This is a genomic window from Burkholderia sp. ABCPW 14 (genome assembly GCF_001523835.1).
GTDB classification, from domain to species: Bacteria; Pseudomonadota; Gammaproteobacteria; order Burkholderiales; family Burkholderiaceae; genus Burkholderia; species Burkholderia mayonis.
The window spans coordinates 1-56,843 of record NZ_LOVS01000148.1; the positions used below are offsets into that span (position 1 = coordinate 1).

Genomic DNA, 56,843 nt, shown 5'->3' on the forward strand with positions numbered 1-56,843 from the left:
ATAGAGGATCGCGTTGAGCACTTGCAGGTTCGGCAGGCTCACATTGCCTCGCTGTCGCGGCAGGCAATGTTCGATCTGTTTGAATTGGGCTCCGGAGATTTCCATCCCCGAAGCATAACCTTAAATCGATTTAGTGTGAACACGCCCTAGTGCATTCGGACCAAGGCTGGCAATACCGCATGCCGGCGTTTCGCCGGCAACTGAAGCGGCGCAAGCTGACTCAAAGCATGTCTCGCAAGGGCAACTGCCTCGACAATGCTGCGATGGAAAGCTTCTTCGGCACGCTCAAGTCCGAGTGCTACAAGGGGCATCGCTTCACTTGCGTGGAGCATTTGCGCGACACGCTCGATCGCTACATCCGCTACTACAACCACGAACGCATCAAGCTCAAATTGAAAGGGCTGAGTCCCGTGCAATACCGAACTCAGCCCTTGGGCGCCTAGCCTTCAACCACCGTCCAACTTTGCGGGGTCAGTTCACTCGCGCGGCCCTTTCGCTTTTGCAGCGAATCCTTACTCTTCCTCGTCGTCCTTCAGCGCGAGCGCCCGCGCGTACAGCGCATTGCGCGACGCGCCCGTCAACGCCGCGGCGAGCTTCGCCGCGCTCTTCACCGGCACTTCGTCCAGCAGCAGCTTGAGCAGCGCATCGTGCGCGCTTTCGTCGGCGGCGTGATTGTCCTCAGGTGCGCGTTCGACGACGAGCACGAACTCGCCGCGCTGCCGGTTCGCGTCGGCGCGCAGCCACGTTGGCCCTTCGGCCAGCGTGCCCTCGAACAACTCCTCGTGTAGCTTGGTGAGTTCGCGCGCGATCAGCAGGCGGCGCGCGCCGCCGAGCACGGCCGCGAGCGCTTCGACCGTCTCGACGATCCGGTGCGGCGCCTCGTAGAACACAAGCGCGTACGGGTGCGCCTTCAGTTGTTGAAGCGCCGCGTCGCGCTGCTTCGGCTTCGGCGGCAGGAAGCCCGCGAACGTGAACGCGCCGGCCCAGTCGCCCGCGACGCTCACGGCCGCGCTCGCCGCGCTCGCGCCCGGCAGCGGGATTACGCCGTGGCCGGCGGCGCGCACCGCGTCGACGAGCTTCGCACCCGGATCGGAAATGCCCGGTGTGCCGGCGTCCGACACGTACGCGATCCGCTCGCCCGCGCGCAGGTGGTCGATCAGCTTCGCCGCGGCCGCACGCTCGTTGTGCTCGTGCACCGCGACGAGCGGCTTCGAGATTCCGTAGCGCGCGAGCAGTTGGCCCGTGTTGCGCGTGTCCTCGGCGGCGATGCGGTCGGCGAGCGCGAGCACGTGCAGCGCGCGCAGCGTGATGTCGGCGGTGTTGCCGATCGGCGTCGCGACGACGTAGAGGGCGCCCGTCGGATACTGCTGCGCCTGCGCAAGATCGAGGAGGGAAGTCATGACACGAAAGGCGCCCGTACACGGCGCAAACGGAAGAAGCACCGCATTGTGCCACGCGCGCGCGGCACGGCAGGAGGCGGACGGCGCCAAAGCCGCGCCGCGCGACAACTTTTCTGCGGCGGCCGGGTCCAAGCGCGTCGTCGGCGCTGCGTTCGAGACGCGCGCGCAGCGCTTCCTCGAGCGCGCGGGGCTCGCGCTCGTCGCGCGCAACGTGACCGTGCGCGGCGGCGAAATCGACCTCGTGATGCGCGAGCGCGACGGCACGCTCGTGTTCGTCGAAGTGCGCGCGCGCACGAGCGGCCGCTACGGCGGCGCGGCGGCGAGTGTCGGTGCGCGCAAGCGAAAGCGGCTCGTGCTCGCCGCGCACGCGTTCTGGGCGCGAACGGGCGGCGTCAGCCCGTGCCGCTTCGACGTCGTCGCGTTCGAAAGCGGCCGGCTCGAATGGCTGCGCGATGCATTTCGCATCGACGACGCCAGCTAGCTTGTGTCGAGATGTAAGGAGTTGCGGCGACGGTCGGGCGGCGAGGGCGGAGTGCGGTAAACTCGCCGCACTCACGATGCCGCGCGACATAGACCACGCGCGTAGTACCCGATTAGGAATCGATGTCAGTCGAACGTATTCAGCAACATATTCGCGACAGCGCCGCGCTCGTCCACGAAGCGCTCGATGCGCTGTCCCTGCCGATCGCCGCGGCCGTCGACGCGATGTTCATGGCGCTCGCGAACGGCAACAAGATCGTCGCGTGCGGCGACGGCCCGTCGGCCGCCGCAGCCGAGCGGCTCGCCGCCGCGCTGATCGGCGGGTTCGAGCGCGAGCGGCCCGGCCTGCCGGGGCTCGCGCTCCACGCCGACGCGAGCCGCGCGGGCGCCGCCGGCGATGCTGGCCAGATCTTTGCGCAACAAGTGCGCGCGCTCGGCCAGACGGGCGACGTGCTGCTCGTGCTCGATCCCCTCGGCGAATCGCCGCGCGTGCTGGCCGCGGTCGAAGAGGCGCGCGAGCGCGAGATGATTGTCGTCGCGCTGACGGGCAACGGGGGCGGGCACCTCGGCGCGTCGCTCGCCGACACCGATATTCAGATCTGCGTGCCGTCCGAACGGGCGGCGCGCATCCAGGAAGTCCATCTGCTGACCATCCACTGCCTGTGCGACGGCATCGACGCGATGCTGCTGGGCGAGGATTGATTCGAAGGAGAGCCGTCGATGAATAACAGCCGCGTCAGACAGACGCTAGTGAGAACCACGCTCGTGATCGGCCTGTCGGCCGGCCTTGCCGCAACGCTGCAGGGCTGCGTGCTCGCGGTCGCCGGCGCTGCTGCGGGCGGCGGCGCGCTCGTCGCGACCGATCGCCGCACGCTCGGCGCGCAGACCGAGGATCGCGAGATCCAGGTGAAGGCGCTGACGCAACTGAACAACGGGCTGCCGGACGGCTCGCATACGAACGTGACGGTGTTCAACCGCCGCGTGCTGCTGACGGGCGAAGTGCCGAACGACGCGTCCAAGCAGCGCGCCGAAGAGATCGTCCGCGGGATCAACAACGTGAACGCGATCGTCAACGAACTCGTGGTCGGGCCGGCGAGTTCGCTGTCCGACCGGGCGAACGATTCGTACCTCGAAGGCCGCGTGAAGACCGCGATGATCGCCGAGAAGGGCATCTCCGCGAACAACTACAAGGTAGTGTGCGAGCGCGGCAACGTTTACCTGCTGGGCCTCGTGACGGCCGACGAAGGCAATCGCGGCGCCGATGTCGCGAGCCGCGTGCCGGGCGTCGAGAAGGTCGTCAAGGTGTTCCAGTACATCAAGCCGCAGGAAGCAGACGCGCTGAAGGCTGCGACGCCCGCGAGCGGCGCGTCGGCGGTTGCCGCGCCCGCGTCAGAAGGTGCGACGGTGGGCGCGGTGCCGGATTCGAGCGTTACCGCGACGCCGCTGCAGGCGCCCGCGCCGATCTCCAATTCGACGAGCGTGCATCCTGGCAATCCGAAGGCGGGGACGCCATGAGGGTTGCGTTGTTCGTGAAACGGATGATGGGTGTGGTTGTCGCTGCGCTCGGCTGCGCGCTGGCGAGCGCGCCGGCGCGCGCGGACGTCGGCGACGGCTTGAAGGTTGCGCGCAGCAACGCGTGCATGGGCTGCCATGCGGTGGATCGCAAGCTCGTCGGGCCGTCGTTCCAGCAGATCGCCGAGCGCTACAAGAGCGATCAGCAGGCCGTGCCGAAGCTCGTGAAGAAGGTGAAGGACGGCGGCTCCGGCGTCTGGGGCGCGATTCCGATGCCCGCGCACCCACGGATGAGCGACACGGACGCTCGGTCGGTCGTCCAATGGGCGCTGGCCGGCGCGCCGTCGAAATAACCGGCGCAAATCGGTTGCCAACCGCCGATTGAGTGATGTATGATCCTCGGCTGTTGGTGAGGGGCGGTAGCTCAGCTGGGAGAGCGTCGCGTTCGCAATGCGAAGGTCGGGAGTTCGATCCTCCTCCGCTCCACCAATCGAATTCAAGGGCTTAGCCGGATGGCTAGGCCCTTTTCATTTGGCTCGGCGGTTCGCCCCCGATTCCCACCCGGCCGACCGACGCGCGCCACAGCCACACCGCGGCCGGCGCGCGCCGTTGATTCGTTAATCACCCCTGCCCATACCTCCGCGCCAACCTCGCCGACTTCCCGCCTTCCGGCTCGAGTTTCAGCACGTAATACAGCACAACGAGCAACACGAGCCAAGCCGGCCCGACATAAAGCGCGATCCGCGTATCCGGAAAATACGCCATCAACCCGATCACGAGCGCGAGAAACGCAAGCGCGATCCATGAGCCGTAAGGCCAGAACGGCATCCGAAACCGCAGCGCACGTTCCTCGGCCGGTGCAAGGCTCGCGCGAAACTTCATCTGCGTGACGAGAATGACGCCCCACGTCCAGATCGCGCCGAACGTCGAGATCGACGTTACCCAGACGAACACCTTTTCCGGCACGAGATAGTTGAGCAGCACGCCGACGAGCAGCGCCGCCATCGACACGACGATCGCCCGGCGCGGCACGCCGCCTGCCGTCGTCTCGCCGAACGCGCGCGGCGCGTGGCCCTGCTGCGCGAGGTTGTACAGCATGCGTCCGGTGCTGAAGATGCCTCCGTTGCAAGACGACAGCGCCGCCGTGAGCACCACGAAATTGATGATGCCCGCGGCCGTCTTGATGCCGAGCCGCTCGAACGTCATCACGAACGGGCTGCCTTGCGTGCCGATCTCGTTCCACGGATAGATCGACAGAATCACGAACAGCGCGCCGCCGTAAAAGAGCAGGATGCGCCAGAACACCGAGTTGATCGCGCCCGGAATCGACTTCTGCGGATTCTCCGCTTCACCCGCCGTCAGCCCGATCATCTCGACGCCGAGATACGCGAACATCACCATCTGCATCGACATCAGCACGCCCTGCGCGCCGTTCGGAAAGAAGCCGCCGTGCGCCCAGAGATTCGAGATGCCCATCGGCACGCCGTGATTGCCGATGCCGAACGCAATCATCGCGATGCCGACCGCGATCATCACGACGATCGTCACGACCTTGATCAGCGCGAACCAGAATTCGAATTCGCCGTACGCCTTCACGGTGAGCAGATTCACGGAGCCCATCGCGGCCAGCGCGGCGAGCGCCCAGATCCAGCGCGGCACGTCCGGGAACCAGATGCCCATGTAGATGCCGACCGCGGTGATTTCGGCGATGCAGGTGACGAGCCAGAGGAACCAGTAGTTCCAGCCCGTCAGATAGCCGGCGAGCGGCCCGAGATAGTTGCGCGCGTAGCGGCTGAACGAACCCGCGACCGGCTCGTGGACAGCCATCTCGCCGAGCGCGCGCATGATCACGAAGATCACGGCGCCGCCGATGATGTACGACAGGATGATGCCGGGCCCCGCCATCTTGATCGCGTTGGCCGAGCCGAGAAAGAGGCCGACGCCGATCGCCGCGCCGAGCGCGATCAAGCGCATCTGCCGTTGCCCGAGTCCTCGGTGCAGGTCGGTTTCGGTGCTTCTTTTCTCCATGGGGATGTCTCCTTCGGGTTTGGTGAAATTGGCGTGGCGCACGTCGGCATCGTGCGGCGTACGCGTGTCTCGCATCGTCGCAACGACGGCGAGTCGACCTGGATCGGCTGTGCGAAGGCGCGCGGGCGTAGCTTCAGGCGCGCGCGGTGCGGGCGGTTCGCTTGCGCGAGCCGGCGTGGCTTAAATGGAAGAGGGGGCGGACAAAGCGCAGCGAATCGGAACACGACGCCGTCTGGCGCAGCCGGCGCTCGGCGGCGATGGCTGGCGCGAAACGCGCGTATCGGTTCGCGCGGCGAATCGGTGGATGCATCGAGCAGTGTCTCCAGCATGCATGAACAGATGCCCCTCGGTCGGAGTCTGGTATTTGGCGCTATGCTAGTGGCTGTTCGCGAGTGGATGTTCCTGTATTTGTCTTAATTTTAGAAAAAGAAACTATGGCCGCGTGACGGCGCATCGTCGTGCACGATTCGTCCCGATTGCGTGCTCCATCCGAACGACGACATTCACGGAGTCCAATCATGCCGATCGAGAGCAGTTGGGTTGCGTCTACAGGGTTGCCGGTAGCCATCTACGTCTTCTGTTTCGGCTATGCGCTTTTTCGTGCCATCGGGCCGTCTCGCTCGCGCTATCCGAAACTGATGCGCGGTTATTCGGTGGCGTGTGCATGCGCGATGCTCTTCGGCATGCTTGTGGCGATCGGCGTCGCGATTCGCGCGCCCGATGCGTCAGCGCTCTCGTCGCTCGGGATCACGGTCACGTTCGTCGGGATAGTGGGCGTGTTGGTCGGCTGCATGTGCGAAGCGACGGTGTCGTTCGGCAAGCGCTGGGAGCGCTGACTCGGCTGCGCTTTTCGGGCTCGTTCGACTGAATGCCGGGTTCGTGCGCGTGGACTTGAAGCGGCCGCGAAAGCGAATGCAAAAACTACTTTGCAACTAACGAGAAAAGGTGCGCAGCGCGAGCATCGTTTCCCAATTCGCAGATCATCGCTGCATGCACGCACGGCGCTTCGCGGGGCCGTTCGGCTTGATCGGCAAAAGGCGATTCAATCACGCGAGCCCGCGCACAGGAAAACAATGGGTCTGCGTGCGAAGAGCAAGAGTTATCCACGATCAGCTTTGGAAATCCATGGGATAACTCGTCGCCCAGCCTGTGGACCAAATCTTGATAAAACCGGCCTCGCTTCCGGACGCGTCGAAGTTATCCTTCGCTCGCGGTGGATATTCATGCACAGCCGATACGGTTATGGAATCGATGTTGCTCTGATTCGTCAGGGAAAACCCGGGTTGTCCACAGGAAAGGGCCGCTTTTGTTAACTGTTACTACATATACATACATCAATTAAAAGAATTGAAGACAAAACGGCCGACGGTGCCTGTGTCGACGCCGAAAGCAGTCGACGAGTCGAATGGAACAAAGACGCACGGGCAGCGTTGAGGAGAACTGTGTTCGGTTCGAATCGATTGGATGGAAAAGGCGCGTCGTCGCATCGATTCGGATTCGAGCAAGCTCGCAGCCATCGAGTGTCCGCGTTCGCGTTCGCGTTCGCGGAGGCGCACAGAGACGGGCCGGCGGAAGGGCTGACGTTGCGCGGCTGAATGCGGATTGCTTTTTTTTGCCGAGCAGCGCGATCCGCAACGGAGATGCGGATCGACATGCACAAGGAAAAGGCTTCGAAGAGAGCGAAGCATGCATGCGCAAGCATCTCCGCCGCGCGCATGCCGATGAAAAGCCCGGGCCGCGCGGCCGCGCTTATCGGCCCGTCGTCTCGTAATCGACGCCAGGAACCGCCCGCTCGACGAGCACGAGGTGCTCCCCCTCCGAAGTGCGTTCGACCCGCGCATCGACCGCATACGCGCGCCGCAAGCGCGTCGGTTCGAGCACTTCCGACGGCAAGCCGTCCGCCAGCACGCCGTCCGTCCCGAGCAGCACCATCCGGTCGCAGAAGCGCGATGCGAGATTCAGGTCGTGCATCGCGACGACGACGATCGCCGACCGGCGGCTTGCCGCGTCGCGCATCGCTTCCAGCGCGAGCAATTGCCAGCGCAGGTCGAGCGCGCTCGTCGGCTCGTCGAGCAGCAGGAGCGGCGTGTGCCGCACCAGCACCTGCGCGAGGCCGACCATCTGGCGCTGGCCGCCCGACAGGTTGTCGAGCGGCTTCATCGCGAGCCGATGCAGGCGTAACTGCTCGAATACCGCCTGTAGCCGCACGTCGTGCTCGGCGCTTGACAGCCCGCCGCACGTCGCGCGCAGCGCGCCGCTCACCGCCTCGTAGACGAGGAGCGTCGACGCCTGAGGCAGCGTCTGCGGCAGATAGCCGACGCGCCGCATGTGCTCGCGCCGCGAGCCGCGCAGCAGGTCGACGCGATCGAGCGAGACCGAGCCGCGTGCGCGCACGCGCCGCGCGATTGCGCGCAGCAGCGTCGATTTGCCGACGCCGTTCGGCCCAAGCACCGCCACCATGCAGCCCGGCTCGATCGGGCGCAGCGTGAGCTCGTCGAGAATCGCGCGGCGGCCATACGCGACGCTCAGACGGTCGATCCGCAACTCAGCCATCGCGTCTGCGCCGACTGATCAGCGTCATGAAAAGCGGCACGCCGACGAGCGCGGTGATGATGCCGATCGGCAGCACGAGGCCGCTGATGAGCGTCTTGCTGAGGATGGACGCGCCCGACAGCATGATCGCGCCCGCGAGCATGCCGCCCGGCAGGTAGTAGCGGTGATCGTCGCCGACGAGAAGCCGCGCGATGTGCGGCCCGACAAGCCCGACGAAGCCGATCGTGCCGACGAACGATAGCGCGGTCGCGGACAGGAGGCTGATGCGCACGAGCGTGACGAGCCGCAACCGCTCGACGGCGATGCCCATGCTGCGCGCCTGCTCTTCGCCGGCGCGCAGCGCGGTCATCGACCACACATGCGCGCTCGCCCACAGCGCGCACGCGGCGAGCACGCACGCGAGGATCGCGATCTTGCTCCAGCTCGCGCGCGCGAGGCTGCCCATGCTCCAGAACACGATCTGCTCGAGCGCGTTGCTGTCGGCAATGAACTGCAGCAGCCACAGCAACGCTTCGAAGCTGAACATCAGGCCGATGCCGAACAGCACGACGGTCTCGGTCGTCGCGCCGTGCCGCCATGCGAGCCAGACGATGAGGAGCGTCGCGGCCGTCGCGCTCGCGAACGCGCCGAGCGACAGCGCGAGGTTCTCGTTCCATACGGCGAGCTGCCAGCCGGTGAGCACGACGATCGATGCGCCGACGCTCGCGGCGGCGGACAGGCCGAGCGTGAACGGGCTCGCGAGCGGGTTGTTGAGCACGGTCTGCATTTCGGCGCCGGCGAGACCGAGCGCCGCGCCGACGAGGATCGCCATCAGCGCGTAGGGCAGGCGCACGTTCCACAGGATCACGCGCTGCTCGAGCGGCAGGCTGTCGGGGGAGAAGAGCCCGGCGACGATGTCGGCGGGCGCGAACGTCGACGGCCCCGTGGCGACGTCGATCACGACGAGTGTCACGAGCAGGCCGGCGAGCAGCGCGAGCGCCGCGAGGCGGCGCGCGGCGATCGCACGGTAGCGCGTCCTGAGCGACGGCTGCGAAACGGGCAGCGTACTCATGCGCGCGAATCGGACGGGACAGCGGTGACTGCCGCGCCAGGCTCGGCGGCGATGCGCACGGCGAGCGCGGCGCTCGGCAGCACGAGGCTGCCGTGATCCTCTCCGGCGATCACGCGGCATTCGGCGTGCAGGCCGCGCACCGGCTGCACGCTTTGCACGAACTCGCGGGCGGAGCTGACCTGCTTGCGTGCCTGCTGACGTCGCGCACGCTCGGGATCGGGATTCGGCACGCCTTCTTCGAGGCTGCCTGCGGTGACGAGCAGGTCGACGGGCGTATCGAGCGGCGCGGCGCGTTCGACGAAGCGGTCGCGAAACGGCAGCAGCGCGCGGTCGCCCCACCAGATCGACGGGCTCGCCGCGACGTAGCGCCGGAACAGGTGCGTGCGCGTGAGCAGCGCGTACAGCGTGAGCAGCCCGCCGTACGAATGGCCGAACAGCGTCTGGCGGCGCGCGTCGACGGCGAATTGCCGCGCGAGCCACGGCTGGAGGCCGTGCTCGACGAAATCGAGGAAGCGGTCCGCGCCGGTGCGCAGCGTGCCGGCGGCATGGCGCGCATCGGCATCGGCATCGATCGCCTCGTCGACCGTGGCGGCCGCATCGACCGCTTGGTTCGGCGCGTCGCCCGCGAGCGGCGCGAGCGTGTAGTCGACGGCGCGCGCTTGCATGTCGTACGACGCGTCGGTCGCATAGCCGAGCGCGACGATCGCGGGTACGTTCGCCGGATCGGCGCCCGGCCGCGCCGCGTGATTGCGCGCGAGCTGCGCGAACAGATGGAACACCGCGTTGCCGTCGAGCGCGTACAGCACCGGATGGCCCGCGGGCGGCGCGGGCTGCGGCGGCAGCGCGACGAAGATGCGCCGTCGCTGGCCGGCGATCGACACGTCGATCTGACGGCTTCGCGGCGTCTGGACAGCGGGCGCGTCGGCGAGGCCAGGCAGCGTATCGATGCGCCGGATATCGTGAGCGACGCTTGCCGGGGCCGCTTGGCAAGGCAGTGAGGACAGTGCGCTGCCGATCCCGGCGAGCAGCAGCGAGCGTCGCGTCGCGGAAGGGAAGCCGGTCATGTCAGCGCGCCTCGCTGATCCAGTATTCGCCGTTCAGCGCGACCGGCTGAAAGCGCGCGTACATCTGCTCGAGCGTGCGTCGCGGATCGAGATCGGCGAACAGCTCGGGATGCAGCCATTTGGCCATCGCCTGCACGGCGACGACGTTGAACGGGGAGTTGTAGAAGTGATGCCAGATCGCATGCGCGCGGCCTTGCCGGATCGCCCGGAGCGGCGCGAGCTGGGGCCGCCGCAGTGATTGCTCGAGCGAGCGACGTGCGACGTCGGCGGGCACGCCCGCGCCGAGCGCGATGCGCTGCGGCGCGCTTTGCAGCGTCTGCGCGGAGCCGATCGCGGTACCGATGTAGACCGACGGCTGGCGGCTCAGCAGGTATTCGGGATTGAGTATTCCGTGCTCGCCGGGCACGATGCCCTTCGCGACGTTGGCGCCGCCTGCGGCATCGAGGAGGCGCCCCATCATGCCCGTCATCGTGTCGCAGCAGTCGGTCGCGAGACCGACGCGGCTTTCGAGAAACACGGTCGGCGCGGCGGGATGCGCGGTCTTCAGCCGCTGCCGGACGACGTCCAGCTGCCGCTGCCACTCGGCATTGAACGCGGCCGCGCGCTCGGGCGCGCCGAACACTTGGCCGAGCACCGCGACGCTGCGCGGCGTGTTGCCGAGCGGGTCGTGCCGGAAATCGACGAACACGATCGCGACGCCGGCCGCTTCGAGCCGCGCGAGCGTCTCGCGATCGCGCTCGCCGGGGCCGTGGCCGCCGCCCAGTCCGAAGATCGCGACTTGCGGTCGCAGCGCGAGCGCGCGCTCGTCGCTGAAGCTGCCCGCCTGCGAACGGCCGATCCGCGGCACGTCGTCCAGATGCGGAAACGTGCTGCGCCACTGCGCATAGCTTGCCGGATCGAGCTGCTCGAAGTCGCCCATCATGCCGACGAGCCGGCGGCTCGGGTCGCCGCGTTCGACGATCGCGAGCGCGGGCAGCAAACGCCCTTCGCCGAGCAGCACGCGCTCGACGTTCGACGGCAGGCGGACGGTGCGGCCCGCGAGATCGGTGACGGTCTGCTGCGCGTGTGCGGAATGGATCAACGCCGCGGTCAACCATGCGCAAAGCAGTGACCAAAATCTGCTTGTGTTTCTCACGCTATTCCCGATACGATATAAATGATAATTATTCTCATTTAATTCTAACCGAGATTACGCCCCTGTAGCCGCGCCTGATGTTTGGCCGAGCAACGGAATGGTTTGCGTGAGCGGCGACGTGCGTCGCCGGGCCGCGGCGTCGAGGGGCGAGCGAAGTGCGGGCGGGGTTGAAGAAATTGAATGCGCGCGTAGAAAACCTGTTTCCTTCCGGTCGCCGCGACCATGCGGCGCATGTCGCCAAGGTCCGCGAAGTACGGCCGGGCCTGCGTGTTCATGCGGACGACGCTATCGACGAATTCGACGCGGTCATGTCCGGTCAATGCACGGCGGGGCTGCATCTCGTGCTGTTGCTCGAAGGCGAGCTCGACGTGTCGTACGGCGATCGCCGCATCGTGCTGACGACCGCCTGCCGGCCGGGTGCACGACAGGCCCAGCCGCTCGGCCGCAAACCGCTGGGCGAGATGCAGGCGTTCCTCGTGAACGCGGTCGAGCCGGACACGTTCAGCCGGCGCATCAGCAAGGGCGGCTACGCGCGCCGCTTGAGTCTCGGCATCTCGGGCGAATGGCTGCAACACCTGCAGGCGGCGAGTCGCGCCGCGATGCCCGAGCGGCTCGATTCGCTGCTGTCCGCGCATCTGTCGGTGCGCTTCTGGCAGCCGACGCCGCGCGCGATTGCGCTTGCCGAGCAGATCGTGCGGCCACCCGCGTATCAGCCGATGCTCCAGGCGATCTACCTCGAAAGCCGCGTGCTCGATCTGCTCGCCGAAGCGCTCGCGCCGCTGCAAGCCGACCAGCATTTGCCCGCGGCGGGCGCGGCGTCGGACGCGGCGAGCCTCGGCTCGCGCGGCTATCGCCGGATGGCCGATTTGCGCGCGTTCCTCGGCAGCGAGGCCGCGCAACAATTGTCCCTCGACGACATCGCGCGCCAGGTGGGGATGAACGCGAACGCGATGCAGCGCCAGTTCCGCAGCGTCTACGGCACGACGATCTTCGACTTCCTGCGCGAAAGCAGCCTGCAGCGCGCGCGCCTCGCGCTCGAGCGCGACGCGATCAGCGTCAAGCAGGCGGCGGCGCTCGCGGGCTACACGAGCGCGGCGAATTTCGCGACCGCGTACAAGCGGCGCTTCGGCGTGACGCCGAAGCTCGCGCGCCGCAGCGGCCAGCACTGAGTGCGGGGCGCCGCGCGCGGCGTCGCGCATGACGTCGCGCATGACGTCGCGTTGCGCAAACAACTTCGTACCTTTCACAAATCTATCAACGCCTTTCGTCATTGATAATGGAAATGAGAATCAATTCCATTTGTCGGGCTAGAAAGTCGTTATGTCGAGTCACGTTCCAGGCTTTGCGATAAAGCCGGCGGTCGCCGCCGGTCTGTACATGATGGGGGCGTCCGTCGGGTGGGCGCAGCAGGCGGCCGAGCCCGCGCCCGTCGAGGATGCCGCCGCACTGAAGGCGATTGTCGTGACCGCCAGCCAGCGCGAGCAGGCGATCAAGGAGGCGCCCGCGAGCATCTCCGTCATCACCCGCGACGAGATCGAGGCGAAGCCGTACACGTCGTTCGCCGACATCGTCGGCAAGGTCGAGGGCGTGAGCGTCGTCGGCGCGTCGCCGAACGATCAGGACATCTCGATTCGCGGGATGCCCGGCGAATACACGCTGATCCTCGTCGACGGCCGCCGCCAGACCACCCGCGAGACGATGAACCGCGGCACGGGCGGCGTGCAGAGCAACCTGCTGCCGCCGCTCTCCGCGATCGAGCGGATCGAGGTCGTGCGCGGGCCGATGTCGTCGCTGTACGGCGCCGATGCGATGGGTGGCGTGATCAACGTGATCACCCGCAAGGTGCCGAAGCGCTGGGGCGGCACTGTCACGGCGGGCAGCGTGTTCCAGCTCGAATCGAATCAGGGCGACACGCAAAGCGTCGACTTCTGGGTCGGCGGCCCGCTTAAGCGCGACGTGCTCGGCCTGCAGGTGTCGGGGCGCGCGCTGCATCGGAGCGAAGACCGCATTTATTACCCGAAGAGCGCGACGAGCGGCGCGAACGGACAGCGCGTCGCGAACTTCGACGTGAAGCTGACCGCGAAGCCCGCGAGCAATCAGGACATCACGCTGAACGCGGGCCACGATCAGTTCAGCTATCTGAGCACGCCGGGCAAGAGCATCGCGCCCGCGAAGCCGAATACGGCCGCGACGACGATCGTCGAGACGCGCCACGTGCGCGACTACTGGGGCATCACGCACAACGGCCGCTGGGGCTTCGGCAATTCGACGCTGTCGCTGTACGGCGAGCGCGGCACGCAGGAGCAATGGACGGCGCTCGCGCCGTCGTCCGTGAAGCCGGCGATCACCGACACCGTGCTCGAAGGCAAGGTCGAGGTGCCGTGGTGGGGCGAGCGCAACATCCTGACGGCGGGCGCGCAGCACATCTGGTCGCGGCTGTCCGGCGCGGGGCGGCAGGATGCGGTGCCGAAGGGCTACGGCGTCAACTCGGACAGCATCCAGCGCAATGCGTGGGCGCTCTTCGCGGAGAACGATTACTTCTTCGACAGCCGCTTTACGCTGACGACGGGCGTGCGGCTCGACCACGACGAGCGCTACGGCAGCCACGTGAGCCCGCGCGCGTATGGCGTCTACAAGCTGAGCCCGACGCTCACGCTGCGCGGCGGCGTGTCCGCCGGCTTCAAGCCGCCTTCGCTGCGCCAGAGCACGGCCGGCTACTGCATGACGTCGGGCGGCGCGGCGGGCGCGGTGCCCGGCACGCTGTGCGGCAATCCGGACCTGAAGCCGGAAACGAGCCTGAGCGAAGAGCTCGGCATCCGGTACGACCGCGGCGAGAGCCACGTGAGCCTCACGCTGTTCAACAACCTGTTCAAGAACAAGGTCGCGAGCTACGACTCGGGCGTCGCCGATCCGCACTCGCCCGGCCGCAACATCTACGTGTACGACAACGTCGACCGCGTGAAGCTGTACGGGCTCGAAATCGGCGCGGGCGCGCGCGTCGTGAAGCAAGTGAAGCTCTCGGGCGCGTACACGTTCACGCAATCGCGCCGCGAGGGCAGCGGCGAGAAGGCGTTCAACGGCAGCTCGCTCGACGGCTTCCCGCTCGACAAGACGCCGAAGCACAAATTCAACGTGCAGGTGGACTGGACGCCGACGCCGCGCCTCGATCTGTACGCGAACGTCAATTACACGGGCACCGAGTACTGGGCCGCGTTCCGCAACGGCGCGCAGGGCGTGCGCGAACGGCCGTCGACGACGACGTTCGACATCGGCGGCCGCTACCGGATCGACAAGCACCTCTCGGTCAATTTCGCGGTGCTGAACCTGACGAACAGGATGGTGCCGATTGACGACCGCACGCGGGCGACCGGCCTGAGCGGCAACTGGCTCGTCGACCAGGGCCGCCGCATCGCGGTGAGCCTCACCGCCGAGATGTAATGCGAACGCGCCGCACGACGCGGCGCGTCGATCCAGACGAATCGAATCCGGAGAGCAGAACGTGAACGCGCTTCCCAAGCCTGAGTTTTTGTCAGCTATCCAAAATATGCTCGACGCATACGAGCCCGATGCGCCGCTCTTCTTCGCGACGCCGAGCCATACGCTGCTCGCGCAGGACATCATCGAGCGAGTGCCGCATGCGGACGAGCCGCTCGGCGCGCGCGTGCAGCGTGCGCTCGCGCAAGCCCGCGAGCAAGGGCACGACGACGCGGCGGTCGTCGGCGCGGTGCCGTTCGACGTCGAGCGTCCCGCGGCGCTCAGCGTCGTGCGCGCGATGCTGCGCGGCGGTCCGCTCGGCGACGTGCAGGCATCGCCACCCGCCGCGCATCGCTACGACTCGCGCGCGGTGCCGCCGGGCGACGATTACGCGGCGGCCGTCGCGCAAGCGGTCGCGAGCATTCGCGCCGGGCATCTCGACAAAGTCGTGCTCGCACGCACGCTCGAGCTGACGGGCGCGCAGCCGGTCGACGTGCGCGCGCTGATCGAAAGGCTCGCCGCGCGCAATCCGCACGGCTATACGTTCTCGGTCGACGTCGGCGACGGGCGCACGCTGCTCGGCGCGAGCCCCGAGCTGCTCATCAGCCGCTTCCAGGGCGTGATGCGTGCGAATCCGCTCGCCGGGTCCGCGCCGCGCAGCAGCGATCCGGTCGAAGATCGCAGGCGCGCGGAGGCGCTGCTCGCGTCGGCGAAGGATCTCGACGAGCATCGCGTCGTCGTCGACGCGGTGAAGGAAAGCCTCGCGCCATTTTGCAAGAAGCTCGTCGTGCCCGCGCGTCCGTCGCTCGTCCATACGCAGACGATGTGGCATCTGTCGACCGAAGTCACCGGCGAAACGAGCGCCGATGCGCTGACGCTCGCGCTCGCGCTGCATCCGACGCCCGCCGTGTGCGGCTATCCGCGCAGCGCCGCGCGCGAAGCGATCCTGCGCGCCGAGCCGTTCGATCGCGGCTTCTATGCGGGCACGCTCGGTTGGGTCGATGCGCGCGGCGACGGCGAATGGATCGTCACGATCCGCTGCGCGGAAGCGCGGGGTCGCACGCTGCGGCTCTTCGCGGGCGCGGGCGTCGTCGGCGATTCGCGGCCGGCAGCGGAGCTCGCGGAAACGGCGGCGAAGTTCCGCACGATGCTCGACGCGATGGGCGTCGATCGAACGGCGGAGATCGATGCGACCGACGCGGCCGACGCAACCGACGCAACCGACGCAACCGACGCAACCGACGCAACCGACGCAACCGACGCGGCCGACGCGGCCGACGCGGCCTCGAGGATCGTCGCATGACGCTCGCGCATTGGACGCCGTGGCCGGACGGCGTCGCAGCCGAGTATCGGCGCAAAGGCCATTGGCAGGGGCAATCGTTCGGACAACTGCTCGATGAGCTCGCCACGCGGTACGGCGAGCGCATCGCGCTCGTCGAAGGCGACACGCGCTGGTCGTACCGGCAGCTCGCGAACGAAGCGACGCGCGTCGCGCGCGGACTCGCCGCGCGCGGAATTCGTCCGCGCGATCGCGTCGTCGTCCAGTTGCCGAACTGCTTCGAATTTTTCGCGGTCGTCTTCGCGCTGTTCAGGCTCGGCGCGCTGCCCGTGTTCGCGCTGCCCGCGCATCGCAGGCAGGAGATCGGCCACTTCTGCCGGCACGCGGAAGCGGTCGCATACGTCGCGGCGGACCGGCACGGCGGATTCGACTACCGCGCACTCGCGAAGACCGTGCAGGCGCAAGCGCCGACGCTCGAGCACGTGCTGATCGTCGGCGATGCGGGCGAGCACGTCGCGCTGGCCGATCTGCGCGGCGACGACGAAGCGATCGCGCTGCCCGATGGCCCCGGCGCGCACGAAGTCGCGTTCCTGCAACTATCAGGCGGCAGCACGGGTACGCCGAAGCTGATTCCGCGCACGCATGACGACTATCTGTACAGCATTCGCGAAAGCGCGCGCATTTGCGGACTCGACGAAACGAGCGTCTACCTGTGCGTGCTGCCCGTCGCGCACAACTACGCACTGAGCTCGCCCGGCACGTTCGGCGCGCTGTACGCAGGCGGCACCGTCGTGTTGTGCGACGGCGGCAGTCCCGATCAGGCGTTTCCGTTGATCGAGCGCGAACGCGTGACGATCGCAGCGCTCGTGCCGTCGCTCGTTCCCGTGTGGCTTGCCGCCGCCGCGAAACGGCGCGTGGCGCTCGCGAGTCTGCGCGTCGTGCAGGTCGGCGGCGCGCGCTTCGACACGACGCTTGCGCGGCGCATCGAGCCGGAGCTCGGCGCGAAGCTGCAGCAGGTATTCGGGATGGCTGAGGGTCTCGTCAACTACACGCGGCTCGACGATCCCGCCGACGTGGTCGTCCATACGCAAGGTCGGCCGATTTCCTCGGACGACGAGATCCGCATCGTCGACGACGACGATCGTCCGGTCGCGCCGGGCGAGGTAGGCCATCTGCTGACGCGCGGACCGTACACGATTCGCGGCTACTACAAAGCGGACGCGCACAACGCGCGCGCGTTCACGCCGGACGGTTTCTATCGGACGGGCGACCGCGTGCGGATGAGCGCGGCGGGCCATCTCGTCGTCGAAGGCCGTGCGAAGGATCAGATCAACCGTGGCGGCGAGAAGATCGCGGCCGAAGAGGTCGAGCATTTGCTGCTCGCGCATCCGGGCGTCGTCGACGCGGCGCTCGTCGCGATGCCCGATCCGTATCTCGGCGAGAAGAGCTGCGCGTACGTGATCGGCAGCGAGCCGACGCCGCGCGCGACGGATCTGCTGCGCTTCCTGCGCGAGCAAGGCATCGCTGCCTACAAGATTCCCGATCGAATCGAATTCGTCGACGCATTCCCGAAGACGCCCGTCGGCAAGACCGACAAGAAAGCGCTGCGCAGCGACATCGCGAACCGGCTGGCCACGGCCGAAGCGACCGTCGGCTGACCTCGCATGCGGCGTTCCTTGACACTCCAAAATAACTTCAAGATCGATATGGCCATTCCGAAGATCCCTTCGTATCCGATGCCTGCGGACATCCCCGAGAGTCGCGTCGCGTGGCGCTTCGACGCCGCTCGCGCGGCGCTCCTCGTGCACGACATGCAGGACTACTTCCTCGACTCCTACGATCGCGACGCGGCGCCGATTCCCGATGCGATCGCGAACGTGCGTCGCTTGATCGATTTCGCGCGCGCGAACGGCATGCCGGTGTACTACACCGCGCAGTTGCCGCAGCAAGCGGCCGCCGAGCGCGGGCTGCTGACCGACATGTGGGGACCGGGCCTGACCGCGCAGCCCGGGCGCGCGCCGATCTGCTCGGCGCTCGCGCCGGCATCGGGCGACGTCGTGCTCGACAAGTGGCGCTACAGCGCATTTCAACGTTCGGATTTCGAATCGATGCTGCGCGGTGCGCAGCGCGATCAGCTCGTGATCTGCGGCATCTATGCGCATATCGGCTGCCTGATGACCGCATGCGAGGCGTTCATGAAGGATGTCCAGCCGTTCTTCGTTGCCGATGCGCTCGCCGATTTCTCCGAGCACGAGCATCGGATGGCGCTCGATTACGTCGCGCGCCGCTGCGGCAAGGTCGTGCTCGCACGCGAGCTCGCCGACGATCGGCGGGCCGTGGCCGAACCGGCATCGATCGCGGCCGTCGCGGCGCAGGTTGCGCACATGCTGCAGATCGCCGCAGCGGACCTGCCGCCGCACGACAACCTGCTCGACCATGGGCTCGACTCGGTGCGGATCATGACGCTCGTCGAGACGTGGCGTCAGGCGGGGCGCGACGTGTCGTTCGTGCAGCTCGCCGAAGCGCCGACGCTCGCCGCATGGGCGCAACTGCTGCAACGCGTGGACCGCGTGGCCGCATGATGGGGAGAACGACGATGCAACAGCCGGATTCGAACGCGCCGCCGGGCGTGTTCCTCGTCAGCACCGCCGAACTCACCGTGCCGCAGGCCGACCGCGTGCTGTTCAAGATGTGCAAGCACTACGCGATCAAGGTGCCGGTCGCATTCGACGCGCATCGCGCGGCAATCGACTTTCCATACGGCAAGTGCCACGTGCTGCGCACCGATGACGTCCTGAGCATCCGCTGCGAAGCCGATTCGATCGAGAAGCTAGAACAGATCCAGTACGTGATGGACGAGCACCTCGCGCTGATGGCGCGCAACAAGCAACTGGTCGTCGACTGGCGGCGCGCCTGACGTGCATCGCCTTTCCTTTTCTTCTTCCGCACAAGGCTACATGCAGCACACGAGTCAACGGATGCGCGCGACCTCCGCGCAATACGGCATTTGGGTCGCGCAACAGGTCGACCCGGAAGATACGGGCTATCTCACGGCCGAGGCGGTCGAGCTCGCCGGCGCGCTCGACATCGACGCGCTTGTCGCCGGCGTCGAAGAAGTGATCGATCGCGCCGATACGCTGCACATGCGCTTCGAATGGGCCGGCGACACGCTTTGGCAGCATCGTCGTCCCGCGTGCACGCGGCTGCCCGTCGTCGACTTCAGTGCGCACGATGATCCCGACGCGGCCGCGCATGCGTGGATGCAGGCGTCGCTGGCGGTCTGCTGCGACGTGACGTCGGACGTGCTGTACCGAACGGCGTTGCTGCGGCTGTCGCCGCAGCGCCACTGGTGGTATCTGCAGATCCATCACATCGCGATCGACGGGTTCGGCTACAGCCTGATCCAGCAAGCGGTCGCCGCGCGCTACAACGCGCGCGTCGCAGCGACGCCGCTGCCTGCGCTGCCCGATTGGAACATCGAACGAGTCGTCGCAGCGGAAGCCGCGTATCGCGAGACGGGCCGCTTCGAGCGTGATCGCGCGTTCTGGATCGAGCATCTGCGCGACGTGCCCGCACCCGCCGAGATCGCGCCGAAGCGGGATGTCGGCAACACGGCGCGGCGGCGCGTGCTGACGCTCGAGCCGGCGCAGGTCCGCACGCTTTGCGCGGCCGCCGAGCGCGCGGGCGCCGAATGGACCGCCTGGATGCTGGCCGCGATCGGCGTGTGGCTCGGCAAGCAGGCGGGCCAGCGCGACCTGACGTTCGGCCTGCCGGTGATGAACCGCCTCGGCACGCCCGCGCTCAACGTGCCGTGCATGGCGATGAACATCGTGCCGCTTCGCGTGCACGTTCGCGCCGACGCGACGCCGCGCACGCTCGCGGCCGACACGATCCGCGATCTGCGCGCGATCCGGCCGCATCTGTACTACCGCTACGGATGGATTCGCGGCGATCTCGGCCTGCTCGAGCACAACACGTTTCTGTTCAACCAGGCGGTGAATCTGATGCCGTTCGACCGGCGGATTGCATTCGCCGGATTGAAGAGCGACATGCGGCCCGTGAGCGGCGGCCCCGTCAAGGATCTGAACGTGACGCTCGTCGTGCGCGACGGCGCATGGCATGTCGCGCTCGAAGCGAATCCGAATGCGTACGACGACGCGCGCGCGTCGGCGCTCGCGGACAGCCTGTCCGGCTGGCTCTTCGCGTTCGCCGCGCACGAGCCGGATGCGCCGCTCGAGCCGTTGCTGCGCGATCTGCCGCCGCCGTCGATTTGCCGCGGCGAGCCGCTTGTCGAACCCGTCGTCGACGTGCTCGCACTCATACGGCAGGCGGCCGAGCGTGCGCCGAGCCAGATCGCGATCGAAGCGGGCGACGCGCGGATCGATTACCGGGCGCTGCTCGCGCGTGTCGATGCGATCGCCGCCGCGCTTGCCGAGCACGGCGCGAACGATCGCAGCCGGGTTGCGATACTTGCGCCGCGCTCGCTGGATGCGATCGCGTCGATGCTTGCCGTGCTGCAGATCGGCGCGGCGTTCGTGCCGCTTGATCCGGACGGTCCCGCGCAGCGCATGGCGAGCGTGCTCGCGGACGCTGCACCTGATCTCGTGCTGACGCGTGCACCGTGGCGGCGCGATGCAGGCGCCGCGACGACGCTCGATCTCGACGAGATCGACGCATTCGGCGCATTCGGCGTCGGCGCTGACGCTGACGCCGATGCCAATGCCGACGCCGACGCCGACGCCGACGCCGACGCCGACGCCGCGCGCAGCGTGCTCCTCGATGCCGCGCCGCGCATCGAACCGGGTCGTCGGCATCCCGCCTATTTGCTCTACACGTCCGGCTCGACCGGCAGGCCGAACGGCGTGCTGGTCGGCCGCCTCGCGCTTGCGCAGTTCGTCGCGAGCACGCGCGCGCTGTACGGCGTCGGCCCGGCCGATCGCGTGCTGCAGTTCGCGCCGCTGCATTTCGATGCGAGTCTCGAGGAGATCTTCGTCACGCTCTGCCGCGGCGCGACGCTCGTGCTGCGCGACGACGCGATGCTCGATTCGGTCGCGACGTTCGCCGCCGCGATCGAGCGTCTCGGGATTACCGTGCTCGATTTGCCGACCGCGTACTGGCACGTGCTCGCGCACGCGCTCGATGCCGAGGCCGCGCGCCGGCTCGGCGGCGTGCGATTGACGATCGTCGGCGGCGAGGCCGCGCTGCCCGAACGGATCGCGCGCTGGCGCGAGCTGCTGCCGCAGCAAGTGCTGATGAACACGTATGGGCCGACCGAAGCGACGGTCATCGCGACGGCCGCGCGCGTCGGCGGCCCGCAAGCGGTCTGGACTGCAGGCGACGCAGTGCCGATCGGCCTCCCGCGTCCGGGCGTCGGTGCGCGGATCGTCGATGAGCGGCTGTATCCGGTTGCGGCCGGGCGAGTCGGCGAACTGGTGCTCGTCGGCGACGCGCTCGCGCTCGAGTATCTGCACGATCCCGAGTTGACCGCCGCGCGCTTCGTCGCGCTGCCGGACACCGGCGAGCGCGCATATCGAACGGGCGACCTCGCGCAATTGCACGACGGGCAGTTGCGATTCGTCGGCCGCATCGATCATCAGGTGAAGATCAGCGGCCTGCGCATTGAGCCGCTCGAGATCGAGAATCTGTTGCTTCGGACGCCGAACGTGCGCGAAGCCGCCGTCGTGCCGGTGGCGCGCGGCGCGGGAAACTGCACGCTGACGGCGTTCGTCGCGGGCGAACGCGACGTGGACGCGCTGCGCGCGCTGCTCGCGCAATCGCTGCCGGCGCCGGCGATTCCCGACGCGTGGCACGTGCTCGACGCGCTGCCGTGCAATCCGAACGGGAAGACCGACCGCAAGGCGCTGCTGCTGCGCGCGAAGCAGCGTGAGGCGGATGCCGCCGGCCACGATGTCGGCGCGAGCGCGCTGGAACGGCAGGTGATGCAGGTCTGGCGGCAGGTGCTCGGCGACGTGTCGCTGACGAGCGCGTCGAATTTCTTCGACCTGGGCGGCAAGTCGCTGCAGGCGATCCAGGCGGCTGCGCAGCTTGCAATCGAGTTGCGGCGCGATGTGCCGGTGTCGATGCTGTTCCGCCACGCGACCGTGCAGGCGCTCGCGCACGCGCTGACGGCGCCGCACGCGTATCACCGGCCGGGGACCACGCACGACGCGTTCGCGCCGACGCTCGCGATCCAGTCCGGCCCGGCAGGCGCGCCTGCGCTGATCTGCATTCATCCGGCCGACGGACTCGCATGGGGCTATCTTCGCGTCGCGCGCCATCTGCCGGATGCGACCGTGCACGGTCTGCAATTGGCGGTCGACGAGACGCGCGAAGCGCGGGATTTCGATGCGCTCGTCGAGCGCTACGCGGCGCGCGTGCGCGCGTTGCAGCCGGACGGGCCGTACCACTTGCTCGGCTGGTCGCTGGGCGGCGCGCTCGCGCACGGCGTCGCCGCGAAGCTGCGCGGCGACGGGCACGCGATCGGCCTGCTCGCGCTGATGGACAGCTATCCCGCGTCGGCGTGGGCCGCGCATCCGATGCCGGCGCTGCGCGATGCGTTGCAGATCCTGCTGACCGCGAACGGCGATTTCGAGACCGACGGCGTCGCAGACGACGTGCTGCGCCAGCGGCTGCTGCGTGCGAACAGCGCGTTCGCCGCGCTCGGCGCGGCGCGCCTCGACGCGCATGCGGAGCAGATGCTGCGGCAGATGCGGCTGTTCCGTGCAAGCAAGACGCCGCGCTATGACGGCGACGTGCTGCTGTTTCGTGCGGCTCGCAATCCGGCGCACGTGCCGGCGCCCGGCGCATGGGAGGTCCATCTGCGGCCGGGCGCGCTCGCATGCCGCGTGCTCGCGTGCTCGCACGACGGGATGTCCGATCCCGCGCCGATGGCCGAGATCGGCGCGGCGCTCGCCGAGCGTCTTCGCTGAGACGCGCGCGCCACTTCGATGATATTTCAGGAGCTTGATCCGATGAACAGCACCTTCACCGATTTTCCGGGGGCCGTCGCCGTGGTGAGCGGCGCCGCGCAGGGCATCGGCGCGGCGGTCGCCCGCGCGCTGGCCGCGCGCGGCATCGTCGTCGCGGCGCTCGACGTGCGCGCGGATGCGCTCGCGCAGCTCGCGGCCGATGCCGAATCGGCCGGCCGGCGCATCCATCCGTTCGACGTCGATGTCGCGAATGCCGATGCGGTGCGCGCGGCCGTCGAACGCATCGATACGACGCTCGGCCCGATCGGCATGCTCGCGAACGTCGCGGGCATCCTGCGTCTCGCCGACGTCCGCACGCTGAGCGACGAAGACTGGGCGCACAGCTTCGCCGTCAATACGCACGGCGTGTTCCATCTGTCGCGCGCGGTCGCGCAGCGGATGATCCCGCGGCGCGCGGGCAGCATCGTCACGGTCGGCTCGAACGCGGCGCGCGTGCCGCGGACGCAGATGGCGGCCTATGCGGCGTCGAAGGCGGCCGCGCATCAATTCACGAAATGCCTCGGGCTCGAACTCGCCGAGCACGGGATTCGCTGCAACGTCGTCGCGCCCGGCTCGACCGACACGCAGATGCAGCGCCAGCTCTGGACCGACGAGCGCAGCGTCGACGCGGTGATCGCGGGCTCGCTGCCCGCGTTCCGGACCGGCATCCCGCTGCGCCGGATCGCCGATCCGGACGATGTCGCGTCGGCCGTGCTGTTCCTGCTGTCGAACGCGTCGCGCCACGTGACGCTGCACAGCCTGTGCGTCGACGGCGGCGCGACGCTCGGCGCGTGACGCGGCAGCCGGCGCGCGTCGGACGCACGCGCGCCGGCTACTTCTCTTTTCTCGCTATCCGGTTATGAAAAACATCACCCTGTACCCGAACGGCGGCTTGGCCGGGTCGCGCGCAAGCGTCGCGCGGCAGCGGGTCGGCATGCGGCTGCCGACGCCCGCCGCGCTGCGCCGCCGCTATCCGCTCTCGGCGACCATCCAGACGACCGTCGACGCGGGCCGACGTCAAGTGCAGGCGATTCTCGAACAGCGTGATCCGCGCTGGCTCGCGATCGTCGGACCGTGCTCGATCCACGATCCGCAAGCGGCGCTCGACTACGCGCTGCATCTCGCGCGTCTCGCGGATGCGGTGCGGGACGTGTTCTGCGTCGTGATGCGCGTGTACTTCGAAAAGCCGCGCACGACGGTCGGCTGGAAGGGGCTCATCAACGATCCGCGCCTCGACGGCAGCCATCGTATCGACGAAGGGCTCGCGACCGCACGCCGGCTGCTGTGCGAAGTGAACGCGCTCGGGCTGCCGGCCGCGATCGAGGCGCTCGATCTCGTCACGCCGCATTACCTCGGCGATCTCGTGAGCTGGGCGGCGATCGGCGCGCGCACGACCGAATCGCAGGTGCATCGTGAGATGGCGTCGGGGCTGCCGATGCCGGTCGGATTCAAGAACGGCACGGACGGCGGCGTCGAGATCGCGATTCACGCGATGCAGAGCAGCATGCGGCCGCACGCGTTCATCGGCCTGCACGACGAAGGCTATCCGGTCGTGCTGCACACCGACGGCAATCCGTACGCGCACCTCGTGCTGCGAGGCGGCCGCGACGGCCCGAACTACGACGCCGCGAGCGTCGCGGCGGCCGAGCACGCGCTGCGCGCGAACCGGCTGCCGACGAACGTCGTCGTCGATTGCTCGCATGCGAACTGCGACAAGCAGCATGCGCGGCAGGTCGCGGTGCTCGACGACATCGTCGACCAGATCTGCGCCGGCAATCGCTCGATTCGCGGCGTGATGCTCGAGAGTTTTCTCGAAGAAGGGCGGCAGGCGCTCGACGACGGGGCCGACGCGCTGCGCTACGGCTGCTCGATCACCGATCCCTGTCTCGGCTGGGACGCGACCGAAGCGGCGCTCGTCGCCGCGCACGCGCGTCTCGCCGCTCACATTGCGCGCCGTTGACGCGTCCGCGCGCGCGTTGCGCATCCATTCATCGAACGAACAGGAGCCTCATGTCCACGACTTCCGTTGAAACCCCGGCCGCCGCCGAGCGCGCCGGCTTGCCGCTGACGCCGCTGCTCATCGCGAACTTCACGATGATGGCGGGCAACTACGCGTTCGTCGCGATCGCGGCGCCCCTCGCGCGGATGCTGCATCTGCAGGCGTCGCACATCGGCGCGGTCATCGCCGTCGTCGGGGTCGTCTGGATCGCGACTGCGCGTCGCTGGGGACGCGCTGCGGACATTCGCGGCCGCGTGCCGGCGATGCGAACCGCGATCGCGGGCTTTGTCGCCTGCTACCTGCTGCTCGCGCTCTACGTGTGGTGGGCGCTGCGAGACGGCGCGCACGGCGTGCCGGCGCTCGCGCTGAGCCTGGCCGCGCTGTTCGTCACGCGCGCGGCGATGGGCGGCTGTTTCGCGGGGCTGCCCGTCGCGGCGACCGCGTGGATCGCGGACCGCACCGCGCCGCAACGGCGCGCGGCGACGATGGCGCGCTTCGGCGCGGCGGGCGCGATCGGCATGGTGATCGCACCGCCGCTCGCCGGCTGGATCGGCCGCTACGATCTCGCCGCGACGCTCGCCGTGTTCGCGCTATTGCCGCTCGCGGGCCTGCCAGGGCTCGGCCGCCTCGACGACGCGCGGCCGCGCGAGGTGCGCGGTGCGCCGCCGCGGCTCAAGATCAACGACGCGCGGATCCGGAGGCCGTGGCTCAGCGCATTCGCGCTGTACAGCGTCATCGCGATCGCGAACAGCGCGCTCGGGTTTTACGTGATCGATTGGTTGCACGTCGAAGCGCGGCACGCGGCGGTCGTCGTCGGCTATGCGCTCGGCTGCGCGGGGCTCGGCCTGATCGTGATGCAGTCGGCGGTTGCGCGGCTGCCGCGCATCGCGCCGCTGCAATGGCTGCGCTGGGGCGCGCTCGCGAGCGCGGCGGGATTCGCGTCGGTGCTGCTCGTCGAGCCGACGCAGCCGATGGCCGTCTGCGCCGGCTATCTCGTCGCGGCGTTTGGGATGGGGGCGTCGTTTCCGGCCGTCGCCGCGCTCGCGAGCGCGGCGGTCGATGCGCGCGAGCAGGGCGCGTGTGCGGGCACGATGTCGGTCGCGCAGGGGCTCAGCATGATCGTGGCGCCGCTCGTCGGCACCGCGCTGTACGACTGGCGCCCGCAGGCGCCGTTCGCGCTGATCGGCGTGCTGCTGCTGCTCGTGTCCTGTGCGACATGGCGAGGTGCGCGGCGTGCAGCCGCGAAGCGGTGAAGGCGTCGATCGCGCACCGCGCGGTTGCGGCGGCGCGCGATTCGCGGTGTTCGGCGCTCGACGTGGGACGTGCGATGCGCGCCCCACGTCCCACGCGATGCGCATCAGACCGCGCAGCGCGCGATGTGGAAGCGCAGCTCCGATTCCTCCGGATCGCCGTCGCCGCTGCGCGGGCGATAGACGCCGATGCTTGTACCGGCCGACGCGGTCGGCGCGAGCGTGACGGTCCAATCGGAATCGGACGAGTAGGGGCCGATCAGGACCGTGGTCGGGTTGTGCTGCGCGACGCGCGCCTGCGGCACGCGGCTCGTCAGGCAGTGCTCGACGTCGGCCGGGCTGCGCGGCGACGCGACGTAGATGATCCGGCCGCTGGGCGATTCGGCCTGCGGGCCGTTCGCCGGTGAGCCTGCGCAACCGGCGAGCGCCGCCACGGCGCCGACGAGCGCGCAGCTGGCGAGAATCCGAGTCGATTTCATGGGCGATCCAAGGTGAGTCATTCGGCAAAAACGCATCCGGATTCTATGCATTTCGCGTCGTTCCGATGCGCGACGTCGCGCGAAGGGCGGCGCGCCGAAGAGATTGAGGAAAATCCGATCGTGTCGCGAGCCTAACAAGGCATGCGCATCGTTTGTGTTAAAAATTGTTTTCGTTCGCGCGTATCGTGCCGATTGCGATCGTTTGCGACGACATGCATCGCGCGCGAATCGCGAATCGAACGCCGGGCAAACGCGATGGCATCGCGCGGCGGCGTGCGGTCGTGTGCATCCGGCTGATGTCGAGCGCGGCGGCGTGCCGCGCGTTTTGCGAGGACGGTGCGACGTGTCGAGCATCGTTGTTGCGCGTACCGGCGCGTACGCATGCATGCGCGATGCGCGGGTCGAACATTCGCAATACACGTCGCGCTTCACGCGTGGGTCCGCTGATGCGCACGATTCCCGGTCATCGGTCCCGCATTGTGGCTTCGCCACGTTCGGCGACTGCGTCGCCGCGCTCGCCGGCGTCGTGCCATTCGATGCGGCGCTTCCACGATGCGCGCGACCGCGGCCCGGCATCGCCCGGCGTTGCTTCCATCGCAACCGGCTGGCGAGATGCCGCACATTCGCTCATCGAATCGAATTCGCGTCGAATTTGATCAGACAAGTTAAATCGCAAGATTCGAATGGCGTGAGCCATTCCAGTGCGTTGCATTTGACCGAGATCCAGGAAATTCCCGCCGATCGTGCTATCTATTTGATCTTTCGGGCCGAATTCGGATCGGCTCGAAAGACGTGCGGGGCGTGTCAACGCAGCGTGCATTCGCTGCGTTATAGAACCGGCGCACGAGTGTTCACGCCGACGAAATCCTTACGTTTTGTAGGGTGCGCGTCGTGAATCTCGAACAATACCGGCGCTGGATGCGCTCCAACGCATCGTGATTAACCGGATATTTCCGTTTGGATATTCAAGGAAAAACAATGAAGAAGATCATCGCTTCGGTGGCAACCGCCGCTATCGCATTCGCTTCGGCTTCCGTGTTCGCACAAGCATCGGCACCGGCAGCCTCGGCGCCGGCGGCTGCTTCGGCTGTCAAGCACGACAAGAGCAAGCCGAAGCACGAACTGAAGCAGCACGGTTCGGAGAAGGCCAAGGCGAAGGCCTCCGCCGCTTCGGCAGCCGGCACGAACGACAAGGGCGCGCAGCAGTAAGCGCTTGCCCGCGGCGGCGCATCGCCGCCGTCGTGGCTCGTCATGACGAACCCCGCGTTTTCGCGAACGCGGGGTTTGTTTTTATGCGCGCGTCACGCGTGCGGCGGCTCCGGCTGCGACACGTGATCGATCAGCGCGCGCATTCGCTGCCAGTGCGAGCCTTCCCAGAACACGCGGCGGCACACGTCGCAGGTGACGAAGCGCGTGTGGCGCTGCAACACGCCTTGCGGCGCGCGGCCTTCGGCTTCGGCGGGATCGATGCGCCGCAGCGGCGCGTTGCACGACAGGCACAGCCGGAACGGCCGCGCGTTGCCGGCCAGATCGAGCCGGTCGAACAGCTCGCGCAGCTGCGCCTGCGGCTTCAGCGCGCGCACGTAGCAGCCATGCGTGATCGTGCGGCGCTTGAGCAGCTCGCGATCGCGCGTGAGGACGATCCGCGCTTCGCGCGCGGCGATCGCCTCGATCAGGTCGTCCGGACAATGGTTGTCGTACAGCGTGTCGAAGCCCGCGAGACGCAGCAATTGCGCAAGCCCGCCGAGATGCGCGTCCGCGATGAAACGCGTGACGCGCAGCGGCGCGGCGCGCACGCGCAGCAGCGGGCGGATGTCGATCGCTTCGAAGGTCGGGTAGACGGCGACGCGGTCGCCGTGCTCGAGCACGCGGCCGAACGGCGACGATTCGCCGTTGACGAGAATCAGCTCGACTTCGGTGTGCGGGACGCCGAGCGCTTCGATCGCATGCTTGACGCTCGCGCCGCGCATGCACGCGTGCTCGAATGCTCGGCGGCGTAGCGGCCGCGCGAGGAAATCGTTCAACTCCTCGTAGAAGCGGAAAGTCACGGTGACCATCGGGCGAGTATCCCACCGCCGCGCGTTTCCCGCACGTCGTGCGAGTTGCCGCGTGCGAGACGGCAAATGTCGCGCGCCTGTGCTTTACTCGTGCTTTCGACGGATATGACGAATTCAAGGAGCAGGACATGGACATCGGATTTATCGGCGTGGGCGAGATGGGCGGCGCCGTCGCGGCGAATCTGCTGAAGGCGGGGCATCGCGTGCGGGTGTGGAACCGCTCGGCCGAACGCGTCGCGCCGCTCGTCGAGCTGGGCGCGCAGCACGTCGCGACGGTCGCCGAAGCGTTCACGGGCGACGCAGTGTTCTCGATGCTCGCCGACGACGCGGCCGCGCGCGGCGTGTTCGACGCGTCGCTCCTCGAACATGCGCCCCGCGGCCTCATCCACGTAAACATGGCGACGATCTCCGTCGCGCTCGCCGAGCAGCTCGCGCATGCGCACGCGGCGCGCGGGATTCACTACGTCGCGGCACCCGTGATGGGGCGTCCGCACGTTGCGGCGGCGGCGCGCCTGACGATCATCGCGGCCGGCCCCGCGGAGGCGATCGACCGGATGCAGCCCGCATTCGACGCGATCGGCCAGAAGACCTGGCGGCTCGGCTCGCTGCCGCAGCACGCGAATGCGGTGAAGATCGCGGCCAACTTCACGATCGCATCGGCGATCGAGACGATGGGCGAGGCGGCGGCGCTGCTCGCCGCGCACGGCGTCGCGATGAACGACTATCTCGACGTGATCACGAACAGCGTGTTCCCCGGCCCCGTCTATCAGGGCTACGGCGCGATGATTGCCGAATCGCGCTACGAGCCGGCGCTCTTCAAGGCGCGGCTCGGCTTGAAGGACGTGCGGCTCGCGCTCGAGGCGGGCGATGCGTTGTCGGTGCCGCTGCCCATCGCGAGCGTCGTGCGCGACAGCCTGATCGAAGCGGTCGCGCACGGCGACGGCGACAAGGATTTCGCGGTGCTCGGGCAGGTCGCGGCGCGCCGGGCGGGGCGGTAACGCGCACCGGAGCCGCGAGCGGCTTGCGGCCGCCCCGCCGCAGGCAACGGCGCACGTTCCCCGGCATAATCGGCGTTTCCATTTCCATTTCCATTTCGATAGCGGGGCGGCAATGAATCTGCATACGTGGTGGCTGTTCGTCGCGACGGTGTTCGTCGTGTCGGCGATTCCCGGTCCGAACATGCTGCTCGTGATGACGCACGGCGCGCGTCACGGGCTGCGGCGTTCGACGGCGACGATGGCGGGCTGCATGACGGCGCTCGTCGCGATGCTGTCGGTGTCCGCCGCGGGGCTCGGCGTGTTCCTCGAAGCGTGGCCGGCGATGTTCGACGCGCTCCGCTTCGCGGGCGCCGCGTATCTGATCTATCTCGGCGTGAAGGCGTGGCGCGCGCGCATCGACGCGGAATCCGCCGCGGATGCCGCCGACGCTGCGCCGCAAGCGGGCCGCGCGAGCGCGTCCGAGTCGCGCTGGGCGCTCTTTCGCAACGGCTTTCTCGTCGCGGGCAGCAACCCGAAGGCGATCCTGTTCGCCGCCGCGCTCCTGCCGCAGTTCATCGACGCGTCCGCGCCGACGCTGCCGCAGTTCGGCATCCTCGTCGCGACGTTCGCCGTCATCGAGGTGAGCTGGTACATCGTGTACGCGTCGTTCGGCACGCGGATCGGCGTGACGCTCCGGAGCGCGAACGTCGCGAAGATTTTCAACCGCCTGACGGGTGGCCTGTTTGTCGGCTTCGGCGCAATGATGGCGCTCGTGCGGCACTGAGCGGCGTGCTCCGGTCGGTGAGTCGTCAAGTCGGCGAAATGGAGAATCGGCGAAGCGGCAAAGGCGCCGCGCGCACGCCGCATCGCCGTTCGTGAGATGGCGAAAACGCGCAGGCGGCTCGCTTCGAAGTTCGCGGCACGCCGACTGACGAAACGCGACTGCGGGCGCCGTTGCCGGCTCACGCGAATCGAAGCGACAGGCGGCCTCGAGTCCCGCGGAATCTCGGACGGCGACGAAGCCGCTCCGCGCGGTCGACTGCGACCTCGCGCATCGATGAATCGAAGCACGCCCCGATCGCGCTTCCGTAAGCGGCGAAAACGCCCCGCGTTGGCGACGACGCGGGGCGTCGTTTTTTCCGCGTTTCGTTCGCCGCCGCCCGGCGATCCAGTCCGGCGCGAACGCGAAGCCCACCGCGTATACCCGCCCCAGCCCGTGCTCACGCCCACGCCGCGCCGCACCCGCCAGCATCGCGCCGAGCGACCCGCCGACGAAGATCAGGGGACGAAGCAAAAATGCCGGCTCATTAGAGCCTGCATTCAAGGGAAAATCCGTATTTTCTCGATGGAAATGTTGCATTGCGTCAAACAAACCGGTATAGTTTGAACCGTCTCCTCCATGTCTCCTCTGATATGGATTCAGCCCGCCTCTTCAGGCGGGCTTTTTTTTGTGTGCGCCCGGCAGGGCGCATTCACTCGGAGGTGAAAATCCTCTACTCGCCGGGCAAGGGGAAGAGTTAGCCGAAGGCAAGGGTTTCCCGGGTGACTGGGAGTCTGAAGGAAGCCGGATGGCAAAGCGGTGGCCTGACGAACAGGAAGCGGATACGAGGCGTGGCGACTGGGTAAGGTGTCCCAATTCACCGAAGCCCGAAACTTGCCCCGACGTTGCTACGTAGATCCGACAGGCATAAGCGTGAAGGTGGGTGCGCAATACCCGGGGAGATCTGTTTCTGTGCTGGGGCGGTACGGCCAGCTACCGTGGCCGAGAGGCGGCGGGACACGGAAGCAGAAGTCAGCAGAAGGCATAGTAGGTCAAGGCGAAGGCGGAGAGCCGAAGAATACCGGGACCGAAGGCCTGAACAGTGAATGCCGAGAGTAGGACGGATGATCTCGAAGCCTGTTATGGATGCAGAACCGCACGTACGGTGGTGTGAGAGGGCTGAGGGGGTAACCCCTCACCCTACTCAATTTCATCGCATCCGAGCCACGCCCGCGCCGGCCCTCCGTCAGAACTTGTAGGACACCGCGACGAAACTGACGATCGGATCCGCCTTCAGATCGTTCTTCGATTCCGCCAGCACCGTCCCGTCGGCGGCCTTGATCGTCACCGTCGAGGTCGTCTTCAGCGGGATGTACGTGACCGATGCGAGCAGGCCCCAGTGATCGGTGAAGTTGTACGTAATGCCCGCATTGAACACCGGCTGCCACGACGACGACGCCTTCGCCGACACCTGCGTCGGTCCCGGCTTGCCGGCGCCCGCGGCGAGCACGGCGCCGAGGTTGTCCTGCGTCGACTTCACGAAGTTGCGGTTCAACTGAAGATCGCTGAACCAGTTGTACGACACGCCGATGCCGACGAACGGCCGGACCCTCGAGTTCGCCTGCGCGAAGTAGTACTGGAACAGCACGGCCGGACTCCACTGGCGCACGCTCTTGACGATCGGGTTGATCTGCGGATCGCCGAGGTTTTGCGACGCGAGCGCGCCCGCCGGTCCGGGCGGGCGGATGGTGCCTTGCCCGGTGATCTTGAAGACGGGCGGCACGCCCGCCACTGTCGTGACCGCGATGTTGTCGGTCAGGAAGTGGCTCGTGGTCAGGCCGACCGTGTCCGCGCCGCTCGTGCGCGTGCCCGTGCCCGGCGACGTGAACGACCCGGTCAGCCCGAGCGGCGTGTTGATCGGCGTCGGCGCGACGCTCGTCGTGAGCGGCGTGGTGCTTTGCTGCGGCATCACATGGAACCAGCCGAGCGTGACGACGTTGCTGCCCGCGCTTTGCGCGTGAGCGGCGAGCGGCGTCAATGCGGCGGCGCCGAGCGCCGCGCAGAGTATTTTTTTCATACGGCCTCCCTGGCGCTTATTGCACGAAGGCGCCGACCGTGAAATACGGCGACGACGAATTCGACATATCGAGGAAGCCAAATGCCCCGCCCGCTCCGGTGAAGATGAACTTGCCGGTCGGCGTCGAGCTGCTCGCGCCGACGTGCGTCGACGTGATCGTGCCCGGCACCGTCTGCGTGTAGTCGAGATTGAGCGCGGTGGCGAGCGATGCTTGCGACGCATTGAACGGATCGAGAAGCGTCGCCTGCTTGTCGACGAGCACCGTCGAACGGTAGTCGAACTGGCTGTCGACACCGATGTATTCGCCGTTGACGAAACCGACGTTGATCGCCGTCTGCGGCGCGAGGAGCGAGATGCTCGCTTCGTCGTCGGCGGTGAGGCCCGGCACGCCGTTCGCGTCGGGCGTCGGGTTCGGGTTGGCGACGCCCGTGCGGATCATGACCGGCACGAACTGGTTGTTCACCTTGCCGACGATGAGGAAGCCCTTCGCTTGCGGGATAGTCGAGAGCGTCGGCTTCAGCTGGCTCTGGAAGTGATCGGTCTCGAACGCGCCGGTGCCGTCCGGCGATTGCACGAGGTTCGTGCCGGGCTGGCGGCACGTGCCCGCATAGATGCCAGTCGAGTCGCAACGGGTCCACGTGCCGTCGGCGTTGATCGTCACCTTCGCGTCGATCGTCACGGGCGCGAAGCCCTGCGACCCTACCTGGCCGTAGCCGAGCTGGCTGTACGTGCCGGCGAGCTTGGCGATGTTGGTTTCGAGCGTCGTGAACGCGATGAACGGATAGTACGGGAACTTGGTGTCGGGTATCGCGCCCTGGCCGAGCAGGCCGCCGAACTGGATTTCCGCGCCCGGAATCGTGCCGCCGACGATGCCCATGCCGAGGAAGATGCGTGCCGGCCGGTTCGGATCGAGGCTCGCGCCGTTCAGGCGAAACGCGCAGTTGTTGAGTTTGTGGGTCGGCAGCAGCGTTTCCTGCGTGAGCGTGCCGCTTTGCATCGTTCCCGCGCGCGTCGGCGCCGCGGTGCCCGTCGTCTTCGGAACCGGCGATTCGACGAAGGTGATCTGCCAGGTGAGCTTCGTCGTGTCGATCTGCAGTTTGACGAGTTCGCCGTCGCCGCCGCCGCCCGTGTAGACCGTGCTGTAGTCGACCGTCGACGGGCACAGCGCCGTTTCGACGAGCGGTTGCGAATCGCTGCCGCCACCGCCGCCGCTGCACGCCGAAATGAAGGGCGCGGCGCAGGCCATCGCCAAAATGAGATTCCGCTGCTTCATGTTGCTCCTCCAAACTCCAAAATTGTCTTTATCCGGCGGCCAGCTCCCTGTCGGCCGCTCTCGATCTTGCCCGCTGCGGCACGATCCGGCGCGATGCGTCGCGCCGGATCGTGCGTTCGGATCTCGTTACTTGCTGACTTGCGCGCCGACGCCGAAGTACGGCGCGGACGGCGTCTGTCCTGCAATCGCCGAGCTCTGCGTGATCCCGCCGTTGACGGTGCCCTGGATCAGCGCCGCGAACAGTCCGCCGTTTGCGATCACGAAGCCCGGCGCCGACGTATCGGTCGTCGTGACGCCGAGGAGGCCCGGCGTCGACTGACCGTAGTCGAGGTTGAGGCCGGTTTCCGCCTGTTGCGTGCTCGGATTGACGAACGTGGCCGTCGTCCCCTTGACCACCGTCGCCGTGTACTTGAAGTTCGAGTCCGCACCGGCGTAGCCGCCGTCGACGCTGCCCAGCGCGAGCGCCTTTGCCGGCCCGAGCACCGCGATGCCGGATTCGTCGTCGACCTGCGCGTCGGTGTGCAGCGGCGGCGTGCCGAGGTTCACGTTGCCCGTGCGCACGACGACTGGCACGGTCGCGCCGTTCAACTGGCCGAGCACCATGTGCGCGACCGCCGACTTGCCCGTCGCGCCGATGAGCGGCAACTGCGTCTGCGGCAGCACCTGCGGCGCCTGCGTGCTGTTGAAGTAGCCGCTGCCGCTCGACGTCCACGGGTTGCCCGTCGTCATGCAGCCCGACGTGCTCGTCGACGTGCACGCGCCGTTCGAATCGAACGTCTCGCTCGAATTGATCCCCTTCGTTGCATAGTTGCTCGACGGCACCGAGTGGTACAGCAGCGCGTTGTACGTGCCGGCGAGCTTCGTCACGTCGGTCGTCGTGTTCGAGAAGGCGAGGAACGGATAGAAGTCGAAATGGCGCTGCGGCACCTGGCCGACGTTCTGCAGCACGCCCGGGATGATCGTGAGGCCGCTGTACTGGACCGTCGCGCCCGGAATGCCGCCGCCCGCGACGCCGAAGCCGACGAGGATCATCGGCGGGTTCGCCTGGTTGAAGTCCGCTGCGGTCGAGTAGGTTGAGTTCGTCGCGGGCGACGTGCCGCTGCCCGGCAGCAGCACGAACGCGCAGCGCGTCTGCTCGGCGGTCGGCAGCGTGCCGGCGGGCGGGTGCGCGACGCTGCCCGTGATCGTCGTGCCGGCGCGCGTCGGCGTGACCGTGCCGGTCGCGAGCGGAATCGGCGACTCGAGCCACTTGAGCGTGTACGTCATCGTGGCCGCGTTGATGTTCAGGCTCACGATTTCACCGCTGCCTGCGCCGCCGAGATACGTGCTGCTGCCGATGTCCGCGGTGGCGGGGCAAAGCGACGTATTGCCCGCGGCCGAGCTCGGCGGTCCCTGGACGCCGCAACTCGCGCCGGAGCATTGCGGAACGTTGATGGGGGCCGGGGTGCCGCCGCCCCCTCCACTGCAAGCGGCAAACAAAGGGGCGACGGCTATGGCCATTGCCACCCCTTTCGAAAAGGCGTCCGACATGCCTCTGTCTCCAATGTGTTTAATTGTGTGGGTTAATTTGGCTGCGCCGTTTTCGGCTGTCAATTGATGGAACCGTCTAAATAAGACGATTTAAACATTTGATTGTATTCGGGATGCCGAAACAAGAGGCGGAGGCGGGCGGATTAAAACGAGATGAGCGTTTGAAATTCGCCTGGCGAGGTGCGCTAATCCTTGTTTTTACAGGGTTTTGTTTGTGGGTGGCGGTGTTGGGCCAAGCGTTTTAAGCATGCGCATCGGGTGAATCCCTATTCGGGATAGTCATTACGGCTTTGAGATTTTAGAGATTTGTTTTTGGGCGGAAATGAAAGTTTGTAAATGTCTGTTAATGCCGTGACATTATTTTAATGTCTTTCAATTCTCATTCGATGCAATAAAAAGCCGGCCTCTCGGGCCGGCTTGTCTCGCGCTGCAAGCAATGTGTCGTTCAGCGCTTGAGCCCCGTGTCCTCGGCCGCGCCGACGTTGAGGTTCATGCACTGGATCGCGGCGCCCGACGCGCCCTTGCCGAGGTTGTCGAGCCGCGCGACCGTGACGAAGCGCTCCGCTGTGCCGAACACGAAGAGGTCGACGCGATTCGTGTCGTTGCAGGCCTGCACGTCGAAGAAGCCTTCGTCGAGGTTCTCGCCCGCGTCGAACGGCGCGACGCGCACGAACGCCTCGCCCGCGTAGTGCTCGGCGAGCACGCGCTGCACGTCCTGCGGCGTCACGCGTTTTGCGAGCTGGCTCGGCGTGAAGTACGTGGTGACGGCGAGGCCCTTGTAGAACGGCCCGACGATCGGCGTGAAGATCGGCGCGCTCGCGAGGCCCGTGTGCGCGGCCATCTCCGGCAGATGCTTGTGCGCGAGGCCGAGCGCATACGGACGGGGGCTCGCGAGCTTCGCGCCGCCCGCTTCGTAATCGGCGATCATCTTCTTGCCGCCGCCGCTGTAGCCCGTGATCGAGTAGCTGTGCGCGGCGAAATCCGGTGCGATGACGCCCGCGTCGACGAGCGGGCGCATCGCGAGCACGAACGCCGACGCGTGGCAGCCCGGCACCGCGATGCGCTTCGCGGTGCGGATGCGCTCGCGCTGCGCGCGGTTCAGCTCGGGGAGGCCGTACGCCCAGTCGGCGCTCGTGCGGAACGCGGTGCTCGCGTCGATCAGCGTCGTGTCCGGGTTCTCGACGAGCGTCGCCGATTCGCGCGACGCGGCGTCGGGCAGGCACAGGAACGTGACGTCCGACGCGTTGATGAGGCGGCGGCGCTCGTCGACGTCCTTGCGCTTCGCTTCGTCGATGCGCAGGATTTCGACGTCGCTGCGCGCGGACAGATATTCGAAGATCTTCAGACCGGTCGTGCCTTCCTGGCCGTCGACAAAAACTTTCGTGCTCATCTCGCTCTCGCTGGATCGGGGCGGGCGGCGCATCGCCGCCGTGAAAAACGCCATTCTAAGACGTGATGCGCGGCATCGTAACCGGCCCGGCCGAAAAAAGCCGGCCGGGCGGCATAAGTGATTCGGCCCCTTGGCGAATCAAGGGCGGATCACGCGCGGATCACTGGCCGGCGAGCCAGCGGGCGGTCGCGGCCGCGACGCGCGCGCCGAACGCCTTCGCGGTCTCGAGATCGCCGCCCGCGGGCGCCTCGTCGGGCGACGCGTCCGACGGCGATTGCGCGAGGAGGCCGGTGAAGCCGCCCGCGTAGTTGATGTCATTGCGGGTCGACGCCTTCGTGTTCGCGGGCAGCAGGCCCGTGCCGACCCACACCATCCCGTGCTGCATCGCGAGCGTGACGAAATACTGGATCGTCGAGAACTTGTCGCCGTTCATCGACGCGGAGTTCGTGAAGCCCGCCGCGATCTTGTCCTTCCATTTCTGGCCGAACCACGCTTTCGACGTCGCATCGGCGAACTTCTTGAAGTCGGCCGACGGGCCGCCCATGTAGGTCGGCGCGCCGAAGACGATCGCGTCGGCGGCGTCGAGCGCGGCCCAGCCGGCGTCGTCGAGATCGCCGACGGCGACGAGCCGCGCGTTCGCGCCCGCGTCCTGCGCGCCCGCGAGCACGGAATCGGCGAGCTTTTTCGTGTGGCCGTAGCCGCTGTGATAGACGATGACGATATTCGACATTCCCGTTTCTCCAAGATGAGACGACGAAGCCGCGCGTCCCGGACGGGCCGCGCGGCGGACGATGGCTGCCCGCGGCGACGCGTGCGGACGGCAGGCGAAAAGAGTGTAGCGGTGCGAAATGACGCGTACGACCGCTGTCGCGTGCGACTGAATTTCCTGGATGGAGCGAATCTAGCGCGAATCGCGGGCGCGCCGCACCTCGCCGGAGACTAGCGGCCGTATGTGACGACGAGCTGCGCGGAGCCGATCGTCTCGGTGCCGATCTCGTGGTCGAACATTTGCGCGGGGCGGCCCGTCGCGACGCGCAAGTCGGTCGCCTTCAGCGCGTAGACGGTGATCACGTAGCGGTGCGGCTTGCCGGGCGGCGGACACGGGCCGCCGTAGCCGTCGACGCCGAAATCGTTGCGCGCCTCGGTCGCGCCGAGCTTGCGCAGATAGCCGGACGCGCTCGCGTCGGCGGGCAGGCTCGACACGTTCGCCGGGATGCCGGCGACGGCCCAGTGCCACCAGCCACGGCCGGGCGCGTCGGGATCGAACATCGTGACGGCGAAGCCCTTCGTGCCGGGCGGCGGGTGGCGCCAGGCGAGTTGCGGCGAGCGGTTGCCGCCCTTGCAGTCGCCGTGATTGAACACGAGCACGGCGCCGACGCGCCCGCCGGGGCGCAGGTCGTCGCTCGTCAGTGTGAACGCGTCTTCGGCGAGCGCGCGCGAACCGCCGGGCAGATCGAAAAGGGAGACGCAGGCGAGGGCGAGCGAGAGCAGACGACGGGGCGAACCAGGGGGAACGACTCGGCGACCCACACGCATATGGCCCTTCTCCCGTCACTTGAGCCGGGGTGACCCGGCGCTGATCGTTGTCGAGATGTGATGCTCGAACCCGAATATGAAGGCAAGTCTAGCATTAGGGGACGCATGGCGGCGGCAGTCTCGTCAACTTCGCGCGACGGCGCATGCCGTCGGCTCCGGCGGCGGGATGGTTGTTGCCGACGGGACGGCGCGGGTGCGCGCACCTCGGCACGGAAGCGACGTGCAACGGCGGCTGGAAACGCGGCGGCGGCGCGACAAAAAGCGGCAGGCGGTGGGCGCAGCCCGGCACCGGGAGCCGGTGACGAACGAGCGGGCGAGCATTCGAGAGGCGCGGTCGGCGGTGCGCGGCACGCCTGACCGAAAGATCGCGTCGACCGCGAGCGCGCGCATAAAAAAAACCGCCCGCCGTCATCGACGGCAGGCGGTTTTTTGCGCAGCGCGGATTTCTCGCTGGCGAAGCGGGCTCGCGTTACGCCTGCGCGCCCGTCGCACCGCCGTGCGCGGCCGACCATTCGGCCGGCGAGTGCAGGAATTTCTCGACTTCGTCGAGCGTCTTCGTTTCGAAGTAGCCCGACGCCTTCGCAACGCGCAGCACGTCCCACCACGTCGCAAGCGCGTGCAGGTCGACGTCGATGTCCTTCAGGACCGATACGCTTTCCTTGAAGATGTCGTAGTGGAACAGCACGAAGCAGTGGTTCACCTTCGCGCCCGCCGTGCGCAGCGCGTTGATGAAGTTGATCTTGCTGCGGCTGTCGGTCGTCAGGTCCTCGACGAGCAGCACGCGCGAGCCTTCCTCCAGATAACCCTCGATCTGTGCGTTGCGGCCGAAACCCTTCGGCTTCTTGCGCACGTACTGCATCGGCAGCATCATCCGGTCGGCGATCCAGGCCGCGAACGGGATGCCGGCGGTTTCGCCGCCCGCGACCGCGTCGATCTGCTCGAAGCCGACGTCGCGCAGGATCGTCGCCTCCGCCATCTCCATCAGGCCGCGGCGCACGCGCGGAAACGAGATCAGCTTGCGGCAGTCGATGTAGACGGGGCTCGCCCATCCGGACGTAAAGATGAAGGGCTTGTCGGCATTGAAGTGCACCGCTTGCACTTCGAGCAGGATTTTGGCGGTCGTGTCGGAGATCGTCTGACGATCGAAGCCTGTCATGGGGCGTTCCTTGATGGTGAGCGAGGGGCGGGCGCGGCCCGATGGCGCAGCTCGCGTGATTCCGGCCGTGAGGGCCGGGCTGCGGGCCGACGTGGGCGTGACCGCCGGCGTCGAGCCGCTTCGCTGCGCGCGTAGCCCGCGATTTTACCCGATTTGGGCGCTTTTCGAGGCGCGCGACGCCGTCCGGGCGGCAGATTTTCGGCGGCCGGATGGTGGCCGCAGGCGTCGCGCGAGCGTCCGGACAGGCGGATTTGCCGCTTGCTTGCGGCATTGAAAGGAAGCATGCCGAAGCAACGGGCTGCCGCGGCGCAGCAACTGACGGGCTTGCACGCGGTGTACACTAGGCGACCCTAAGTATTTGCTCGGTGCTTTGTACTTCCCGCTTGCCACCCGCCAAGGTTACATGTCGCGCCGATCCGGCTCGCGACGGCCGCCGCAGTCGACCATCCCCTCGATTCCCACATCCGCGGCTCCCGGTGCTCGGTACTGAGTCTTTAGATAATTACGCATGTTTCTCGCAGGTCAATCATGGACGAACAACTGAAGCAGGCCGCTCTCGCCTATCACCAGAATCCGAAACCCGGCAAGATTTCGGTCACGCCGACCAAGCCGCTGTCGAACCAGCTCGATCTGTCGCTCGCATATTCGCCGGGGGTCGCCGCGGCGTGCGACGCGATCTACGCCGATCCGCTCGACGCGCAGAAATACACGTCGCGCGGCAATCTCGTCGGCGTCGTGACGAACGGCACCGCGGTGCTTGGCCTCGGCAACATCGGCCCGCTGGCCGCGAAGCCGGTGATGGAGGGCAAGGGGTGCCTGTTCAAGAAGTTCGCGGGCATCGACGTGTTCGACATCGAGCTCGCCGAGTCCGATCCGGACAAGCTCGTCGAGGCGATCGCGATGCTCGAGCCGACGCTCGGCGGCATCAACCTCGAGGACATCAAGGCGCCCGAGTGCTTCTACATCGAACAGAAGCTGCGCGAGCGGATGAAGATCCCCGTCTTCCATGACGATCAGCACGGCACCGCGATCATCGCGTCGGCGGCGATCCTGAACGGCCTGAAGGTGGTCGGCAAGGACCTGTCGAGCGTGAAGCTTGTCTGCTCGGGCGCGGGCGCGGCGGCGATCGCGTGTCTCGACCTGCTCGTGAAGCTCGGCCTCGACAAGGCGAACGTGCTCGTCGCCGATTCGAAGGGCGTGATCTACGAAGGGCGCGGCAATCTCGATCCGTCGAAGCAGCGTTACGCGGCGACGACCGGCGCGCGCACGCTCGCCGACGCGATCCAGGGCGCGGACGTGTTCCTCGGCTGCTCGAGCGCGGGCGTGCTGAAGCAGGACATGGTGAAGACGATGGCGGACAGGCCGCTCATCCTCGCGCTCGCGAACCCGGAGCCGGAAATCCGTCCGGAAGACGCGAAGGCGGTGCGCCCGGACGCGATCGTCGCGACGGGCCGCTCCGACTACCCGAACCAGGTCAACAACGTCCTGTGCTTCCCGTTCATCTTCCGCGGCGCGCTCGACGTCGGCGCGACGACGATCACCGAAGAGATGAAGCTCGCGTGCGTGCGCGCGATCGCCGAGCTCGCGCAGGAAACCGACCAGAGCGAGGAAGTCGCGAAGGCGTATGAAGGCCACTCGCTCGAATTCGGCCCGGAATACCTGATTCCGAAGCCGTTCGATCCGCGCCTCATCATCAAGATCGCGCCCGCCGTCGCGCAGGCCGCGATGGATTCGGGCGTCGCGACGCGCCCGATCGCCGACATGGATGCGTACCGCGAGCAGCTCGGCGCGACCGTCTACCGCACCGGCATGGTGATGCGTCCCGTGTTCGCGACCGCGAAGACGAAGACCGCGCGCATCGTGTTCGCCGAGGGCGAGGACGAGCGCGTGCTGCGCGCCGCGCAGTTCGTGCTGCAGGAAAAGATCGCGAAGCCGATCATCGTCGGCCGGCCGTCCGTCGTCGAGATGCGTCTCAAGAAGATCGGCTCGAAGCTCACGGGCGGCGTCGATTTCGAGATCGTCAATCCGGAGGACGATCCGCGCTACCAGCAATGCTGGCAGGCATACCACGAAATCGGCGCGCGCGACGGCGTGACGCCCGAAGTCGCGAAGGCCGCGCTGCGCAAGTTCAACACGCTGATCGGCGCGATGCTCGTGCACCTCGGCGACGCCGACGGCATGATCTGCGGGATGATCGACACGTATCACAGCCACCTGAAGTTCATCGAGCAGGTGCTCGGCCGCGCGTCGGGCGCCGAGCACTTCGCGGCGATGAACCTGCTGATGCTGCCGGGCCGCAACCTGTTCATGTGCGACACGTACGTGAACGAGCAGCCGAGCGCCGAGCAGCTCGCCGACATGACGATCCAGGCCGCGGCCGAGATCGAGCGCTTCGGCATCACGCCGAAGGCGGCGCTCTTGTCGAACTCGAACTTCGGCAGCGCGCCGTCGGCGTCGTCGCGCCGGATGGCCGAAGCGCGCAAGCTGATCGTCGAGCGTGCGCCGCACCTCGAAGTCGACGGCGAAATGCACGGCGACGCGGCGCTCTCCGAAGTGGTCCGCAAGGCCGCGTTCCCCGGCACGACGCTGTCGGGCGAGGCGAACCTGCTGATCATGCCGAACGTTGAGGCGGCGAACATCGCGTACAACCTGCTGAAGATGGTCGGCGGTGAAGGCGTGACGGTGGGCCCGTTCCTGCTCGGCGCGAGCAAGCCGGTGCACATCCTGACGCCGGCCGCGACCGTGCGTCGGATCATCAACATGACGGCCGTCGCCGCGGCGAACGTTCAGGTGAAGTAACGCGCGGACGGACACGGGCGCCGCAAGCCTTCCCGGCATGCGGCGTCGAGACGAAAGGAAAGGCGGTCGCCCGGTCGGGCGGCTGCCTTTTTTCATTGGCGCATGCGCGGCGTGCGAGGCTAGCGATTTGCGGGCGCTGGATTTGTCGTGCCCGCCGTCGCGCCGTTGTCGTGCGACGAGCGTCGCATGTTCGCCCGGCGGTGAACGCCGATGCCCGCGTGCGCCGGTGGCGGGCCCGGCGTCGCGTCGTCGCGTCGTTGCACGCGCGGTTTGCGCCGTCGCCGGCGCGGCGGATCGCGGGCCGCCGCGCTACGCGACGTTGCGCGTCTGGCCGCCCTCCGGCGAGCGCCACTGCGCGAGCAACCGCTCCCACTTCACGCGCACCGCGCGCAGGTTGTTTTCCTTCACGTGCCCGTAGCCGCGGATGCCGTCCGGCAGGCTCGCGAGCTCGATCGCGAGCGGCAGTGTGTCGCGCGTGAGCCGGCCGTCGAGCAGCTCGTGCACGAGCGCCTCGTATTCGCCGATCAGTGCGCGCTCGGTGCGCCGTTCGTCGGTGCGGCCGAACACGTCGAGCGCGGTGCCGCGCAGGAACTTCAGCTTCGCGAGCACGCGAAACGCCGGCATCATCCACGGTCCGTATTGCCGCTTCACGAGGCGGCCGCGCGCATCCTTCTTCGCGAAGAGCGGCGGCGCGAGGTGGAACCTGAGCTTCCAGTCGCCTTCGAACTGCTCGGCGAGCTTCGCGACGAACGCCGGATCGGACTGCAGCCGCGCGACCTCGTACTCGTCCTTGTACGCCATCAGCTTGTAGAGATTGCGCGCGATCGCCTCGGTGAGCGGCTCCTGCGCGGTGTCGGCGCCGAGCGCTCGCTCGGCTTCGCGCACCTTGTCGACGACGGCCGAGAAGCGCGCCGCGTACGCGGCGTTCTGATACGTGCTCAGATGCTCGACGCGCGACGCGATCAGTGCGTCGATCGCCTTCTTCGTATGTAGCGAGATCACCGTCGCGCCCGCTTGCACACCGCCCGCCGCCGCAGCGCGCACGCTCGCCGGATCGAAGGCCGCGCGACGGCCCCATTCGAACGCCGCGCGATTCTGCTCGACCTGCACGCCGTTCAGCTCGATCGCACGCACGAGCGATGCGTGCGTGAGCGGCAGCCAGCCGCGCTGCCACGCGTAGCCGAGCACGAACGGATTCGTGTAGATTGCGTCGCCCAGCAATGCGACCGCGAAGTGGCTCGCGTCGACGAGATCGACCGCATCGCCCGCCGCCGCGCGGATGTCGAGCTCGGCGCTCGCGCCCGGGAACGACCACTGCGGATTCTTGATGAACTCGGCGGTCGGCGTCTTCGCGCTGTTGATGACGACGCGCGTCACGCCGTGACGCATCCGCGACGTGCATTCGTCGCCCGCCGTGACGATCGCGTCGCAGCCGATCACGAGATCGGCTTCGCCCATCGCGATGCGGGTCGCGTGGATATCGGCGGGCGCGTGCGAGATCTGCACGTGGCTCATCACCGCGCCGCCCTTTTGCGCGAGGCCCGTCACGTCGAGCACCGTCACGCCTTTGCTTTCGAGGTGGGCGGCCATCCCGAGCAGCGCGCCGATCGTCACGACGCCGGTGCCGCCGACGCCCGTGACGAGCACGCCGTACGCGCGGTCGATCGCGGGCAGCGCCGGCTCGGGGATCGGCGGCAGCGCGCGCGCGTCGGCCGACACGGCCTTCGGCTTGCGGAGCTTGCCGCCTTCGACGGTCACGAAGCTCGGGCAGAAGCCCTTCACGCACGAGAAATCCTTGTTGCAGGTCGACTGGTTGATCTGCCGCTTCGTGCCGAATTCGGTCTCGAGCGGCTCGACCGACAGGCAGTTCGACTGCACCGAGCAGTCGCCGCAGCCTTCGCAGACCGCCTCGTTGATCACGACGCGCTTCGCCGGATCCGGGTACGCGCCGCGCTTGCGGCGGCGGCGCTTCTCGGTCGCGCAGGTCTGGTCGTAGATCAGGATCGTCGTGCCTTCGATCTCGCGCAGCGCGCGCTGGACGTCGTCGAGGCGATCGCGATGATGGATCGTCACGCCCGGCGCGAGCAGCGACGTGTGGCCGTCGTATTTCTGCGGCTCGTCGGTGACGATCACGATCCTTTTTGCGCCTTCCGACGCGAGCTGGTGCGTGATCTGCGGCACCGTCAGCACGCCGTCGACAGGCTGCCCGCCCGTCATCGCGACCGCGTCGTTGTAGAGAATCTTGTACGTGATATTCGCCTTCGACGCGATCGCCGCGCGAACCGCGAGGAGGCCCGAGTGGAAGTAGGTGCCGTCGCCGAGGTTCGCGAACACGTGCTTTTCGTCGGTGAACGGCGCCTGGCCGATCCACGGCACGCCTTCGCCGCCCATCTGGCTGAACGTGCTCGTGCTGCGGTCCATCCAGACGGTCATGTAGTGGCAGCCGATGCCCGCGATCGCGCGCGAGCCGTCGGGCACGTTCGTCGACGTGTTGTGCGGGCAGCCAGAGCAGAACCACGGCTTGCGCTCGATCGTCACGTGCGGCTTCGCGAGCGCGGTCTCCTTCGCGTTGATCACCGCGATCCGCGCGGCGATCCGCGCGCGCACGTCGGACGGCAGCTCGAACTTGTCGAGCCGCGTCGCGATCGCCTTCGCGATGATCGCGGGCGACAGCTCGTAGTGCGCGGGCAGCAGCCAGTTGCCCATCGGCACCGACCATTCGCCGCCCGCGCCGTCCTTCTCGTCGAATTTGCCGAATACGCGCGGTCGCTGGCCGTCCGGCCAGTTGTACAACTCTTCCTTGATCGCGTATTCGAGAATCTGGCGCTTTTCCTCGACGACGAGGATCTCGTCGAGCCCGCGCGCGAACGCTTGCGCGCCTTGCGCCTCGAGCGGCCACACGCAGCCGACCTTGTAGAGACGAATGCCGATCCGCGCGCAGGTTTCGTCGTCGAGACCGAGATCGACGAGCGCCTGGCGCACGTCGAGGTACGCCTTGCCGCCCGTGACGATGCCGAAGCGCGCGTTGGGGGAATCGATCTCGATGCGGTCGAGCTTGTTCGCGCGCACGTACGCGAGCGCCGCGTACCACTTGTAGTCGAGCAGGCGCGCTTCCTGCACGAGCGGCGGATCGGGCCAGCGGATGTTCAGGCCGCCGTCGGGCATGATGAAGTCGGACGGCAGCACGATTTCGGTGCGATGCGGATCGATGTCGACGGAAGCCGACGATTCGACGACGTCCGTCACGCACTTCAGCGCGACCCACAGGCCAGAGTAGCGGCTCATCGCCCAGCCGTGCAGACCGAAATCGAGATATTCCTGCACGTTCGACGGGAACAGCACGGGCAGCCCGCATGCCTTGAAGATGTGCTCCGACTGATGCGCGAGCGTCGACGACTTCGCCGCGTGATCGTCGCCCGCGAGCACGAGCACGCCGCCGTGCGGCGCCGAGCCGGCCGAGTTCGCGTGCTTGAACACGTCGCCCGTGCGGTCGACGCCCGGGCCCTTGCCGTACCACATCGCGAACACGCCGTCATGCTTCGCGCCCGGATACAGATTGACTTGCTGGGAACCCCAGACGGCCGTCGCCGCGAGGTCTTCGTTGAGGCCGGGCTGGAACACGATCCGGTGCGCGGCGAGATGCTGTTTCGCCTTCCACAGCGACAGATCGAGCCCGCCGAGCGGCGAGCCACGGTAGCCGGAAATGAAGCCGGCGGTATTCAGGCCGGCGGCGCGATCGCGCTCCTGCTGAAGCATCGGCAGGCGCACGAGCGCCTGAATGCCGCTCATGTACGCGCGGCCGCGTTCGAGCGTGTATTTGTCGTCTAGCGTGACGGATTGCAGCGCGGCTTCGAGCGATGCGCGCTGGCCTGCGTCTAGCGGGGCGTTCATGCGGTGTCTCCTCACCCGGTTCGGGATCGTCAAAACTATCGGCGCGTCGGCGTCTTGTGGACGCGTCAGTCGGCCCGAATATTGGCGGGTTTCGCTCGATGGTAGCACTGGAAAAAACCCGCCGCTGCGCTTCAAAAATCGGTGGCATGCAACCCGAAAACGTGAGGAATCAATGCGTTACAGGCTGTAAGCGCATGTAAAACGGCGGGCCTCGCGCGGCGAATGCCGTTAGTCTCTAGGGCCCTGTCCGGTTGCGCCGGGCGGCGCCGGCTCGTGCTGGCGGCGCGAATGCGTGCCGGACGGTTGCAATGGAGGTGCAATGAAGACTCGATATATCCAGAATTTCCTGATGGTGTCCGCGGCGTTTTTCGCGATGAGCGGGCCGGCGCGCTCGGAAGGCGCGAGCGTGTTGGCGACGGCGAGCACCCAGATGCTGCAGCTTGCGGCAGCAGGCGGTGCGCAGGCGCCGGCGCTCGCGGGCGCCGCGACGAACGCGCGCGGCGTGACGCGGATGTGAAAAACCGCGGCAGGCGAGGCGGCGCGAAGGCAGGCGACCGTCTGTCCGTCGCCCGATGATCGATAACGCAAAAGGGCGGGAATCCCGGGATTCCCGCCCTTTCTGTTTGTGCGGCCGCGCTCGGCGCGCGGCGGGTTCGGCGGCGGCGCTTCGCGCGGTCTCGCTTACGCCTTGTCCTGCACGACGCCGCGGCGGATCTGATCGAGCTCGATCGATTCGAACAGCGCCTTGAAGTTGCCTTCGCCGAAGCCCTGGTTGCCCTTGCGCTGGATGATCTCGAAGAAGATCGGCCCGATCTGGTTTTCGGTGAAGATCTGCAGCAGCAGGTCGTCGCGCGCGCCGTCGATCAGGATCTTGCGCTTGCGGAGTTCGTCGAGCGGCTCGCCGTGGTTGGGCACGCGGCGATCGACGAGCTCGTAGTACGTGTCGATCGTGTCGAGCAGCGCCACGCTCTTCGCGCGCAGGCCGTCGACCGCCTTGTAGATGTCGGTCGCGCCGAGCGCGATGTGCTGGATGCCTTCGCCGTGATACGCGTCCAGGTATTCCTGGATCTGGCCTGCGGTGTCCGAGCCTTCCTCGTTGATCGGAATCCGGATCTTGCCGCACGGCGACGTCATCGCCTTCGACTTCACGCCCGTCACCTTGCCTTCGATGTCGAAGTAGCGGACCTCGCGGAAGTTGAACAGGCGCTCGTAGAACGCCGCCCATTCCTGCATCCGGCCGCGATGGACGTTGTGCGTCAGGTGATCGATGTAACTGAGGCCGTGGCCGACCGGGTTCGGATCGGCGCCCGGAATCGGCTCGAAATCGACGTCGTAGATGCTGATGTCGCCGATCGCGCCCGGCTTCGCGCCGTTCTTGCCTTTCCAGCGGTCGACGAAATAGATCAGCGAATCGCCGATCCCCTTGATCGCCGGGATGTTCAGCTCCATCGGGCCCGTCTTGTTGTCGAAGCCCCATGCGCCCAGCTCGAGCGCGTGCTTGTACGCCTTCGCGGCGTCCTGCACGCGGAATGCGATCGCGCAGATCGACGGCCCGTGCAGCCGCGCGAAGCGCTGCGCGAACGAGGCCGGCTCGGCGTTGATGATGAAGTTGATGTCGCCCTGGCGGTACAGCGTCACGTCCTTGTGGCGGTGGCGGGCGACCGCGGTGAAGCCCATCCGTTCGAATAGTTGGCCGAGCGCTTTCGGATCGGGGGCGGTGTATTCGATGAATTCGAAGCCGTCGGTGCCGACGGGATTGTCCCAGGTGGGGAATTGCATGGCGTCTCCTAGCCCTCGGCGGGGCATGTGTCTTAGGTGAGTATCTGCGGCAAAGTGTAGCGGGGCGGGCAGGGCGGAAACTTGCGAACTTGGTCGTGTAACGCTACGCTTGCGCAATTTCTCGTCCGCACGAACAGGCAGGGAGGCAGGAAATGGCGCACGTGGAATTGGATGCGATTGACCGGCGCATTCTTGCGATTCTTCAGGAGAACGGGCGCTTGTCGAACCAGGACATCGCCGAGCGAGTGAATCTGTCGCCGAGCCCGTGTCTGCGGCGGATCCGCCGGCTCGAGGAGATGGGCGTCATTACCGGCTATGTCGCGCTGCTCGACCCGCAGAAGCTCGGGCTCGACCTGCTCGCCTACGTGAGCGTGCGCCTGGAGAAGCGCGGCGGTGTTGTGCCCGCGCGCGGCGACGAGACGTCCGCGCGCGCGGGCGCGACGCACGCCGAGCTGTTCCGCGCGGCGGTGCAGGCGTGGCCGGAGGTCGTCGCGTGCCACGCGATGACGGGCGACATGGACTATCTGCTGCGCGTGCAAGTCGAGGACATGGCGCACTTCTCGCGCTTCATGCAGGAGCAACTGCTGCATCATCCGTCGGTGATCGACGTGAAGACGAGCTTCTCGCTCGAGCGCTTCAAGGAGACGACCGCGCTGCCGATCCGGTGAATCCTGCGTCGCCGAAAAGGAAACGGGCGGCCCGTTGCGGGCCGCCCGTTTTCGTTCCTGCTCGGCGGATGCGAAGCGCCGCGCGTTACGCGGTGAGGCCCGCGGGCAGCAGCGATTCGAAGATCTGCGTCGCGCGTCGCGCCTGGCGCTTGAGCGCGTAGTCGAACACGGCCGCCTGCTCCTGCATCATCTCGGCGATGATCGTCGAGTGGTCGGCGGGTGGCAGCGACAGGTACGCATCGGCTTCGCCGTACGCGTACTCGATGCGCATTCCGGACTTCTTCGCGATGTGCATCATCGTCGCGTTGCGCGACAGGCAGTGCATGTACAACGTCGTGACGTGCGTGTTGCGGCTGCGGATCGCGGCGCGTTCGAACAGCTTCGAGCCGACGCCCTGGCCGCGCGCGCGCTCGAGCACCGACACGCCGAATTCGGCGGTGCGCTTGTCGCCTTCCGCGGGCAGATAGGCGAGATGGCCGACGCCGATCAGCTCGAGCGCGTGGTCGAACACGCCGAACACGGTGTCGCGGCCGAAGTCGATCGTGCGGACGTAGTTCTCGATCACGTGATCGGGCACCGCTTGGCCGAAGCGCAGCAGACGATCGTCTTCGTCGAGCGCGAGAAAGTGGGTGAGCAGTTGTTGACGGTCGCCGGAAGCCAGTTCCCGAACGAGAACTGGCGCGGGACCGGCGACGCCGACCGCATCGGCAGGGCGAAGGTCTGGCTTGTTCATCGTGGGTTCCTCAAAAAGACCATGCAGCGGATTTGTGCAGCGCAGCGCAATTTTAGCCGAACGGCCGTGCGGAGACTGGGGAAAACCCGGATATTCGTGTTGAGGTTGGACTCTAGACTCGCTGATTCGAGAATGTAAGTCTATGTTTTTATTGGAGTTTTAATGATTTTTGACAGGCGTGTAGGCAAAGCGTCGAACTGTTACGTTGGCGCAACGCTTGCTGCTCTGCAATAAATCAGACGATTCAGCCGCCCAGGCCGTGCTCGATCATGCCGATCACCTGCTCGGCGAAGTCGCGATAGCCGAGGCGGCCGCCCGGCTTCAGCCACGTGAACGTCCAGTTGATCATCCCGAACACCATCATCGTCACGGGCGTCTGGTTGTCCTTCGAGATCCGCTCCGGATACGCGCGCGCGAGCTGGCGCGCGAATGCGGCGACGATGTCGCGCTGGCGGTCGAGGATGATCTGGCGCTGCGTATCCTCGAGGTACTTCACGTCGTTCAGCAGCGCGACGTGGCGGCTGTGCGACGTCTCGTATTCGGCGAGGAACGCCCGTACGAGCTCGGCGAATGCCTCGCGCTCGGTGAGCCCGCGCCGCTGGCTCGCACCCTCGACCTCGGCGATGATCAGCATCAGCCGCTTCGTGTAGCGGTCGAGCAGGTCGAACAGGATCGCTTCCTTGCCCTCGTAATAGTGATATAGCCGCGCCTTCGACGTGCCGCTCGCGTTCGCGAGGTCGGTCATCGACGTGCTCGGGTAGCTCGTCTGCGCAAACTTGGCGGCGGCGAGATCGAGGATCTGCTCGCGCTGGGATTCGTGATCGGGGGCTCGGGTGCGGGCCATGTGATTCGGTGCGTGACGCGGGGGCGGGTTAGCGGGGGACGGCGACGGCGGGCGCGACGCGCAGCGCCGCCGTCTTCAGAGGGGCGATCGAATGGGAGGCACCTTGCAGCTCGATGTGGCCGGCCGCCGCGAGCTCACGGCAGCGCCAGAACGCGATCGTGTCGCCGACGAACAGGTGGCCGCGGTCGGCGAACGCCATCACGGCGCCGACCGTGCGCGCGGCGGGACCCCATTCGTCGGGCGCATGCTCAAGCACGAGCGCGTCGATGTCCGCGTAGTGGCCGCTCTTGAACGTGTTGCAGATCCAGTAGCGCAGCTCGGCGTTCGCCTGCTTCGCTTCCTGCCATTCGAGCGCGAGCCGGCTGATCCGCAGCACCGAGATCGGCGCCGCTTCCGGCAGCTTCGCGAGGAGCTGGGCAGGCGAGAAGATGCCGGTGGCCGTCGCCTGGTCGGCGCGCAGCCGCACCCACGCCTGCGGATCGTCGATATCCGCGCTCGACAGCCGCACCTCATTGAGGCGCTGCGGCGTGTTGCGCAGATGATAGGCGACGCGCCTCAGCATCAGCTGATCGGCGACGCTGTGCGCGTGCCAGACGACGATCTGGCCCGCGCCGGCCGCGAGCGTCTCGAGTTTCGCGAAGTCGTCGTCGAGCCCGGCCGTCCAGTCCTGCGGCACGTCGCCGATCACGCGCTCCCAGAACGCCGCGCGGACGTCCCGCGTGTCGTCGGCGCCGCGCAGCGGGCCGACCGACAGATCGTCGAACAGCTCGACGACGCTTTCGTCGCGGCCCGCGTCGGCGAGCGCGATGCGAAGAGAAGCGGCGGCGGAGCCGCCCATGGTCACGTGGATGGTGCTCATTGGCCTGTCGTCAACATGAGAAAAGCCGCCCGGGAGCCGGCGCATCGTGCGTCCGGCCCGCGGGCGGCCCCTAGTGTAAGCGAGATGGGCGGTGGCGAGTAACCGCGCGGCAAGACGCCGCCTATCGATCGTCGTAGCTGACGACGACCTTGTCGCTGACCGGATGGCATTGGCAGGTGAGCACGAAGCCGTCGGCGATCTCCTGCGGCTCGAGCGTGTAGTTCTTCTCCATCCGCACCTCGCCTTCGAGCACCTTCGCGCGGCACGTGCAGCAGACGCCGCCCTTGCACGCGTACGGCAGCGCGAGGCCCGCGCGCAGCCCGACGTCGAGGAGGCTCACGCCTTCGTACGGCAGGCGCAGCTTGCGCTTCTTGCCGTCGAGTACGATCTCGAGGTCGGCGGCGGGCGTGTCGTCGGTGATCTCGACGGCGGGCACGCCCGCCTGCGGCAGCGGCGTGCCGAAGCGCTCGACATGCACCCGCTCGTGCGGCACGCCGGCCGCGGCGAGCGCGGCCTCGGCGGCATCCATCATCGGCGCCGGGCCGCAGATGAATGCTTCGTCGATCGTCGCGGCGGGCACGAGCGATTCGAGGAACGCGGTGCATTTGGTCTGGTCGAGCACGCCGTTGAACAGCTCGACGTCCTGCAGGTCGTCCGACAGCACGTGATAGAGAACGAATCGCTCCATGAAGCGGTTCTTCAGATCCTCGAGCGCCTCGGCGAACATGATCGAGTCGACGCTGCGATTGCCGTAGATCAGCGTGAACGCGCTCCGCGGCTCGAGCTCAAGCGTCGTCTTGACGATCGCGAGCACGGGCGTGATCCCCGAGCCGCCAGCGAACGCGACGTACTGCTTGCCGTGGTCGGCGTTCAGGTGCGTGAAGAAGCGGCCGTCCGGCGTCATCACGTCGATCATATGGCCTGGCTGGAGCGTATCGAACGCAAAGTTCGAGAAGCGGCCGCCGCGCACGCGCTTGATGCCGATGCGCAACTCGCCGTCGCGGTCGTAGTCGGTCGTGCCGACGCAGATCGAGTACGAGCGGCGGGTTTCCTCGCCGTCGACGTGTGCCTTCAGCGTGACGAACTGGCCCTGTGTGAAGCGGTACGCGTCGCGCAGCTCGGGGGGCACCTCGAACGATACCGTGACGGCGTCGGCGGTCTCGGGCCGCACGTCGCGAATGCGCAGCGGATGGAATTGCGGAGTCGCCATATCAATAAGGTTTGAAGTAGTCGAAGGGTTCGCGGCAGTCGACGCAGCGATAGAGCGCCTTGCACGCGGTCGACGCGAACTGCGCGAGCCGCTCGGTGTGCGCGGAGCCGCAGCGCGGACAGACGGGCGCGACGAGCGGCTTCGGCATGAAGCGCACGACGCGCTGCGCGGGAGCGGTGCCGGTACCGGTACCGGTACCGCCCCCGCCGCCGCCGCATTGGCCGACGGGCGGCGCGATGCCATAGGCGCGGAGTTTCTCGCGGGCGTCGGCGGTGATCCAGTCGGTCGTCCAGGCGGGCGCGAGCACGGTCACGATGCGGTGCGGCGCTATGCCGGCCTGCCGAAGCGCGGCGTCGATGTCCTCCGCGATCTGCTGCATCGCCGGGCAGCCGGAGTAGGTCGGCGTGATGACGGCTTCGAGCATGCCGTCAGCGGCGCGACGCACGTCGCGCAGGATGCCGAGATCGCGGATCGACACAACCGGAATTTCCGGATCGGGCACGGCCTCGAGCGCGACCCACGCGCGGGAGACGAGCGGATCGTCGCCGTGCGCGGCGGCGGCGCGGCCGATGGCGGCGGTCGTTTGATCGGGGGTGGATGCGGGGAGGGCTGACATCGTCTGGCTCCGTCATTCGTCGCGCCGGGGCTTACCAGGACGCGCCCGGATACTGGCGCGCGACGCTTTGCAGCTCCGCGAGCAGATAGCCCATGTGCTCGGAGTGCTCGCCGCGCTTGCCGGTCGGCACGTACTGGCCGGCCGCGGGCAGCGCGAGCGTCGCTTCGGCGAGCGTCGCGTCGACGTCCGCGCGCCATGCCGGCTCGAGCGACGCGATTGCCGGGCCGATGCCGGCCGCGGCCGCCGCGCCGTCGACGGCGTCCGCCGCGAAGAACTCGCGCGTGTACGGCGTCAGATAGTCGAGCGCGGCGAGCGCGCGGCGATGCGATTCATCGGTGCCGTCGCCGAAGCGGATCAGCCATTCGCGCGCGTGGTGCGCGTGATAGCGCGTCTCCTTCAGCGACTTCGCCGCGATCGCCGCGAGTTGCGCGTCGCCCGACGCCTCGAGCGCGCTCCAGACATGCAGCATCAGCGTCGAATAGAAGAAGTTGCGCACGACGGTCACCGCGTAGTCGAGCTCCGCGTGCGCGGTGCCGCAGAGCGGGCCGTAGTGCGGCAGCTCGACGAACGTGTAGTTCGCGAATTCGCGCTCGGTGCGGAAGTACGCGTAGTCGTCCTCGGTCCGCGCGGCGCCGGTGAGCTGCCGCTCGAGCTCGGCCGCGTGCGTATACAGCAGACGCGCCTGGCCGATCAGGTCGAGGCTCATGTTCGTGAGCGCGATGTCTTCCTCGAGGACCGGGCCGTGGCCGCACCATTCGGCGTTGCGCTGACCGAGGATCAGCGCGTTGTCGGCGAGGCGCAGCACGTAGGCGAGGTGTTGTGGGGTCGTCGTCATGGCCTGCCGCTCACATGTGGTTGATTTCGTCGGGCAGCGTGTAGAACGTCGGATGACGATAGATCTTGTCGCCCGCCGGTTCGAACATCTCGGCCTTTTCGTTCGGATCGGACGCGGTGATCGCCGCCGACGGCACGACCCAGATGCTCACGCCTTCCTGGCGGCGTGTATAGACGTCGCGCGCCATGCGCAGCGCCATCGACGCGTCGGCCGCGTGCAGACTCCCGCAATGCTTGTGGTCGAGCCCTTGCTTGCTGCGCACGAAGACTTCCCAGATTGGCCATTCTTGGTTCATCGCTTTCTCCTGAATCTCCTGAATACGGATGGCGGCGTCGCGCTTCGCGCGCGTCATGCCGCTTGCTGCTGCGCGCGGCGGCGGCGCTTTTCCTCATGCGCAAGCGCGGCTTCGCGGACCCACGCGCCGTTGTCGTGCGCCTTCACGCGGGTTGCGAGGCGCTCCGTGTTGCACGGGCCGTCGCCGTTGACGACGCGCCGGAATTCGTCCCAGTCGAGCGCGCCGTAGTCGAAATGGCCGCGCGCGTCGTTCCACTTGAGATCGGGGTCGGGCAGCGTGACGCCGAGCACCTTGGCCTGCTCGACCGTTGCGTCGACGAACTTCTGCCGCAGGTCGTCGTTCGAGATCCGCTTGATCCCCCATTTGGCCGACTGGTTGCTGTGGACGGAATTGGCGTCGGGCGGGCCGAACATCATCAGCACGGGCCACCACCAGCGGTTCACCGCGTCCTGCACCATCGCGCGCTGCGCGTCGGTGCCTTTCATCATCGCGAGCAGTGCGTCGAAACCTTGCCGTTGATGGAACGATTCCTCCTTGCAGACGCGGATCATCGCGCGCGCGTACGGGCCGTACGTGCAGCGGCAGAGCGGAATCTGGTTCATGATCGCGGCGCCGTCGACGAGCCAGCCGATCACGCCGACGTCCGCCCACGTGAGGGTCGGATAATTGAAGATGCTCGAATACTTGGCCTTGCCTGCGTGCAGTGCGTCGATCAGCGCGTCGCGCGACACGCCGAGTGTTTCCGCGGCGCTATATAGATAGAGGCCGTGACCGGCTTCGTCCTGGACCTTGGCGAGCAGGATCGCCTTGCGCTTCAGGCTCGGCGCACGCGTGATCCAGTTGCCTTCCGGCAGCATGCCGACGACTTCCGAGTGCGCGTGCTGCGAGATTTGCCGCACGAGTGTTTTGCGATATGCGTCGGGCATCCAGTCCTGCGGTTCGATCTTGCCGTCGGCGGCGATGACGGCATCGAATCCGGCTTGTTCGGGCGAATCGGCGGCGGCATCGAGCGGCGCGACGTTGCCGGGGATGTCGAGGGATTGCGTGTACATGGCGATGTTCTCGTCCAGGTGGAATGTTCACGCAGTATAAACCAACCGACCGGTCGGTTAATAGATCATTTTAGCGGATGGGCGAGATTCGCGGATCGGGTGATGGCGATTTGCCGCAGGTGGCATGCCGGTTCTGCTGAAGGATTGCACGGGGTTGCGGGGGAGACGCCTGAGTTCTGTTCCGAAACGTCCGACCCGCCGAACCCCGAACCCCGGCTTGGTGGATTGATGGATTGCTGGTCAGCGGTCAGCGGTCAGCGGCCCGAGAACCGGCAAGCCGGCGCCGAGCATTCGTCCCTCGTTCAACGGAGCGCGCGGACCGACATCAGGCACAATCCAAAGCTTTGCTGCGAGGAGTTTCGAATGACGTTCCGACGTTGGCTTTCCGCTCTTTCATGCGGTCTCGCGCTTGCCGCATCACAGACGGCCAGCGCCGCGCAAGCCACCGCGCCGACACAGCCGACCCGCTGGGTCGCGTCATGGGCGGCGGCGCTGCAGCCGATTCCGGATCTCGCGGCACCGCCGCCGCTGTATCGTGCGCCGGACGTTGCGGGCCGCACTGTCCGCCAGATCGTCTATCCGACGCTCTCGGGACGGGCGATCCGTGTGCGCGTGAGCAATGCGTACGGCAAGACGCCGCTCGTGATCGGCGAGGTGAGCATCGGCCGCTCGGCGGGCGGCGCCGCAGTGACGGACGGCCGTTCGGCTGCCGTGACGTTTGGCGGACGACGCGAGATCGAGATGCCGGCTGGTCAGGAGCGGGAAAGCGATCCGATCGCGTACGACGTGACGGCCGGCGAACCATACGCGCTCAGTCTATATATGGATGGCCGCCAGACGATGACGGCCTGGCATCGTGTCGCGAATCAGGTCAATTACGTGTCCACGCCGGGCAACCATACGGGTGACGTTGCGCCCGACGCATACCGAACGCGCTTCACACAGTCCGCATGGGTGGCCGAGCTCTCGGTCGAGGCGGCGCAGCCGGGCGCGGCGACAATCGCGGCGGTGGGCGATTCGATCACCGACGGCCTGCGCTCGAGCCAGAACCGCAATCGGCGCTGGCCGGACGCGTTCGCGGCTCGCCTCGAGCGAGCGGGAGCGCGCGACATCGGCGTGGTGAATCTCGGCATCAGTGGGAACCGGCTGCTGAGCGATTCCCGTTGCTACGGCGTCGCGCTCGAGCGCCGTTTCGAGCGTGACGTGCTGTCGCGCGCCGGCGTGAAGGTCGCGGTGCTGCTGATCGGCATCAATGACATCAATTTCGCGGCGATGCCCGCCCGTTTGGGGCTCGATTGCGACGCGCCGCACACGCAGGTCGACGCACAGGCGCTGATTGAAGGCTACCGCCGGGTGATTGCTGCTGCGCATGTGCGCGGCGTCGCTGTGTTCGGTGCGACGCTGACGCCTGCGTCGTTGCCGCCTGCGCGCGAGGCGATCCGCCGCCAGGTCAACGAGTGGATTCGGACCTCGGGTGCGTTCGACGGTGTGGTGGATTTCGATGCCGCGCTGCGCGATCCGGCGAAGCCGTCGGAACTGCAGCGCCGCTATAACAGCGGTGACGATATTCACCCGAGCGATGCGGGGTATGCGGCGATGGCCGACGCGGTGCCGCTGGAGCGATTGGTGGCCGCTGCCGGGCGCCGGTGAACGCGCTGTATCGACGGGGTGCGCCACGTCGATACAAGAAATTTAATGAGACCCTTAAAAAGGACTTGCGCGAAAGCGGAATGGTGCCTAGAATCACGCCTCTTTCGCGGTAACGGAAACGTAGCGCGAAAGGGGGAGATGGGAAGTTCCGGTGCTCGGGGCGAGACGGTTGGCGGGTTAGTCG

Annotated in this window: 48 protein-coding genes, 1 tRNA gene and 2 pseudogenes; 24 read left to right on the forward strand and 27 right to left on the reverse strand. The window is 67.3% G+C overall.

Translation table 11 applies throughout. The annotated features are described in order from the left end of the window. A pseudogene (locus WS62_RS37575) lies at positions 1 to 105 on the reverse strand (IS5-like element ISCARN85 family transposase); the annotation flags it as partial. Between the two features lie 41 nt (positions 106 to 146). On the opposite strand from WS62_RS37575, the pseudogene WS62_RS23195 reads away from it, so the two are divergent. Next, positions 147 to 443 (forward strand): annotated as a pseudogene (locus WS62_RS23195) (IS3 family transposase); the annotation flags it as partial. A gap of 69 nt (positions 444 to 512) precedes the next feature. On the opposite strand, the gene rsmI reads toward WS62_RS23195, so the two are convergent. Beyond that, entirely contained in the window at positions 513 to 1,400 is an 888-nt protein-coding gene (rsmI, locus tag WS62_RS23200) for a 16S rRNA (cytidine(1402)-2'-O)-methyltransferase (protein WP_066575815.1), read from the reverse strand. Positions 1,401 to 1,446: 46 nt separating this feature from the next. Here rsmI and WS62_RS23205 point away from each other — a divergent pair, with 46 nt between their 5' ends. The 5 genes from WS62_RS23205 to WS62_RS23225 all read left to right on the forward strand — a co-directional run bounded on the left by WS62_RS23205 (position 1,447) and on the right by WS62_RS23225 (position 3,881). Next, complete coding sequence (locus tag WS62_RS23205; RefSeq protein WP_197422907.1) at positions 1,447 to 1,881, forward strand: YraN family protein; 435 nt, start codon at positions 1,447 to 1,449, stop codon at positions 1,879 to 1,881. Between the two features lie 122 nt (positions 1,882 to 2,003). Continuing rightward, entirely contained in the window at positions 2,004 to 2,582 is a 579-nt protein-coding gene (locus tag WS62_RS23210) for an SIS domain-containing protein (RefSeq protein WP_066575819.1), read from the forward strand. Between the two features lie 18 nt (positions 2,583 to 2,600). Continuing rightward, a complete protein-coding gene (locus tag WS62_RS23215; protein WP_066575822.1) occupies positions 2,601 to 3,395 on the forward strand; it encodes a BON domain-containing protein in 795 nt (264 codons plus the stop codon). Further along, on the forward strand, positions 3,392 to 3,745 hold the full coding sequence (locus tag WS62_RS23220) for a c-type cytochrome (protein WP_066490885.1): 354 nt from the start codon (positions 3,392 to 3,394) through the stop codon (positions 3,743 to 3,745). The genes WS62_RS23215 and WS62_RS23220 overlap by 4 nt, the downstream gene beginning before the upstream one ends. Positions 3,746 to 3,805: 60 nt before the next feature. Further along, positions 3,806 to 3,881: transfer RNA gene (locus WS62_RS23225), tRNA-Ala, on the forward strand. A gap of 132 nt (positions 3,882 to 4,013) precedes the next feature. Here WS62_RS23225 and WS62_RS23230 read toward each other — a convergent pair. Further along, on the reverse strand, positions 4,014 to 5,420 hold the full coding sequence (locus WS62_RS23230; protein ID WP_066575825.1) for an amino acid permease: 1,407 nt from the start codon (positions 5,418 to 5,420) through the stop codon (positions 4,014 to 4,016). 518 nt (positions 5,421 to 5,938) lie between these two features. Between WS62_RS23230 and WS62_RS23235 the strand changes: the two genes are divergently transcribed. Further along, positions 5,939 to 6,256 carry a hypothetical protein gene (locus tag WS62_RS23235; protein WP_066575828.1) on the forward strand — a complete coding sequence of 106 codons (318 nt, stop codon included), beginning with the start codon at positions 5,939 to 5,941 and terminating at the stop codon, positions 6,254 to 6,256. A 913-nt stretch (positions 6,257 to 7,169) separates the two neighbouring features. Here the strand turns inward: WS62_RS23235 and WS62_RS23240 are convergent. The 4 genes from WS62_RS23240 to WS62_RS23255 are packed head-to-tail and all read right to left on the reverse strand — an operon-like array spanning position 7,170 to position 11,169. Further along, positions 7,170 to 7,973, reverse strand: a complete 804-nt coding sequence (locus tag WS62_RS23240) for an ABC transporter ATP-binding protein (protein ID WP_066575835.1) — start codon at positions 7,971 to 7,973, stop codon at positions 7,170 to 7,172. Beyond that, positions 7,966 to 9,024 carry a FecCD family ABC transporter permease gene (locus WS62_RS23245; protein ID WP_066575837.1) on the reverse strand — a complete coding sequence of 353 codons (1,059 nt, stop codon included), beginning with the start codon at positions 9,022 to 9,024 and terminating at the stop codon, positions 7,966 to 7,968. Before WS62_RS23245 ends, WS62_RS23240 begins: the two co-directional genes overlap by 8 nt. Continuing rightward, positions 9,021 to 10,088 (reverse strand): alpha/beta hydrolase, encoded by a 1,068-nt coding sequence (locus tag WS62_RS23250; RefSeq protein ID WP_066575839.1) that lies wholly within the window; start codon positions 10,086 to 10,088, stop codon positions 9,021 to 9,023. Before WS62_RS23250 ends, WS62_RS23245 begins: the two co-directional genes overlap by 4 nt. A gap of 1 nt (position 10,089) precedes the next feature. After that, positions 10,090 to 11,169 carry an ABC transporter substrate-binding protein gene (locus tag WS62_RS23255; protein WP_231748388.1) on the reverse strand — a complete coding sequence of 360 codons (1,080 nt, stop codon included), beginning with the start codon at positions 11,167 to 11,169 and terminating at the stop codon, positions 10,090 to 10,092. A gap of 362 nt (positions 11,170 to 11,531) precedes the next feature. Here WS62_RS23255 and WS62_RS23260 point away from each other — a divergent pair, with 362 nt between their 5' ends. From WS62_RS23260 to WS62_RS23305, 10 genes are all read left to right on the forward strand, one after another. Further along, positions 11,532 to 12,392 (forward strand): helix-turn-helix transcriptional regulator, encoded by an 861-nt coding sequence (locus WS62_RS23260; RefSeq protein ID WP_082721227.1) that lies wholly within the window; start codon positions 11,532 to 11,534, stop codon positions 12,390 to 12,392. Positions 12,393 to 12,543: 151 nt separating this feature from the next. Continuing rightward, a complete protein-coding gene (locus tag WS62_RS23265; protein WP_059471438.1) occupies positions 12,544 to 14,661 on the forward strand; it encodes a TonB-dependent receptor domain-containing protein in 2,118 nt (705 codons plus the stop codon). A 106-nt stretch (positions 14,662 to 14,767) separates the two neighbouring features. Beyond that, on the forward strand, positions 14,768 to 16,000 hold the full coding sequence (locus WS62_RS23270) for an isochorismate synthase (protein WP_156441097.1): 1,233 nt from the start codon (positions 14,768 to 14,770) through the stop codon (positions 15,998 to 16,000). Beyond that, positions 15,997 to 17,634, forward strand: coding sequence for a (2,3-dihydroxybenzoyl)adenylate synthase (locus WS62_RS23275; RefSeq protein ID WP_066575842.1), 1,638 nt, complete (start codon positions 15,997 to 15,999; stop codon positions 17,632 to 17,634). Before WS62_RS23270 ends, WS62_RS23275 begins: the two co-directional genes overlap by 4 nt. Before the next feature lie 48 nt (positions 17,635 to 17,682). Further along, positions 17,683 to 18,558: an isochorismatase family protein gene (locus WS62_RS23280; RefSeq protein ID WP_066575844.1), complete on the forward strand. Its 876-nt coding sequence runs from the start codon at positions 17,683 to 17,685 to the stop codon at positions 18,556 to 18,558. Between the two features lie 14 nt (positions 18,559 to 18,572). Beyond that, positions 18,573 to 18,893, forward strand: a complete 321-nt coding sequence (locus tag WS62_RS23285) for a DUF2218 domain-containing protein (RefSeq protein ID WP_066575845.1) — start codon at positions 18,573 to 18,575, stop codon at positions 18,891 to 18,893. 61 nt (positions 18,894 to 18,954) lie between these two features. Next, a complete protein-coding gene (locus WS62_RS23290) occupies positions 18,955 to 22,905 on the forward strand; it encodes a non-ribosomal peptide synthetase (RefSeq protein ID WP_231748389.1) in 3,951 nt (1,316 codons plus the stop codon). A 42-nt stretch (positions 22,906 to 22,947) separates the two neighbouring features. After that, positions 22,948 to 23,739 (forward strand): 2,3-dihydro-2,3-dihydroxybenzoate dehydrogenase, encoded by a 792-nt coding sequence (locus WS62_RS23295; RefSeq protein WP_066575848.1) that lies wholly within the window; start codon positions 22,948 to 22,950, stop codon positions 23,737 to 23,739. Between the two features lie 64 nt (positions 23,740 to 23,803). Further along, on the forward strand, positions 23,804 to 24,904 hold the full coding sequence (locus WS62_RS23300; RefSeq protein WP_066575850.1) for a 3-deoxy-7-phosphoheptulonate synthase: 1,101 nt from the start codon (positions 23,804 to 23,806) through the stop codon (positions 24,902 to 24,904). A gap of 50 nt (positions 24,905 to 24,954) precedes the next feature. After that, positions 24,955 to 26,196: an MFS transporter gene (locus tag WS62_RS23305; RefSeq protein ID WP_066575857.1), complete on the forward strand. Its 1,242-nt coding sequence runs from the start codon at positions 24,955 to 24,957 to the stop codon at positions 26,194 to 26,196. Between the two features lie 104 nt (positions 26,197 to 26,300). Here the strand turns inward: WS62_RS23305 and WS62_RS23310 are convergent, their stop codons facing one another. Together WS62_RS23310 and WS62_RS36845 are read right to left on the reverse strand one after the other, a co-directional pair. Continuing rightward, positions 26,301 to 26,672 (reverse strand): hypothetical protein, encoded by a 372-nt coding sequence (locus WS62_RS23310; protein ID WP_066575859.1) that lies wholly within the window; start codon positions 26,670 to 26,672, stop codon positions 26,301 to 26,303. A gap of 463 nt (positions 26,673 to 27,135) precedes the next feature. Continuing rightward, positions 27,136 to 27,369, reverse strand: a complete 234-nt coding sequence (locus WS62_RS36845) for a hypothetical protein (RefSeq protein WP_156441098.1) — start codon at positions 27,367 to 27,369, stop codon at positions 27,136 to 27,138. Positions 27,370 to 27,650: 281 nt separating this feature from the next. Here WS62_RS36845 and WS62_RS37580 point away from each other — a divergent pair, with 281 nt between their 5' ends. Beyond that, positions 27,651 to 27,881, forward strand: a complete 231-nt coding sequence (locus WS62_RS37580) for a hypothetical protein (RefSeq protein ID WP_010107017.1) — start codon at positions 27,651 to 27,653, stop codon at positions 27,879 to 27,881. 92 nt (positions 27,882 to 27,973) lie between these two features. Here WS62_RS37580 and WS62_RS23325 read toward each other — a convergent pair whose 3' ends face one another. Further along, on the reverse strand, positions 27,974 to 28,729 hold the full coding sequence (locus tag WS62_RS23325; RefSeq protein ID WP_066575862.1) for a Mut7-C RNAse domain-containing protein: 756 nt from the start codon (positions 28,727 to 28,729) through the stop codon (positions 27,974 to 27,976). A 128-nt stretch (positions 28,730 to 28,857) separates the two neighbouring features. On the opposite strand from WS62_RS23325, the gene WS62_RS23330 reads away from it, so the two are divergent. Both WS62_RS23330 and WS62_RS23335 read left to right on the forward strand, forming a co-directional pair. Next, positions 28,858 to 29,727: an NAD(P)-dependent oxidoreductase gene (locus WS62_RS23330; RefSeq protein WP_066575863.1), complete on the forward strand. Its 870-nt coding sequence runs from the start codon at positions 28,858 to 28,860 to the stop codon at positions 29,725 to 29,727. A gap of 112 nt (positions 29,728 to 29,839) precedes the next feature. Next, on the forward strand, positions 29,840 to 30,490 hold the full coding sequence (locus tag WS62_RS23335; protein ID WP_066575865.1) for a LysE family translocator: 651 nt from the start codon (positions 29,840 to 29,842) through the stop codon (positions 30,488 to 30,490). 1,222 nt (positions 30,491 to 31,712) lie between these two features. On the opposite strand, the gene WS62_RS23340 is transcribed toward WS62_RS23335, so the two are convergent. The 7 genes from WS62_RS23340 to WS62_RS23370 all read right to left on the reverse strand — a co-directional run bounded on the left by WS62_RS23340 (position 31,713) and on the right by WS62_RS23370 (position 39,428). After that, entirely contained in the window at positions 31,713 to 32,543 is an 831-nt protein-coding gene (locus WS62_RS23340) for an OmpW/AlkL family protein (RefSeq protein ID WP_066490828.1), read from the reverse strand. Between the two features lie 16 nt (positions 32,544 to 32,559). Beyond that, positions 32,560 to 33,816, reverse strand: coding sequence for a DUF2957 domain-containing protein (locus WS62_RS23345; protein ID WP_066575867.1), 1,257 nt, complete (start codon positions 33,814 to 33,816; stop codon positions 32,560 to 32,562). A gap of 126 nt (positions 33,817 to 33,942) precedes the next feature. Further along, complete coding sequence (locus tag WS62_RS23350) at positions 33,943 to 35,316, reverse strand: DUF2957 domain-containing protein (RefSeq protein WP_066575868.1); 1,374 nt, start codon at positions 35,314 to 35,316, stop codon at positions 33,943 to 33,945. 475 nt (positions 35,317 to 35,791) lie between these two features. Continuing rightward, on the reverse strand, positions 35,792 to 36,736 hold the full coding sequence (gene argC, locus WS62_RS23355; RefSeq protein WP_066575906.1) for an N-acetyl-gamma-glutamyl-phosphate reductase: 945 nt from the start codon (positions 36,734 to 36,736) through the stop codon (positions 35,792 to 35,794). Between the two features lie 160 nt (positions 36,737 to 36,896). Then, the gene (locus WS62_RS23360; RefSeq protein WP_066575869.1) at positions 36,897 to 37,466 is read right to left on the reverse strand and encodes a flavodoxin family protein; all 570 of its coding nucleotides are present in this window, start codon (positions 37,464 to 37,466) and stop codon (positions 36,897 to 36,899) included. Between the two features lie 209 nt (positions 37,467 to 37,675). Beyond that, a complete protein-coding gene (locus WS62_RS23365; protein WP_066575870.1) occupies positions 37,676 to 38,272 on the reverse strand; it encodes a YbhB/YbcL family Raf kinase inhibitor-like protein in 597 nt (198 codons plus the stop codon). Between the two features lie 469 nt (positions 38,273 to 38,741). Continuing rightward, on the reverse strand, positions 38,742 to 39,428 hold the full coding sequence (locus WS62_RS23370) for an orotate phosphoribosyltransferase (protein WP_066575872.1): 687 nt from the start codon (positions 39,426 to 39,428) through the stop codon (positions 38,742 to 38,744). A gap of 528 nt (positions 39,429 to 39,956) precedes the next feature. Here WS62_RS23370 and WS62_RS23380 point away from each other — a divergent pair. Continuing rightward, positions 39,957 to 42,227, forward strand: a complete 2,271-nt coding sequence (locus WS62_RS23380; RefSeq protein ID WP_066575876.1) for an NADP-dependent malic enzyme — start codon at positions 39,957 to 39,959, stop codon at positions 42,225 to 42,227. Between the two features lie 309 nt (positions 42,228 to 42,536). Here WS62_RS23380 and WS62_RS23385 read toward each other — a convergent pair whose 3' ends face one another. Continuing rightward, complete coding sequence (locus tag WS62_RS23385) at positions 42,537 to 46,118, reverse strand: indolepyruvate ferredoxin oxidoreductase family protein (protein ID WP_066575878.1); 3,582 nt, start codon at positions 46,116 to 46,118, stop codon at positions 42,537 to 42,539. 319 nt (positions 46,119 to 46,437) lie between these two features. Here WS62_RS23385 and WS62_RS23390 point away from each other — a divergent pair, with 319 nt between their 5' ends. Further along, positions 46,438 to 46,635 (forward strand): hypothetical protein, encoded by a 198-nt coding sequence (locus WS62_RS23390; RefSeq protein WP_066575880.1) that lies wholly within the window; start codon positions 46,438 to 46,440, stop codon positions 46,633 to 46,635. A 164-nt stretch (positions 46,636 to 46,799) separates the two neighbouring features. Here the strand turns inward: WS62_RS23390 and hppD are convergent, their stop codons facing one another. Beyond that, positions 46,800 to 47,897, reverse strand: a complete 1,098-nt coding sequence (gene hppD / locus WS62_RS23395) for a 4-hydroxyphenylpyruvate dioxygenase (protein WP_066575882.1) — start codon at positions 47,895 to 47,897, stop codon at positions 46,800 to 46,802. A gap of 152 nt (positions 47,898 to 48,049) precedes the next feature. On the opposite strand from hppD, the gene WS62_RS23400 reads away from it, so the two are divergent. Next, positions 48,050 to 48,565 (forward strand): Lrp/AsnC family transcriptional regulator, encoded by a 516-nt coding sequence (locus tag WS62_RS23400; protein WP_059471412.1) that lies wholly within the window; start codon positions 48,050 to 48,052, stop codon positions 48,563 to 48,565. An 85-nt stretch (positions 48,566 to 48,650) separates the two neighbouring features. Here the strand turns inward: WS62_RS23400 and WS62_RS23405 are convergent, their stop codons facing one another. From WS62_RS23405 to paaA, 8 genes are all read right to left on the reverse strand, one after another. Then, positions 48,651 to 49,298, reverse strand: a complete 648-nt coding sequence (locus WS62_RS23405; protein WP_010106994.1) for a GNAT family N-acetyltransferase — start codon at positions 49,296 to 49,298, stop codon at positions 48,651 to 48,653. A 244-nt stretch (positions 49,299 to 49,542) separates the two neighbouring features. Further along, the gene (locus tag WS62_RS23410; RefSeq protein WP_066490797.1) at positions 49,543 to 50,142 is read right to left on the reverse strand and encodes a TetR/AcrR family transcriptional regulator; all 600 of its coding nucleotides are present in this window, start codon (positions 50,140 to 50,142) and stop codon (positions 49,543 to 49,545) included. 28 nt (positions 50,143 to 50,170) lie between these two features. Then, positions 50,171 to 51,001, reverse strand: a complete 831-nt coding sequence (locus WS62_RS23415) for a DUF1835 domain-containing protein (RefSeq protein WP_066575885.1) — start codon at positions 50,999 to 51,001, stop codon at positions 50,171 to 50,173. A gap of 121 nt (positions 51,002 to 51,122) precedes the next feature. Next, positions 51,123 to 52,211 (reverse strand): 1,2-phenylacetyl-CoA epoxidase subunit PaaE, encoded by a 1,089-nt coding sequence (gene paaE, locus WS62_RS23420; protein WP_066575887.1) that lies wholly within the window; start codon positions 52,209 to 52,211, stop codon positions 51,123 to 51,125. A gap of 1 nt (position 52,212) precedes the next feature. After that, positions 52,213 to 52,827, reverse strand: a complete 615-nt coding sequence (gene paaD, locus WS62_RS23425) for a 1,2-phenylacetyl-CoA epoxidase subunit PaaD (protein ID WP_066575890.1) — start codon at positions 52,825 to 52,827, stop codon at positions 52,213 to 52,215. Between the two features lie 31 nt (positions 52,828 to 52,858). Beyond that, on the reverse strand, positions 52,859 to 53,662 hold the full coding sequence (gene paaC / locus WS62_RS23430) for a 1,2-phenylacetyl-CoA epoxidase subunit PaaC (protein WP_066575899.1): 804 nt from the start codon (positions 53,660 to 53,662) through the stop codon (positions 52,859 to 52,861). A 10-nt stretch (positions 53,663 to 53,672) separates the two neighbouring features. Further along, positions 53,673 to 53,957 (reverse strand): 1,2-phenylacetyl-CoA epoxidase subunit PaaB, encoded by a 285-nt coding sequence (paaB, locus tag WS62_RS23435; RefSeq protein WP_066575909.1) that lies wholly within the window; start codon positions 53,955 to 53,957, stop codon positions 53,673 to 53,675. 53 nt (positions 53,958 to 54,010) lie between these two features. Further along, complete coding sequence (paaA, locus tag WS62_RS23440) at positions 54,011 to 55,009, reverse strand: 1,2-phenylacetyl-CoA epoxidase subunit PaaA (RefSeq protein WP_066575901.1); 999 nt, start codon at positions 55,007 to 55,009, stop codon at positions 54,011 to 54,013. A 363-nt stretch (positions 55,010 to 55,372) separates the two neighbouring features. Between paaA and WS62_RS23445 the strand changes: the two genes are divergently transcribed. Next, positions 55,373 to 56,659 (forward strand): SGNH/GDSL hydrolase family protein, encoded by a 1,287-nt coding sequence (locus tag WS62_RS23445; RefSeq protein WP_066575902.1) that lies wholly within the window; start codon positions 55,373 to 55,375, stop codon positions 56,657 to 56,659. Positions 56,660 to 56,843: the final 184 nt, after the last annotated feature.

Coding starts and splice junctions, on each gene's coding strand:
- WS62_RS23405 (WP_010106994.1), bottom strand. CDS start 49,298: ATGAACAAGCCAGACCTTCGCCCTGCCGATGCGGTCGGCGTCGCCGGT.
- WS62_RS23230 (WP_066575825.1), bottom strand. CDS start 5,420: ATGGAGAAAAGAAGCACCGAAACCGACCTGCACCGAGGACTCGGGCAA.
- paaD (WP_066575890.1), bottom strand. CDS start 52,827: ATGTCAGCCCTCCCCGCATCCACCCCCGATCAAACGACCGCCGCCATC.
- paaC (WP_066575899.1), bottom strand. CDS start 53,662: ATGACGACGACCCCACAACACCTCGCCTACGTGCTGCGCCTCGCCGAC.
- WS62_RS23290 (WP_231748389.1), top strand. CDS start 18,955: ATGCGCGCGACCTCCGCGCAATACGGCATTTGGGTCGCGCAACAGGTC.
- WS62_RS23385 (WP_066575878.1), bottom strand. CDS start 46,118: ATGAACGCCCCGCTAGACGCAGGCCAGCGCGCATCGCTCGAAGCCGCG.
- WS62_RS23380 (WP_066575876.1), top strand. CDS start 39,957: ATGGACGAACAACTGAAGCAGGCCGCTCTCGCCTATCACCAGAATCCG.
- WS62_RS23215 (WP_066575822.1), top strand. CDS start 2,601: ATGAATAACAGCCGCGTCAGACAGACGCTAGTGAGAACCACGCTCGTG.
- WS62_RS23265 (WP_059471438.1), top strand. CDS start 12,544: ATGTCGAGTCACGTTCCAGGCTTTGCGATAAAGCCGGCGGTCGCCGCC.
- argC (WP_066575906.1), bottom strand. CDS start 36,736: ATGAGCACGAAAGTTTTTGTCGACGGCCAGGAAGGCACGACCGGTCTG.
- paaE (WP_066575887.1), bottom strand. CDS start 52,211: ATGGCGACTCCGCAATTCCATCCGCTGCGCATTCGCGACGTGCGGCCC.
- WS62_RS23325 (WP_066575862.1), bottom strand. CDS start 28,729: ATGGTCACCGTGACTTTCCGCTTCTACGAGGAGTTGAACGATTTCCTC.
- paaA (WP_066575901.1), bottom strand. CDS start 55,009: ATGTACACGCAATCCCTCGACATCCCCGGCAACGTCGCGCCGCTCGAT.
- WS62_RS23280 (WP_066575844.1), top strand. CDS start 17,683: ATGGCCATTCCGAAGATCCCTTCGTATCCGATGCCTGCGGACATCCCC.
- WS62_RS23240 (WP_066575835.1), bottom strand. CDS start 7,973: ATGGCTGAGTTGCGGATCGACCGTCTGAGCGTCGCGTATGGCCGCCGC.
- WS62_RS36845 (WP_156441098.1), bottom strand. CDS start 27,369: ATGGCTCACGCCATTCGAATCTTGCGATTTAACTTGTCTGATCAAATT.
- WS62_RS23300 (WP_066575850.1), top strand. CDS start 23,804: ATGAAAAACATCACCCTGTACCCGAACGGCGGCTTGGCCGGGTCGCGC.
- WS62_RS23400 (WP_059471412.1), top strand. CDS start 48,050: ATGGCGCACGTGGAATTGGATGCGATTGACCGGCGCATTCTTGCGATT.
- WS62_RS23285 (WP_066575845.1), top strand. CDS start 18,573: ATGCAACAGCCGGATTCGAACGCGCCGCCGGGCGTGTTCCTCGTCAGC.
- WS62_RS23235 (WP_066575828.1), top strand. CDS start 5,939: ATGCCGATCGAGAGCAGTTGGGTTGCGTCTACAGGGTTGCCGGTAGCC.
- WS62_RS23335 (WP_066575865.1), top strand. CDS start 29,840: ATGAATCTGCATACGTGGTGGCTGTTCGTCGCGACGGTGTTCGTCGTG.
- WS62_RS23410 (WP_066490797.1), bottom strand. CDS start 50,142: ATGGCCCGCACCCGAGCCCCCGATCACGAATCCCAGCGCGAGCAGATC.
- WS62_RS23275 (WP_066575842.1), top strand. CDS start 15,997: ATGACGCTCGCGCATTGGACGCCGTGGCCGGACGGCGTCGCAGCCGAG.
- WS62_RS23330 (WP_066575863.1), top strand. CDS start 28,858: ATGGACATCGGATTTATCGGCGTGGGCGAGATGGGCGGCGCCGTCGCG.
- WS62_RS23270 (WP_156441097.1), top strand. CDS start 14,768: ATGCTCGACGCATACGAGCCCGATGCGCCGCTCTTCTTCGCGACGCCG.
- WS62_RS23340 (WP_066490828.1), bottom strand. CDS start 32,543: ATGAAAAAAATACTCTGCGCGGCGCTCGGCGCCGCCGCATTGACGCCG.
- WS62_RS23210 (WP_066575819.1), top strand. CDS start 2,004: ATGTCAGTCGAACGTATTCAGCAACATATTCGCGACAGCGCCGCGCTC.
- WS62_RS23220 (WP_066490885.1), top strand. CDS start 3,392: ATGAGGGTTGCGTTGTTCGTGAAACGGATGATGGGTGTGGTTGTCGCT.
- WS62_RS23350 (WP_066575868.1), bottom strand. CDS start 35,316: ATGGCCATAGCCGTCGCCCCTTTGTTTGCCGCTTGCAGTGGAGGGGGC.
- WS62_RS23445 (WP_066575902.1), top strand. CDS start 55,373: ATGACGTTCCGACGTTGGCTTTCCGCTCTTTCATGCGGTCTCGCGCTT.
- WS62_RS23250 (WP_066575839.1), bottom strand. CDS start 10,088: ATGACCGGCTTCCCTTCCGCGACGCGACGCTCGCTGCTGCTCGCCGGG.
- WS62_RS23370 (WP_066575872.1), bottom strand. CDS start 39,428: ATGACAGGCTTCGATCGTCAGACGATCTCCGACACGACCGCCAAAATC.
- hppD (WP_066575882.1), bottom strand. CDS start 47,897: ATGCAATTCCCCACCTGGGACAATCCCGTCGGCACCGACGGCTTCGAA.
- WS62_RS23295 (WP_066575848.1), top strand. CDS start 22,948: ATGAACAGCACCTTCACCGATTTTCCGGGGGCCGTCGCCGTGGTGAGC.
- WS62_RS23365 (WP_066575870.1), bottom strand. CDS start 38,272: ATGCGTGTGGGTCGCCGAGTCGTTCCCCCTGGTTCGCCCCGTCGTCTG.
- WS62_RS23390 (WP_066575880.1), top strand. CDS start 46,438: ATGAAGACTCGATATATCCAGAATTTCCTGATGGTGTCCGCGGCGTTT.
- WS62_RS23345 (WP_066575867.1), bottom strand. CDS start 33,816: ATGAAGCAGCGGAATCTCATTTTGGCGATGGCCTGCGCCGCGCCCTTC.
- WS62_RS23260 (WP_082721227.1), top strand. CDS start 11,532: ATGTCCGGTCAATGCACGGCGGGGCTGCATCTCGTGCTGTTGCTCGAA.
- paaB (WP_066575909.1), bottom strand. CDS start 53,957: ATGAACCAAGAATGGCCAATCTGGGAAGTCTTCGTGCGCAGCAAGCAA.
- WS62_RS23415 (WP_066575885.1), bottom strand. CDS start 51,001: ATGAGCACCATCCACGTGACCATGGGCGGCTCCGCCGCCGCTTCTCTT.
- WS62_RS23245 (WP_066575837.1), bottom strand. CDS start 9,024: ATGAGTACGCTGCCCGTTTCGCAGCCGTCGCTCAGGACGCGCTACCGT.
- WS62_RS23360 (WP_066575869.1), bottom strand. CDS start 37,466: ATGTCGAATATCGTCATCGTCTATCACAGCGGCTACGGCCACACGAAA.
- WS62_RS37580 (WP_010107017.1), top strand. CDS start 27,651: ATGAAGAAGATCATCGCTTCGGTGGCAACCGCCGCTATCGCATTCGCT.
- rsmI (WP_066575815.1), bottom strand. CDS start 1,400: ATGACTTCCCTCCTCGATCTTGCGCAGGCGCAGCAGTATCCGACGGGC.
- WS62_RS23310 (WP_066575859.1), bottom strand. CDS start 26,672: ATGAAATCGACTCGGATTCTCGCCAGCTGCGCGCTCGTCGGCGCCGTG.
- WS62_RS23305 (WP_066575857.1), top strand. CDS start 24,955: ATGTCCACGACTTCCGTTGAAACCCCGGCCGCCGCCGAGCGCGCCGGC.